General features: G+C 50.9%; 46 protein-coding genes and 2 tRNA genes (2 of these 48 running past the window's edge). 30 read left to right on the forward strand and 18 right to left on the reverse strand.

Translation table 11 applies throughout. The features are described 5' to 3' along the window. From JNJ77_15795 to JNJ77_15815, 5 genes are all read right to left on the reverse strand, one after another. Window positions 1–56, reverse strand: partial view of a sigma-54-dependent Fis family transcriptional regulator gene (locus JNJ77_15795; protein MBL8824050.1) — the beginning only. 1285 nt of this gene lie to the left of the window's left edge; 56 of the gene's 1341 nt are visible here — the first part of the coding sequence; its start codon is at window positions 54–56; its stop codon lies off the left edge, out of view. 31 nt (window positions 57–87) lie between these two features. Beyond that, window positions 88–456: a response regulator gene (locus tag JNJ77_15800; protein ID MBL8824051.1), complete on the reverse strand. Its 369-nt coding sequence runs from the start codon at window positions 454–456 to the stop codon at window positions 88–90. Then, window positions 419–1645, reverse strand: coding sequence for a hypothetical protein (locus tag JNJ77_15805; protein MBL8824052.1), 1227 nt, complete (start codon window positions 1643–1645; stop codon window positions 419–421). The genes JNJ77_15800 and JNJ77_15805 overlap by 38 nt, the downstream gene beginning before the upstream one ends. A gap of 140 nt (window positions 1646–1785) precedes the next feature. Next, entirely contained in the window at window positions 1786–3270 is a 1485-nt protein-coding gene (locus JNJ77_15810; protein ID MBL8824053.1) for an alpha-amylase, read from the reverse strand. A 25-nt stretch (window positions 3271–3295) separates the two neighbouring features. Further along, window positions 3296–4375, reverse strand: coding sequence for a hypothetical protein (locus tag JNJ77_15815; GenBank protein ID MBL8824054.1), 1080 nt, complete (start codon window positions 4373–4375; stop codon window positions 3296–3298). A gap of 193 nt (window positions 4376–4568) precedes the next feature. Here JNJ77_15815 and JNJ77_15820 point away from each other — a divergent pair, with 193 nt between their 5' ends. Then, window positions 4569–5657: a hypothetical protein gene (locus JNJ77_15820; GenBank protein ID MBL8824055.1), complete on the forward strand. Its 1089-nt coding sequence runs from the start codon at window positions 4569–4571 to the stop codon at window positions 5655–5657. On the opposite strand, the gene JNJ77_15825 is transcribed toward JNJ77_15820, so the two are convergent. The 5 genes from JNJ77_15825 to JNJ77_15845 form a co-directional block, all read right to left on the reverse strand. After that, entirely contained in the window at window positions 5650–8430 is a 2781-nt protein-coding gene (locus tag JNJ77_15825; protein MBL8824056.1) for a glucosidase, read from the reverse strand. The two genes, JNJ77_15820 and JNJ77_15825, sit on opposite strands and share 8 nt — an antisense overlap. A 14-nt stretch (window positions 8431–8444) precedes the next feature. Beyond that, window positions 8445–8711, reverse strand: a complete 267-nt coding sequence (locus JNJ77_15830) for a hypothetical protein (protein MBL8824057.1) — start codon at window positions 8709–8711, stop codon at window positions 8445–8447. 11 nt (window positions 8712–8722) lie between these two features. Next, window positions 8723–8971, reverse strand: a complete 249-nt coding sequence (locus JNJ77_15835) for a hypothetical protein (protein ID MBL8824058.1) — start codon at window positions 8969–8971, stop codon at window positions 8723–8725. A gap of 151 nt (window positions 8972–9122) precedes the next feature. Further along, window positions 9123–9761 (reverse strand): response regulator transcription factor, encoded by a 639-nt coding sequence (locus tag JNJ77_15840; protein ID MBL8824059.1) that lies wholly within the window; start codon window positions 9759–9761, stop codon window positions 9123–9125. A gap of 3 nt (window positions 9762–9764) precedes the next feature. Then, complete coding sequence (locus tag JNJ77_15845; protein MBL8824060.1) at window positions 9765–11987, reverse strand: PAS domain S-box protein; 2223 nt, start codon at window positions 11985–11987, stop codon at window positions 9765–9767. A gap of 233 nt (window positions 11988–12220) precedes the next feature. On the opposite strand from JNJ77_15845, the gene JNJ77_15850 reads away from it, so the two are divergent. The 7 genes from JNJ77_15850 to JNJ77_15880 are packed head-to-tail and all read left to right on the forward strand — an operon-like array spanning window position 12221 to window position 19282. Beyond that, window positions 12221–12763: a DUF308 domain-containing protein gene (locus JNJ77_15850; protein MBL8824061.1), complete on the forward strand. Its 543-nt coding sequence runs from the start codon at window positions 12221–12223 to the stop codon at window positions 12761–12763. A 12-nt stretch (window positions 12764–12775) separates the two neighbouring features. After that, entirely contained in the window at window positions 12776–14173 is a 1398-nt protein-coding gene (locus JNJ77_15855) for an MBL fold metallo-hydrolase (protein ID MBL8824062.1), read from the forward strand. Between the two features lie 58 nt (window positions 14174–14231). Further along, window positions 14232–15179, forward strand: a complete 948-nt coding sequence (locus JNJ77_15860; GenBank protein ID MBL8824063.1) for an L-lactate dehydrogenase — start codon at window positions 14232–14234, stop codon at window positions 15177–15179. Window positions 15180–15226: 47 nt separating this feature from the next. Continuing rightward, complete coding sequence (locus tag JNJ77_15865) at window positions 15227–16303, forward strand: 6-phosphofructokinase (GenBank protein ID MBL8824064.1); 1077 nt, start codon at window positions 15227–15229, stop codon at window positions 16301–16303. Window positions 16304–16338: 35 nt separating this feature from the next. Then, entirely contained in the window at window positions 16339–17190 is an 852-nt protein-coding gene (locus tag JNJ77_15870) for a bile acid:sodium symporter (GenBank protein ID MBL8824065.1), read from the forward strand. 19 nt (window positions 17191–17209) lie between these two features. After that, window positions 17210–17926 (forward strand): LOG family protein, encoded by a 717-nt coding sequence (locus JNJ77_15875; protein ID MBL8824066.1) that lies wholly within the window; start codon window positions 17210–17212, stop codon window positions 17924–17926. A gap of 39 nt (window positions 17927–17965) precedes the next feature. Then, on the forward strand, window positions 17966–19282 hold the full coding sequence (locus tag JNJ77_15880) for a DUF2254 domain-containing protein (protein ID MBL8824067.1): 1317 nt from the start codon (window positions 17966–17968) through the stop codon (window positions 19280–19282). On the opposite strand, the gene ppk2 is transcribed toward JNJ77_15880, so the two are convergent. From ppk2 to JNJ77_15895, 3 genes are all read right to left on the reverse strand, one after another. After that, window positions 19279–20100 carry a polyphosphate kinase 2 gene (gene ppk2 / locus JNJ77_15885; GenBank protein MBL8824068.1) on the reverse strand — a complete coding sequence of 274 codons (822 nt, stop codon included), beginning with the start codon at window positions 20098–20100 and terminating at the stop codon, window positions 19279–19281. The two genes, JNJ77_15880 and ppk2, sit on opposite strands and share 4 nt — an antisense overlap. Window positions 20101–20144: 44 nt before the next feature. Further along, window positions 20145–23438 (reverse strand): efflux RND transporter permease subunit, encoded by a 3294-nt coding sequence (locus JNJ77_15890; protein MBL8824069.1) that lies wholly within the window; start codon window positions 23436–23438, stop codon window positions 20145–20147. A gap of 92 nt (window positions 23439–23530) precedes the next feature. Continuing rightward, window positions 23531–24763, reverse strand: a complete 1233-nt coding sequence (locus JNJ77_15895) for an efflux RND transporter periplasmic adaptor subunit (GenBank protein MBL8824070.1) — start codon at window positions 24761–24763, stop codon at window positions 23531–23533. Window positions 24764–24953: 190 nt separating this feature from the next. Here JNJ77_15895 and JNJ77_15900 point away from each other — a divergent pair, with 190 nt between their 5' ends. From JNJ77_15900 to JNJ77_15930, 7 genes are all read left to right on the forward strand, one after another. Further along, a complete protein-coding gene (locus tag JNJ77_15900) occupies window positions 24954–25919 on the forward strand; it encodes an SgcJ/EcaC family oxidoreductase (GenBank protein ID MBL8824071.1) in 966 nt (321 codons plus the stop codon). A 62-nt stretch (window positions 25920–25981) separates the two neighbouring features. After that, complete coding sequence (locus JNJ77_15905; protein MBL8824072.1) at window positions 25982–27814, forward strand: tetratricopeptide repeat protein; 1833 nt, start codon at window positions 25982–25984, stop codon at window positions 27812–27814. 181 nt (window positions 27815–27995) lie between these two features. After that, window positions 27996–28481 (forward strand): hypothetical protein, encoded by a 486-nt coding sequence (locus JNJ77_15910; GenBank protein ID MBL8824073.1) that lies wholly within the window; start codon window positions 27996–27998, stop codon window positions 28479–28481. 97 nt (window positions 28482–28578) lie between these two features. Next, window positions 28579–29226 carry a hypothetical protein gene (locus tag JNJ77_15915; GenBank protein MBL8824074.1) on the forward strand — a complete coding sequence of 216 codons (648 nt, stop codon included), beginning with the start codon at window positions 28579–28581 and terminating at the stop codon, window positions 29224–29226. A 211-nt stretch (window positions 29227–29437) separates the two neighbouring features. Continuing rightward, window positions 29438–31807, forward strand: coding sequence for a metallophosphoesterase (locus tag JNJ77_15920; GenBank protein ID MBL8824075.1), 2370 nt, complete (start codon window positions 29438–29440; stop codon window positions 31805–31807). Between the two features lie 14 nt (window positions 31808–31821). Further along, on the forward strand, window positions 31822–33528 hold the full coding sequence (locus JNJ77_15925; protein MBL8824076.1) for a SulP family inorganic anion transporter: 1707 nt from the start codon (window positions 31822–31824) through the stop codon (window positions 33526–33528). Between the two features lie 11 nt (window positions 33529–33539). Beyond that, entirely contained in the window at window positions 33540–35273 is a 1734-nt protein-coding gene (locus JNJ77_15930) for a putative transporter (GenBank protein ID MBL8824077.1), read from the forward strand. Window positions 35274–35525: 252 nt separating this feature from the next. Here JNJ77_15930 and JNJ77_15935 read toward each other — a convergent pair. Beyond that, window positions 35526–35598: transfer RNA gene (locus tag JNJ77_15935), tRNA-Ala, on the reverse strand. 13 nt (window positions 35599–35611) lie between these two features. Continuing rightward, window positions 35612–35685, reverse strand: a tRNA-Ile gene (locus tag JNJ77_15940). 301 nt (window positions 35686–35986) lie between these two features. Between JNJ77_15940 and JNJ77_15945 the strand changes: the two genes are divergently transcribed. The 7 genes from JNJ77_15945 to JNJ77_15975 all read left to right on the forward strand — a co-directional run bounded on the left by JNJ77_15945 (window position 35987) and on the right by JNJ77_15975 (window position 44210). Further along, entirely contained in the window at window positions 35987–38701 is a 2715-nt protein-coding gene (locus tag JNJ77_15945) for a pyruvate, phosphate dikinase (GenBank protein ID MBL8824078.1), read from the forward strand. Window positions 38702–38785: 84 nt separating this feature from the next. Then, window positions 38786–39883: a 3-deoxy-7-phosphoheptulonate synthase gene (locus JNJ77_15950; protein MBL8824079.1), complete on the forward strand. Its 1098-nt coding sequence runs from the start codon at window positions 38786–38788 to the stop codon at window positions 39881–39883. A 104-nt stretch (window positions 39884–39987) separates the two neighbouring features. Next, the gene (locus tag JNJ77_15955; GenBank protein ID MBL8824080.1) at window positions 39988–40404 is read left to right on the forward strand and encodes a TIGR03067 domain-containing protein; all 417 of its coding nucleotides are present in this window, start codon (window positions 39988–39990) and stop codon (window positions 40402–40404) included. 130 nt (window positions 40405–40534) lie between these two features. Continuing rightward, window positions 40535–40939 (forward strand): hypothetical protein, encoded by a 405-nt coding sequence (locus JNJ77_15960; protein ID MBL8824081.1) that lies wholly within the window; start codon window positions 40535–40537, stop codon window positions 40937–40939. 123 nt (window positions 40940–41062) lie between these two features. Then, window positions 41063–42085: a DUF937 domain-containing protein gene (locus JNJ77_15965; protein MBL8824082.1), complete on the forward strand. Its 1023-nt coding sequence runs from the start codon at window positions 41063–41065 to the stop codon at window positions 42083–42085. A 68-nt stretch (window positions 42086–42153) separates the two neighbouring features. Continuing rightward, complete coding sequence (locus JNJ77_15970) at window positions 42154–43089, forward strand: ABC transporter ATP-binding protein (GenBank protein ID MBL8824083.1); 936 nt, start codon at window positions 42154–42156, stop codon at window positions 43087–43089. Continuing rightward, window positions 43089–44210: an ABC transporter permease gene (locus tag JNJ77_15975; protein MBL8824084.1), complete on the forward strand. Its 1122-nt coding sequence runs from the start codon at window positions 43089–43091 to the stop codon at window positions 44208–44210. The genes JNJ77_15970 and JNJ77_15975 overlap by 1 nt, the downstream gene beginning before the upstream one ends. Window positions 44211–44266: 56 nt before the next feature. On the opposite strand, the gene JNJ77_15980 is transcribed toward JNJ77_15975, so the two are convergent. Next, window positions 44267–45715: a choice-of-anchor B family protein gene (locus JNJ77_15980; GenBank protein MBL8824085.1), complete on the reverse strand. Its 1449-nt coding sequence runs from the start codon at window positions 45713–45715 to the stop codon at window positions 44267–44269. A 275-nt stretch (window positions 45716–45990) separates the two neighbouring features. Here JNJ77_15980 and JNJ77_15985 point away from each other — a divergent pair, with 275 nt between their 5' ends. The 3 genes from JNJ77_15985 to JNJ77_15995 are packed head-to-tail and all read left to right on the forward strand — an operon-like array spanning window position 45991 to window position 47919. After that, a complete protein-coding gene (locus JNJ77_15985; GenBank protein ID MBL8824086.1) occupies window positions 45991–46179 on the forward strand; it encodes an Rdx family protein in 189 nt (62 codons plus the stop codon). 56 nt (window positions 46180–46235) lie between these two features. Beyond that, on the forward strand, window positions 46236–47174 hold the full coding sequence (locus JNJ77_15990) for an ABC transporter permease subunit (protein MBL8824087.1): 939 nt from the start codon (window positions 46236–46238) through the stop codon (window positions 47172–47174). A gap of 7 nt (window positions 47175–47181) precedes the next feature. Next, on the forward strand, window positions 47182–47919 hold the full coding sequence (locus JNJ77_15995) for a cytidylate kinase-like family protein (GenBank protein ID MBL8824088.1): 738 nt from the start codon (window positions 47182–47184) through the stop codon (window positions 47917–47919). Here JNJ77_15995 and JNJ77_16000 read toward each other — a convergent pair. Both JNJ77_16000 and JNJ77_16005 read right to left on the reverse strand, forming a co-directional pair. Further along, entirely contained in the window at window positions 47909–48304 is a 396-nt protein-coding gene (locus tag JNJ77_16000) for a hypothetical protein (protein MBL8824089.1), read from the reverse strand. The genes JNJ77_15995 and JNJ77_16000 overlap by 11 nt on opposite strands. Before the next feature lie 61 nt (window positions 48305–48365). After that, window positions 48366–49928 carry a helix-turn-helix domain-containing protein gene (locus JNJ77_16005; GenBank protein ID MBL8824090.1) on the reverse strand — a complete coding sequence of 521 codons (1563 nt, stop codon included), beginning with the start codon at window positions 49926–49928 and terminating at the stop codon, window positions 48366–48368. A gap of 555 nt (window positions 49929–50483) precedes the next feature. Between JNJ77_16005 and JNJ77_16010 the strand changes: the two genes are divergently transcribed. From JNJ77_16010 to JNJ77_16030, 5 genes are all read left to right on the forward strand, one after another. Next, complete coding sequence (locus tag JNJ77_16010) at window positions 50484–51545, forward strand: hypothetical protein (protein MBL8824091.1); 1062 nt, start codon at window positions 50484–50486, stop codon at window positions 51543–51545. 4 nt (window positions 51546–51549) lie between these two features. Then, window positions 51550–52650 carry a hypothetical protein gene (locus JNJ77_16015; protein ID MBL8824092.1) on the forward strand — a complete coding sequence of 367 codons (1101 nt, stop codon included), beginning with the start codon at window positions 51550–51552 and terminating at the stop codon, window positions 52648–52650. After that, entirely contained in the window at window positions 52647–53582 is a 936-nt protein-coding gene (locus JNJ77_16020; GenBank protein MBL8824093.1) for a DUF1559 domain-containing protein, read from the forward strand. Before JNJ77_16015 ends, JNJ77_16020 begins: the two co-directional genes overlap by 4 nt. Window positions 53583–54026: 444 nt before the next feature. Continuing rightward, the gene (locus JNJ77_16025; protein MBL8824094.1) at window positions 54027–57365 is read left to right on the forward strand and encodes a hypothetical protein; all 3339 of its coding nucleotides are present in this window, start codon (window positions 54027–54029) and stop codon (window positions 57363–57365) included. A 46-nt stretch (window positions 57366–57411) separates the two neighbouring features. Then, a protein-coding gene (locus tag JNJ77_16030) for an ankyrin repeat domain-containing protein (protein MBL8824095.1) crosses the window boundary here: on the forward strand, window positions 57412–57671 show its beginning. 700 nt of this gene lie beyond the right edge of the window; 260 of the gene's 960 nt are visible here — the first part of the coding sequence; it begins with the start codon at window positions 57412–57414; the stop codon falls past the right edge of the window.

A 57671-nucleotide genomic window follows, 5' to 3' on the forward strand; every position in this document is an offset into this window, starting at 1 on the left:
TCGCGCAAATCAGGGTCATCATCAATAAGCAGCAACTCAGCAGAATGCAACGGCATGGCAGGCTCGAACGAATTTGATACTGCTACTCTATGAAGAAGCGGTAGCAGCGATAGCTGCTTCAAAATCTTGCCGTTTCACGGGCTTGCGAAGATAGGACCAGGCTACCTGTGCATCATCGGGCGGAAATTGGCCTGACAGTTGATAAGCCGATATGAGAATCGTCGGAATGGGATGCGTTTTCCAGATTTCACGGATTGCCTGTTCGCCATCGAGTTGTGGCATCCGCACATCGCTGATGATCAAGTCCGGGTGTAATCGTTGACAGGCTTCCACCAGAGCCGTTCCGTTGTCGACCGCTGCCACCACTTCGTGGCCCAGTCGTTTAATGACTTTGCTGTAGTGATCGCGTATCTCCGCTTCATCGTCGGCGATAGCGATCCGCAGGTGACGGGCCATGGTTCTCTCGAGGCAGAATCACACGAAACTCCGCACCAGGCAGATTTGCAGGTCCCAAATGGAGTTGTCCGCCATGTGCTTCGACAATGCGATGTGCAATTGCCATGCCTAATCCGGTACCTTTGCTTTTCGTCGTAAAAAACGGTTCAAAAACATGCTGGCGTGCGGATTCGCTCAACCCTGGCCCATTGTCTCGCACACGCACTTCCACCATGGGCTGCTCTTCCCGTTCCAGAGAGCGGATTTCTAAATCTATTTCCACTGGATCAGAACAAGCTGCCAAAGAATTCTCAAAAAAATTACGCAGAAGTTGCTGCAACCGAAACGGATCGTAGCTGCCTTCTTCCATTCCAGGCTCAATAGTCAGATTTAATTTCGCCTGCCTGCCAAGCTTAGGAAGCGATAGGCTCTCCCATGCCTGCTCTACCATGTTCCGCCAATAAACTTTTTCTTTCTCCAACACAATAGGGGCCGCATAATTCTGCACTTCAGTCAACAGCCTGGTAAGATCATCCTGCGCTACACTCAATCGACTCAAGTCCTGTTGAACTTCCTTATTACCTTCCAGGTCAAGCTCCAGACTTTCCGTGGAAGCCCGCATACGCTGCAAAGCATTACGTGCCTCATGGGCCAGTCCCGTAATCATCTGGCCAATGGAAGCCAGACGCTCATCCTGCTTTGCTTGTGTCCTCTGTCTGATTTGAAGCTCTGCTTCGTATGCGGCAGAAATAAGCGCCAGATCAATATCAAGAAGCTTGTGCAGTGTTATCAAGCATTGTCTCAGTTGAGGCAGATCTTTTTTCAGTTCCTCCAGGAGTACGCACTGCATCTGCATACGCAAACGTCCATGAGCTATATTGACATATGTTTGATCCAGCCCGATCTCCACATGACGATATCCTACCTGCCAGCGTCGCTGGATGTACTCGTTGTCGTATTCACCAGCCAGCAATTCCTTCAGCCACTTCTCCAGGCTGATTTTCAGTCGGGCAATCTGCTGATCACCACCAACAATAACCTGGGCAACTTTGGGATGACGCACAATTTCACTGTAGAAATCTTCAACGAAAACCTGGCTGAAAGGCATTAACAGGTTGTTTAACTCTTTGACAGTCTGGCTGTCCTGTGGTGACCAGTTAATGTAACGCTTCAGCAGATCATACTTTTCGAAGATGAATTGATGGATCATATCGTTCCCTGATCACCAGCCAAAATTACTTTCGAAATATCAGATTCGGTACGGTCACTCTATCAGTATTCTTCCCTGATCACATTCAGATTTCTGGTATGCACCTGAAAAATGTACTTCACACTTCGACTCGAATCATTTTATCCGAGTGGTTCAATAATAAACGCATGATACTGCCAGGGTTCTACATCGAGGTAAAGCCCCTTGGCCTGCAATTCATCCCCTGATCGATCATAAACCGCATCGCTGAGGAGATCACGCAGCCGCCAGTTGTGGTTGCCCAGATCAGACATGGAAGGTCGTACATAGCACTGGCTTCGCTCTCCTGAGTAATTGACAGCCACCAGCATTCGATTTCCGGCAATATCATTCCAGGTGTATGCCAGGAAATGATCCCGGGTAGCATTGTTCTCCCAGGCTGCATGACAAGGTGCAAGCTGCCAGTCGCCATTTCGTAGTACAGGTTGCTTGAGTACAGCTAGCAGCCGCTGATAGAACGTCTGCAATGGGACATCGACCGGTTCAACGGGCCCTCGAATCAAATGCGGAGAAATCCGAACCTGTTTCCCTTCCAGTTGCCCCTGATGAAAGAAGCGTAAGCCCGGGCTGAGGAATGTAATCACTGCTGCAGCACGGTGAACTTCCAGCGGGAAAGTTTTGGCGGCACGAGGCTCATCATGATTTTCAAGAAAACGAACCATCTTGTTCTGATACTGCATGTCGGCATGCAGATGTTCGCGCGCAGCCCGAGTTTGCCTGTGTTCCAAACGATCATAGAGCCGTTTGTCGTAGGTATAATCGAACCCCTGCTGCTGGAGCGTCCATTCAAGATCCCAGTACACCTCTGCCACGAAACAGAAGGCCGGGTGGTTTTGCCTGACTTCCTTGATGGCCCTCTCCCAGAATGGTTCCGCCTTCAAACCCCAGGTTCGTTCAAAGACATCGGGCAGCACCAGCATGGCCATGTCGCAGCGGACGCCATCGCACTGGCCAGCTATTCTGGCGAGTTCTGCCCGCATGGCTGCCTGGGTGGCAGGATTGGCGTAGTTCAGTTGCAGCGTGTCAGGCCAGCCGGGGAAGTAGGGGTCACGGCCATGGGCCAGGAGCAGACTGCCCTGCTTGGTTGGAACACGTGTGTAATTTTTCGGCGCCTGGGCGAGTTGGAGTTCGGTGCCAGCCACGAAGTAATCGGGATGCTCGTTCACCCAGGGATGATCCAGTGCCATGTGATTGGGGACAAAATCGAGGAGAAGGCGGAATCCTCGTTTCCTGAGTCGTTCGCGCAGGCGTGCCAGTGCAGCATCCCCGCCGAGGTTCGTGTGAACGGTATAGCCGGTGATGGCGAAACCTGAACCACCAATGTCGTCGTCCGTCAGATCGGGCAAGGTATTCCTGAATTCGTTCAGCCACTCCGGATTGGTACGTGAGATGCGCTGAGCAGCAGTCCCGGTCTGCCAGACGCTGAGCAGCCAGATCCAATCGAACTTCTGCTCGGCAAGTTTATCGAGTTCAGCATCGGGGATATCGTCGAGGGTGGCGCGCTTGCCGAGCTTTCTGGAAAGCTCGGTGAGCCAGACACGGGTATTGATCTGGTACAGGCTGGGATACTGGGGCGAGAGATTCACAGCGTCGTCCTTTCATGAACAGATGCTATCTGCTGAGCACGGGGGAAAGCAGGCGCGAAGCTCGTGCAACTGCACCGTTCAGGAACTGCATGGGAAGATGGAGTCTGAAGCCCCAGTCACGTTCACTATGACGGGCCTGGGGAAAACCGAGATGCATGAGATTGTGACCATAGCGCCAGCCACGGGAGACCAGTGCTGCAGCCATGGCCATCGTCACTTCGAAGTTGTCTTCGGGCCAGCCGCTATCGAGGTAGAAGCCGACATCGGGTAGTGTTTCTCGCAACACCCGTTCGAGCAGATCATCCTTGAACGAAAAAGTGCTCGACATGCAGACGGCAGCCCCGAAATGCTGGGGGTACTCCCAGACAGTATAGAACGAAACGACACCGCCCAGCGATGACCCCCAGACGCTGCGGAAGCGACGGTCAGGCACACTGCGAAGTATTTTCTCTTCCTGTGGGATGATCTCTTCCACCAGCGATCGGGCATAGAGTTCGTAGCCGGGTTTGGTGTATTCGGTCATGCGGTCGCCGGAGTAGAGACCAACGATGATCATATCTTCCGAAGCACGCATGCCACGCAGGGTCTGGCTAGTCTGGTCCACCTGCCAGTCATTACCCATGAATGCTTCTTCGAGGAAGAAAAGATTCTGGCCATCCTGCATGTAGGCGATGGGGTAGGTGGCCAGCGTGTTCTCGTCGTACCCCGGGGGCAGATACACCCGCAGGCGATGCTGACGGTTCAGGAGCTTGGAGGGTATCTCCACCAGGCGGGAGAACCTCCCCTCTTCGGAACCGAAGAAGAATGGATAGCAGGCCCGCTGATCTTTCTCGGTCATCAGCAGCAGGTTGTTCGAACCGATGGACCAGTGAAACCTATCGCCCTGTATCAGCCCTGCTTTAAAGTAGACGAACGGCTGGCGTGAGGTGATTTCGAAGGTGGAGACGGTACCATCGTCACTGACAGATATCGGCTCGAGGTTTTTGTTCCAATCGAATTGCGTACGCAACACGATATGGCCCCGACCAGCTGGGTAAATGACCCGGAGCGTTCGTTTGAGCGCTGCCGACGTTTTGTAAAGAAGCTCTGGTGCTGGTTCTGACACGTTCGCTACTCCAAGCCTTTCCTGTTAAGATGCAACAATTGGGTAAGGACGAGCAACACCACTCTCACCATAACCGATGAACAAGTAGATTCCATGCAGAGCAATGCACGCACTTTCCGAATAATCCTAAGAGATTGTGTATCTTGTCATCTCGTTTTCGGGTGATGTTATTCCAGTCTGTTCAGGCCAAAGTATGCGAATCACGGCTGTGCTTACGGTTTGCTTCGCCTTGCTGGGAGTGATCCTGGCTGGTTGCCAGCATTACGGGCCTCGATCGATCACCGCTGATCGCATTCCCTACAACCAGGCCATTGCCGAATCGTGGAAAGAACAGACGCTGCTGAACATCGTGAAACTGCGTTACATGGATACGCCGTTCTTCGTGGACGTGCCACAGATTACGAGTGGCTACACGATTCAAGGAACAGCTTCTGCCGCTGGTGGTATCTTTCCTCCGGTCAATCCCGTGTCGACGTTTGCCCAGCAACTGGGTTTGACTGCCAACCTGCAGGGGGCCTATCAGGACAGGCCCACCATCTCTTATCAACCGCAGACGGGCTCGCAGTTTATTCGAAATCTGACAACACCGATCAATCCCGGCTCGGTGCTCTATCTCCTGCAATCGGGGTACCCGGCGGACTTGGTGCTCAATTTGACCGTGGATTCGATAAATGGAATCAAAAATCGCTCGGTGGTGGGTGGACAGATACGACCTGCCGACCCGGAATTCGTGCAAATCGTCCAATCGCTTCGTAAAGGCCAGCAGTCGGGTCATGTGGGTATCCGGGTGGAACGAGCGAAGGACAAACCCGATTCGGTTGCCTTCTTCTTTCAGGAGCAGGGGATCGATCCGGAGATCAAAGCTGAACTGGCCGAAGTCAGACGAATCATGCGACTGGATCCACAAGCGAAGTCCTTTCCGGTAGTCTTTGGCGCTAACGCCTCACAGCCTAATGAGATTGCGATCCTGTCTCGATCCGTCTATCGCATCCTTTCTGAACTGGGTACTTTCGTGGAAGTACCCGAAGATCACGTGACAAGCGGTATCGCTCCATACCTGGGTAGTGCCGGGACAGATGGTCAACCGCTGCTGCGCGTCATTTCTTCCACCTGTAAGCCTGTCAATCCTTTCATCAGTGTCTGTTACGAAGGGCACTGGTTCTGGATCGATAAGACAGACAGCTATTCCAAGCGGACCATCGCTTACCTGGTGGTGCTGCTAGCGCTTGCCGATACCGGGGCCAAGGAAAACCTGCCTGTCATCACGATTCAAGCTAATTGACCTGTTCCGCGTGTCTGATAGCATCCCGATCCAGAACCTGGCTGAGCCGTGAAACAGGATGGTCAGTTTCTGCAGCAATCTTATGGTAACCGAGAATACTATCAGGAGTATTCGTCGCAAACAGATGCATCAGTCGGGCAATGACGCCCGTCCAGCCTGTCTGGTGATTGGCCCCCAGCCCTGCTCCATTGTCACCATGGAAGTACTCGTAGAACTGGATCAGATCACGCCAGTGCGGATCTTCCTGGAACTTCCTGGTATCGCCATAGACCGGGCGTTTGCCATCAGAGTTTTTCAGGAACATGTTGCCAAGGCGACGAGAAATCTCCTCAGCGACCTGGTACAGGTTCATCATGTTGCCAGAACCCGTCGGGCATTCGACGACAAAATCGTTTCCGTAGTAGCTGTAGTAGTTGAGCAGTGCGCGAATGATCAACGCATTGACTGGCATCCAGATGGGGCCACGCCAGTTCGAATTGCCACCGAACATGCCCGTATCTGACTCCGCAGGCAGGTAGTCCACACGGTATTCCTGTCCGCCTGCTTTGAAGACATAGGGATGCTCGGCATGGAACCGGGAGAGGGATCGCAACCCGTAGGGGCTGAGGAACTCTTTTTCATCCAGCATCTTCGACAGGACGCGTCGCAGTTTGTTCTCATCGAGGATAGAGGCCAGTCGTCTGCCTTCGACACCCATCTTGCCTGGATCGTGAATGGCAGTCCGCACCTCCGGTCGGGCATCCAGAAATCGCTTGATACGCATAGCCATATCGGGATACTTCGCCAGGAGTTTGCCATCGTACACGGTTGCTGCACAGAGAGGCAACAACCCGACCATGGATCGCACTTTGAGCCTCTGAGAATTGCCATCAGGGAGTCTAAGCACATCGTAGAAGAAGCCATCTTCCTCATCCCACATGCCGCTTTCCCCACCCATGTGGGTCATGGAGGAAGCAATCCAGAAGTAGTGCTCGACAAACTTGATGGCCATGTCGCCATAGTCGGGATCAGTCAGCGCGAGTTCGCTGGCAATCTCGAGCATGTTCTGACAAAAGAGCGCCATCCAGGCAGTGCCATCGGCCTGTTCCAGATAGCCACCGGTGGGTAGTGGTGCACTGCGATCAAACACACCGATGTTATCGAGGCCGAGAAAGCCGCCTTCGAAGACGTTACGCCCGGAGCGATCCTTGCGGTTGACCCACCAGGTGAAATTAAGCAGGAGCTTCTGGAAACTGCTCTTGAGCCATTCCTTGTCGCCTTCACCCGTTTTGGCCTTCTCGAGTCGATAGGTGAAGATGGTGGACCAGGCATGGACCGGCGGGTTGACATCACCAAAGTTCCATTCATACGCCGGTATCTGGCCGTTCGGATGCATGTAGCGTTCGCGTAGCATCAGGCGCAGCTGATCTTTGCCAAAATCGGTATCTACGAGCGTGAGTGCGATGACATGAAAGGCCAGATCCCAGGCGGCATACCAGGGGTACTCCCACTTGTCAGGCATGGAGATGACATCGCCGTTGTACATGTGATGCCAATGTTCATTGCGTGGGGCGTTCTTTCTGTCTTTCTTGAAGGGATCACTGCCCCGCTCTTCCAGCCACTTGTCGACATCGTAATGGTAGAACTGCTTGCTCCAGAGCATGCCCGCAAGGGCCTGCCGCATGACGTTAGCCTGGTCACCACTAAGGGACTGGGGAATCACCTTGGCGTAGAACTCATCTGCTTCCTTTTTCCCCTGCTCGACGATGGAATCAAACGAGGTGAAGGGTGTCGTTTTCTTGCCATTGCCCTGTGAGGCTGCCTGAGGCGAGGCATCCGTCAGCCGCAGTCGAATGACCTGGCATTCACCTGGTTGAACAGTCAGGTGATAGTGAGCTGCAACCTTGGTGCCCTTCTTTTCGGGATTGATCGCTTCATCGACGCCATGTACGAAATACTGATGGAAGCTGTCTTTCACATAATGACTGCGATTGGGCACACCGAAGATGCGTTCGGTGTTGGTTTCATTTTCAGTGAAGAGGAGAGGCACTTTGCCATCGCAGTAGAGGTAGCGTTCCCCCAACCTGTCATGCGTGGCCTTGATGGCACTCATGGTGCCATCGGTTTCAATCTGCTGCAACTGCGGCCGGGGCGCCTGGGCTACCCATGACCATTCGTTGCGGAACCAGAGGGTGGGCAACAGATCAATGACAGCTGCTTCTGGACCGCGATTGTAAACGCTGATCTGGATCAGGATGTCTTCCGGCGACTTCTTGACATATTCCACGAACACGTCGAAGTACTTGTTCTGATCAAAGACGCCTGTATCGATGAGTTCGTATTCGAACTCTTTTCTGTTACGTTTCTTGCTGGTCTGCACCAGGTTGTCGTACGGGAAGGCTGCCTGCGGATATTTGTACAGGTACTTCATGTAAGAATGCGTCGGGGTACTATCGAGATAGAAATAGTACTCCTTCACATCCTCGCCGTGATTGCTTTCACTGTTGGTAAGGCCGAAGAGGCGTTCCTTGAGAATGGGATCCTTGCCATTCCAGAGGGCGAGTGCGAAACAAAGCTGCTGCTGGTCATCGGAGATGCCCGCCAGGCCATCTTCGCCCCAGCGGTAAGCACGGGAACGAGCCTGATCGTGTGAGAAATAATTCCAGGCGTCGCCACCTTCACTGTAATCTTCACGGACGGTACCCCACTGCCTTTCGCTGAGGTAAGGGCCCCATTTTTTCCAGGCTTTGCTTTTCTCTTGAGCTTCCTGCAACCGAAGTTGTTCAGCGTTCACGTTGAGCCCTTAGGTTAGCCGGGTACACCCAGCATGGTCTTGTAGTGTCCGGGAACTGGTTCGAGCTTATCTGAACTGGAGGGTTGATAGAGTTTACGATTTTCCCATGGGTTATCGCCAGTAGGCAGAGTCCAGAATTGACCATTCGAGTCCATGACGACCCAGCACAACTCGTTACGATCAACAAAAAGCTTAATTCTCTGCTTGGTTACCATCGTGGCTTCGGTCTGAACTACCGTCATGGTTACTTCCTCCGTGAAATCAAGACGCTGTTCGTTCATCAAAACCGTCCTTAGTTTCTGCAGGGAAAGATGACCCGGATGGCATTCAATGCAATTGGCAAACTGCTGTGTTGCATCACCAGTTCCTGAGCTAACTGCTTGGTGTACCACGATTGCGTATTGCCCTTCAAGACAATTCCCTTGTCCGATAACTGAACTTGAAGGTCGCCTACTGAATATCCCAGGCGATTCCGGATGATCTCTTCCAGCGATTCTCGTTCCTGTCTTAAAGATCCAGTAATTGCACAGTAATCGAGCATTACAACGTTCCTTCACCAACTTAAGGTGACCAAGGTCGCCCCCCCAACTTAATGACTTCACTCATCAAGCCAAGATACTGTAATCAGATGATGCGTGACTTATAACTGTCAAATCTTACAGATTTATCCAAAATAGAAGCTCCATCGGTATTTACGGTGAAATAATGTGATGTTTGATGGCATACTGTACTAATTCTGCATTGGTTTTGATCTGCAGTTCTTCCATCAGGCTGTACTTGTGAAATGCTACTGTACGAGGCGTTATTTTCATGATACGGGCAACTTCCTTCATGGTTTTGCCTTCCGCCAGCAGTTGCAGCACCTCACGTTGTCTCGGACTCGGTTCTGACTTGCGACCATTGTTGTTATGCCTCAATTGAAAAGTGCCAGCCAGTTCTTTTGAAGATGGAGGAGTTACATACGTTCTCCCCTGTTGCACGGTTTGAATAGCTTGCACTAATTCCGTGGTGGCAGCGTTTTTCAACAGGTAACCGGACGCACCAATTTGAAATGCTTCCGCCATCAGATCAGGGTCTTCATTCATGGTCAGAAAGATGATCTTACATTGAGGTTGTATCTGCTTGAGTTGCCTGGCTGCATCCAGTCCGTTCAGCAAAGGCATGGCAATATCCAGCACAACGATTTCCGGCTGAAGCTTTCTGGCAGCTGCCAGCAAGGCTCTTCCATCCGAAACGGAACCCAGGACTGTACAATAGGGTTCAAGCAGTTTGGTCAGTGCTTCGCATAATAAGCGATGGTCATCAGCCAATAATACGCGTGGCATTCCCATGGCTTATGTCCTTTCAGCTGGCTCTGGCGAATATTCCAGTTGTTCATTAGAAGAAATGGATTCCTGTGTTGTCATCTCGAACGGTACACGAACTTCAATCCGTGTACCTTTCCCTGGCTTGGCGGATAACTGAACAGATCCCTGCACCAGGCGTACTCGTTCACGCATGCTGAGCAGGCCAAGGCCAGGCTTTTCATTGCTGCTCTCCGGATCAAATCCTCTGCCGTCATCTTGTATGGTCATCACCAAATGATGGTCCATACTTTTTAACTGCACCTCAATGATCTCCGCATCAGCATGTTTAATTGCATTATTCAAAGCTTCCTGGGCTATTCGGTAGAAACACAGCGAGGTGTTGACAGGCAAAGAGAAATCCAATTCCTCGATATCGTAATCGATCACCACATCATGAGTACTGCTGAGTTCGCGACACAGGCTTCGCAACGACTTGATGAGCCCCAACTGCTCGAGCTTGGCGGGATGCAACTGATGCGACAGATTATGGACAAAAGTAGAAAGTTGCTTGACCTTGATGGATAGCTCCCGTGTTCGCTCAGCGAATTCTTGGGTATCCACCTCCTTGGAATGAGCAAGCATGTCGAGCTCGACTGCAATCAAGGCCAGGTTCTGGTTCAAGTCATCGTGCAGTTCTCGCGCAATGCGACGACTTTCTGTTTCCTGGGCTGTCAGTAATTTTCCTGTCAAAGCAGTCAGTTCCTCCTGGCTCTGCTCCAGTCTGGAAGCGGCAATTTTTCGCTCGCTGATATCTACAATAGTTGCCAGCACCAGCGTCTTGCCATTCGAGCGGATGGGGTTCAACCCGATTTCCACGGGAAACTCACTACCATCCTTGCGTCGAGCAAAAAGTTCTCGCTCTTTCCCCATTGGTCGTGCAAGGGGTGATTGGAAAAATTGTTCCCTCCATTGTTCATGATGAATCTGCCAGGGTATGGGAACGAGGTGTTCCAGCGGAATCTGTTGAAACTCCGATTTACCATAGCCGAACATTTTCTCCATCTGGGCATTCACGAGCACGATCCGGCCGTTGCGCTCCACCATTAACATCCCGTAAGGCGAGGCATCCACGGAGAGTCGAAACTGATTCTCCGCCTGCTGCCGCGAACTTCGTTGCAGCAATAACCCTGCTATCAGAAGTGTTTGTGCCAGCAACAAGGCGAGTGCGCCTACTATCTGCCAGCGATATAGTTCCCAGACGCCTGGCTGCTCATTATCGATGATGACACCGACAGGCAGTTGAGAATGTGAGGTAGCCCATCGCTGATATTCCTGGCCATCAATCAGAATGCTGTTCTGCACCTCACCACGATGGACAATTCCCCTGGGAGATTCACCCTGCAGCATTCGATTGACCAGCCAGGCTGCATTCTTCCCTTCGTTGGCAAAGCTCATCAACTTTCCACCAACAATGCCTTTGCAATGATAAACCTGCAGATGGCCATAGATTGGCACCCGGGCAACTTTCTTCATCATGCTAAGCACTTCGGGTGCAGCATAACTGGCGCCCGTATTATCCTTTTGTAGATGCAGATAATAGATGAAGCTTCCTGCGCCTATCTTGCTGACTTTATCCAGCAGATCATGTATCGACAAATCAGCCAGATGTACGATTTCCAATTGTGGTGCAACACGACTGAAATTCTGATCAGCCTTTTCCTTCCAGTACTTGTCATACGTAGATGAGCCCGAGACAACGTAGACACGCCTGGCGTCGGGATGAATACCCAGCGCCATTTGCATGGTGGCTTCACTGTCGAATTTCATGGGAACGCCGACCATGTTATCGGGTAGTTTTTCACTGCTTAATTCATTCTCCTCTATGGCTGCAAACACCACAGGAACATCCGGCAGACTTTTTTGATAGTTTTTGAAGAAGTTAAACGAATGCTTGAGACCCACGACAACGGTTTCCAGTTTGATAGTGGCATATTTCTGCTGCAGAAATTTCGCGAGTTGTTCCTGATATTTCTGATCTGGAAATCGGACAGCATCCAGGAACTCGTAATAAAACTCAATTTTCTGCTTTGAATGCTCCAGCAGATATTGACGAAATGCCTGATCAAACTCAATGATGCCGGGGCGACCTGCCATATCAGGATAGATCACCAGAACTTTCCTGCTCGTGACATCCTCGGCCCAGACATGTAACGAAGAAAAAAGCAGCACCATTATTGCATTAAACAAAACTCCCGATTTGGTATTTCGCATGTGCTGAAGCATCGATGGGGCTTACTGTTTCAAATTCTTAACGACACTCATCGTACAATCTCCAGTGGCGAGGTTCCACTTCTTCTTTCTATCGCGATTCGCTGACGTCAGAGTTACAACCTAGCCAATTGCAATTAGCCAACATCTGTCACTTTTACCAGTCGCATCCCATCTCAAGATCATTACAGTAAATTGGCAAGACTTCGCCCTGATCCACACCTGTATGTGACAGCATGAAAGATGTATGGTTATTGTTTCTGGGCAGTGGGCTTTTCATGGCCATCCTCGGGCTCGTCATGTTTGCTTACGCAATTTTCAATGCAGTAACCATCATGTTGTTCCTGGGTGGTGGATTGATTATTGCTTCGGTTATTCAGCTTGCCAATAGCTGCTGGGCCCGCCCCTGGAAAGGATTTTCCTTCAGCATTATTCTTGGCATGGTTTACCTGATCACCGGACTTCTTCTGATTGAGTACCGTCTTCAGGCTTCCATGGCCTTAACACTGGTGGTAGCTGCGGGATTAATGATTGCAGGATCGGTGAAAATAATACTGTCAATAATTGAACACTGGGATGGCTGGATACTTTCACTCGTGAGCGGAGTACTCACCACTATTCTGGGCTTCAGCATCTGGCTTGAATGGCCTTTTCACGGGATCTGGGTAATTGGATGTTACCTGGGAGTGGAATTGATCTTGAGCGGATGTACCTGGATCAGGTTGGGTGCATCTCTTCATTGGTTAAAGTCATCGAATTTTCAATCAACAATCTCTTAACTGGGAGAAATGATGAAAGTTACCATACTCGGCGCTGGTGGAGGAGAAGTAACAGGGTCTGCCTATTTACTGCAAACGAAAACCGCGAATGTGCTGATTGATTGTGGTATGTATCAGGGAGCCAGCAAGTCCGAAAACTACAGGAAAATGCCCAAATCAGAAAACGTCAAGAAACTCGACTGCGTGATCCTGACTCATGCCCATCTGGATCATACTGGTCGCTTGCCTCTTTTGACAAAACTGGGGTATCGTCATCCCATCTATGCAACACCTGCTACCATTGAGTTAACCGAAGTCATTCTCAAAGATTCAGCAAGACTCCAGCGATCCGATGCTGAGCGTGAAAATCGCAAGCGCAAAAGATTCAATGAGCCACCATTGGATCCGCTCTACTCTGAAGATGACGTTACTGCATTGAAACCATTGATGAAGACTCTGACCTACGACAAACCGACTGAGATTGCACCTGGTGTAACTGTTCGGGCTGTGGAAGCGGGTCACATGCTCGGGTCAGCTAGTCTGGAATTCACCGTGGAAGAAGCGGGAAAGAAACGTGTCATCATCTTCTCCGGAGATATTGGCCCGCGCGGCGCACCACTTCACCACGATCCTGTACCCTTCAAGCATGCTGATGTCGTTTTCATGGAATCCACCTATGGCGATCGCAACCACAAATCGCTGAAAGACAGCGCCATCGAAGCCAGGGAAAACATCAAGCAGGTTGTCAAAGCCAGGGGGAAAATACTGGTTCCTGTTTTCGCAGTTGCCCGATCTCAGTTGATCATGTATCTCCTTGCAGGTGCGTTTCACAAAGGAACGCTCAAGCCATTCCCGATCTACATTGACAGCCCGATGGCTATCGAAGCCACCAGAATTTACCGCAAGCATGTTGAACTGTTCGATGCCGAAGCACTGTCGATGCAAAAATCTGGTGATCTTCGCGCCAATCTGGAGTCTGTCGAATTCTGCAAAACGGCTGAAGAATCCAAGGCACTCAACGATGTTTCCGGCCCCTGCATGATACTGGCAGGCTCAGGCATGTGCACTGGCGGTCGCATCCTTCATCACTTCAAGTACAACCTGGCCATTCCCGGCACACTCGTGATGATTGTTGGATTCCAGTCACATGGATCACTGGGCCGGATGCTGGTGGATGGTGCGAAACACGTCACCATATTTGGTGAACGAATTCCCGTCAGGGCAAAAGTGATCACACTCAATGGCATGAGTGGCCACGCTGGTCAGAAAGATCTGATGAACTGGTATGATTCTCTTGCAAGTTCCCGCCCACGCACGATATTGACACATGGTGAAAACAAGGCCCGAACCGCACTTGCCAGGTTGATTCGCGAAAAGCACCAAGTCAAAGCCGAGTTGCCTGAACTAGGTGATGTCATTGAAATCGACTGAGTTGCAGAATCGACTTTGTGAGCATAAAGACTACTGAAGATCAGATCAGGGAGACATCATGAAAGTAGGCGTGGTAGGCAGTGGCTTCGTAGGTTCAACCGCAGCCTATGCATTGGTAATGAGAGGTGTGGGGCGTGAGGTGATCCTGGTCGATAAGAACATGGATCGTGCGCGTGCCGAAGCCGACGACATCCGGCATGCTGTCCCCTTTGCCAAACCGTTGACCGTGCAGGCTGGAAATTATGATGCTTTAACTGGCGCGAAAGTAGTGCTTCTCTGTGCCGGTGTGAATCAAAAACCGGGAGAGACCCGTTTACAATTGCTCCAACGCAATGCCGCAGTGTTTGCCGAAGTCGTGCCACAGGTGTTGAAGTTTGCGCCGGAAACTGTGCTGGTAGTAGCTACCAATCCTGTGGATATCATGACAAACCTGGCGGCCTGCTATGCTGCACGCTGTGGCATACCTGCCGCGCGTGTTCTGGGGTCAGGTACTACATTGGATACCGCACGCTTTCGTAGCCTGCTCGGAACACATTGTGGAATCGACTCACATCATGTGCATGCTCATGTCATCGGTGAGCATGGCGACTCCGAAGTTCTGACCTGGTCACTGGCCAGCGTAGCAGGTATGCCTCTGAAAAACTTTGTACAAATGCGAGGTATCGATCTATCGGATGAAATTCAGGCATCGATCGATCAACAGGTTCGCCGTGCCGCCTACTCCATCATTCAGGGCAAAGGGGCGACATATTATGGCATTGGCAGCGCCTTGGCCCGCCTGGTGGAAGTGATACTTCACAATCAGCGTTCTGTACTCACCATCTGCACACCAACGAATGACATAGAAGGCGTTCGAAACACCACGGTTTCCTTACCCAGACTTCTGGGTGGAGATGGAGTTCTTGCCACCTTCCCGCTACCATTGACTGATCATGAAACAGCCCAATTGCGAAACAGTGCACAGATCATCCGCAACGCTCTCGATGAACTCCAGGTAGAACCATAGTTATCACAGTATCGGCTTGAGTGGATTCAACGCGGGAGGCCATAAGCATGAAGATCGGTGTCGTTACCGGAGGTGGTGATTGCCCCGGCTTGAATGCGGTGATTCGTGCCGTGGTAAAAGCTACCCGGCATCACGGATGGGAAGCACTTGGCATCATTGGTGGCTATGAAGGGTTGCTCAAGCCCTGGAAAACTATCCCCCTTTCTCAAGAGCAATTGGACGGACTGCTTATCCGTGGTGGAACGATTCTGGGCACCGCCAATCGTGGTCGATTTTCCGCCAAAGTAGGCCATGGCGACTTCCGGCGTCTACCTTTCGAACTACTTGCAGAAGTGAAAGAATCGATGAATGAACTGGGGCTTCATGCTCTCGTGTCCATTGGTGGTGATGGATCACTGAGCATTGCCCAGCAGATGCATGAGTTTGGCATCCCCATTGTGGGGGTGCCCAAGACTATTGATAACGACCTGCAAGGCACCGTGATGACTTTTGGGTTTGATTCCGCCGTTGCCTGCGCCACCGATGCTCTCGACCGGTTACACTCGACGGCAGAAAGTCACAAACGCGTTATCGTTCTGGAAGTCATGGGTAGATATGCAGGCTGGATAGCTCTCTTCGCCGGAGTGGCCGGTGGGGCAGACGTCATTCTGATTCCAGAAATTCCATTCAGTTATGAAAGCATCTGCAGGAAGATTGAAGAACGAGAGCAGCAAGGCAAGCATTTCACCCTGGTTATTGTTGCCGAGGGTGCACGGGAGAAAGATGGAGAAATGGTGACCAGCGCAGCCCAGCAGAAAGATCGGGAAGCCAGGCTGGGTGGCATCGGCGCTGTGGTGACCGCTGAACTCGAAAAACGGACAGGCAAAGAATGCAGGAACTGCGTACTGGGACACCTGCAGCGTGGAGGAACACCCACAGCATTCGACCGTGCTCTGTGCTCCATTTTCGGTGCGGAAGCAGTAGAACTCATTGCCCACGGACAATTCGGAAAAATGGTCTCTTACCAGGGCTCGCATGTCGGTGCAGTTGACTTGACTGAAGCTGTAGGCACGCTCAAGACTGTTAAGCAGGATGGAAGCCTCGCTACCACAGCCCGAGCCATTGGAATCTGTCTTGGCGATTAACCAAATCAGAATGCCGGGAGTGAGACGTGGAGTTCATGCAGTTGATCATCAAACTTCTCGTTGTGGTGTTTGTCACTACCAGCATGGCAACACTGGGCTTGACTCTGCATACACGGGAAATCGTTGGTCCTTGGCGCAGATTCAACCTCGTTCTCAGTTTGCTGTTCTCCAACCTGGTGCTGGTACCTGCTATTGCCTATTGCTTTACCAAAGTCTTCGTTTTGGACGAAACGTTTGAAACAGGTTTATTATTACTGGGCATGGCAGCAGGCGCTCCGTTTGTACCCAAGCTGATCGAAGTGGCACGAGCTGATATGGCACTGGCAGTCAGCATGATGTTGCTTCAGGTACTTGGCACTATCATCGTCTTACCGCTCATACTACCGCGATTTATACCAGGTGTTCAGGCAAATGCACTGCAGATTGCAACTCCATTGATATTGCAGATGCTTCTGCCTTTGATTGCCGGGCTGGTATTCCGGCACTTCGCTCCAACCTGGGCGAAAAGAATCAATCCGCCGCTCATGCTGATTTCTCAACTCTCTGCACTAATCGTGCTGATAGCGCTCTTTGTCATTAATTTCCAAAGCATGACGGCGATGCTGGGAAGCGGCGCCTTGCTGGCATCACTCTGCTTTGTGATAGTTGCCATGCTGGTGGGGTATTTCACCAGCTTCGCGAATGGTGAATCATCTGTCGTACAGACCATTGCAACAGGTCAGCGCAACATACCAGCAGCTCTGGTTGTTGCCTCCAACAACCCATTGCCTAGAGATATTGTCGGCATGCTGATGCTGACAACCTTCGTTGGGCTGATACCGATTGTAGGCTATGCGATATTCTGCGGACATACAGGAACCAAACGCAAGACCTCATCTGATTCCTAACCTGCCTGGAGTACATGTCATGAACCAGACCGAAGCCCGAAATGCCGACCCCATCAGTCTGGCTGATGAAGAGAATGTCAAACGGGTGCTGGTGGAATCGGTGATGGGTTTGTGGGATGTCGTTAATAACCTGACACGCCTGAAACCTTCTAAACGAGACCGATATCGTGTGACCATCTTCGGGTCTGCCCGCATCAAACCAGGTAGTTTTGGCTACGAAGCGACCAAAGAAGTATCAGCAGCTCTGGCAGAAATGGGATGCGACATCATTACCGGCGGCGGCCCAGGGCTGATGCAGGCTGCCAACGAAGGCGCCTCACGCGTGCAAGGCAAAGTGCAGTCGATGGGTATTCGAGTCGATCTGCCTTTCGAACAGGAAGTCAATTCCTTTGTCAGTCATGCCTTTGAGCATCGAACATTTTTCACCAGGTTGCATCAGTTTGTGTTGGCATCTGATGCGTTTGTCGTTGCACCCGGTGGCATCGGCACCGTGCTCGAAGCCATGATGATCTGGCAACTCATCCAAGTGCATCATTTGAAGGATTGCCCATTTCTACTTGTTGGCAAGATGTGGGAAGGATTGGTGCAATGGGTACGTGAATCCATGCTGACCACCGATCCACCACTAGCCAATGTGGAGGATATGAATATTCCCCAGTGTGTGACCGGTGCTGCCAAGGTCATTGAAATCATCCAATTGCACCGTGCTCAATGGCTGGCTCGACAGAAAAAATGATTCTGGTATCGTGATAACCAATTAGTTGGGAAAAGAGTAATGTGGCAATTGCAGTATCGTTGGAAAAAGATCATCAACCAGTCATTCTGGCTGCTTCCAGCCATGTGCATGGTGCTGGCGGTTATTATCGCCATGACGACTCGCTGGCTTGATCATCAGCACACGTTCAGGCTCTTTAATTATTCAACTGATGGTGCGCGCACTTTGCTCAACAGCCTGACAGGATCACTGCTGACTTTCCTGGTCTTTGTCATCTCTTCAATGCTGCTGATTGTACAGTTGGCCAGTTCCCAACTGACTCCCCGTATCATCGCCATGGCGTTTACCACACGCTATACACAGTTCACTCTTTGTTTATTTGTTTTCACCTACACGTTCAGCCTGGCGACGCTCGTGCGAATCGACGATCACGTGCCTCAGTTGAGCGTGGGGCTGTCCGTTCTCTGCACGCTGTTAAGCATCGTAGTGTTTTTCTGGTTTGCGCAGAAACTGGGAACGTCACTGCGGCCCGTCTCGATTGTCCAGGCGGTCTGTGAAGCGACCCGGCGTGTGATTGATGAAGTCTATCCGGTGAAATTCAGTCCACCTGTTGTCAGTGGAAGAAGTGCGTGGAAGAATCAGATCGTACACGAAACATCATCCATTGTTCCATACCGGTATATTTCCGGCGTACTGGTTGCATTTGATATTGCACGTCTGGTCCAGTTGGCTCAACAGGCCAACTGCACAATTGAACTCATTCCCCAGGTAGGCGACTTTGTCTCCAAGGATGATCCACTCTGCCGCATCTATCCCGAAAATGCTTCGCTTGATACTGCCAGTCTGCAGCAGGCCGTGATCGTCGGGTCGGAACGAACCATCGAACTCGATCCCATGTTTGGCTTCCGCATTATGGTGGATATCGCATCACGGGCATTGTCCGCAGCCATCAACGACCCGACCACAGCGGTGATGGCTATTGACCAGCTTCACCGACTATTGCGATATGTAGGTAAGCGTCAACTTTCAGATGGCACTGTGGTCGATTCGCAAGGCAAATTGCGACTGGTCTATCCGACCCCCAACTGGGAAGACTTCACCAGCATGGCGGTAAGTGAAATCCGTCAGTTCGGCATCAGCAGCATCCAGATACCGCGCCGATTGCGTGCCATGCTGGAACATCTGCTGACGATTATGCCGGAGGAACGCAAGCCGGCCCTGCGGGAAGAACTGGAACTACTCAAGCAGGCTGTGTACCTGGCATATCCGATCGGAATGAATCGCACGCGAGCTGAAACCAGTGATCTGCAGGGAATAGGCGGATCAGCAGGAGTACGCATCACTGAGGAGGAAGGAACTTCTCAGGATAATGCCTAGTACCGAAGCTTCACGTACTTCCGGTGTTCCAGAGTAGCTTGATCGTCGTATTCATGCTTGTCTGACCGCTTGGGCAGCTTGACTTTCTCCCGTTTGACTTCCTTGTAGGGAATCATGCTGAGAATATGAGCTATACAGTTGAGTCGCGCACGTTTCTTGTCGTCAGAACGCAGGATATGCCATGGAGCATGTACCGAGTCGGTAGCGTCCAGCATCATGTCTCGCGCTTTGGAATATTCGTACCATTTGCTTCGCGACGGCAAATCCATCGGGCTTAATTTCCACTGGCGAACGGGATCGTTGATGCGTGCTTCGAATCTCCTTTTCTGTTCTTCATCACTCACTTCCAGCCATACTTTGATCAACTGTATACCGCCATCGACCATGAACTTTTCAACAACGGGGCATAATTCGAGAAATCGCTTATGTTGCTCTTTCGAACAGAACCCCATGACATACTCCACGCCGGCACGGTTGTACCAGCTTCGATCAAAAATGACGATTTCACCCGCCGCAGGCAGGTGGGCCATATACCGCTGTATGTAGAGTTGGGATTTCTCCCGGTCTGAAGGCGCTGGCAAGGCGACAGTCCGAAATACTCGCGGACTTACCCGTTCAGTAATGGCCTTGATGGTTCCACCTTTGCCGGCCGCATCGCGACCTTCGAAGATGATGACCACACGAAGTCCTTCTTGTTTGACCCATTCCTGTAATGTGCATAACTCGGCCTGCAGCTTGCGCAATTCCTTCTCGTAGGCTTTCCTTTTGAGTTTGCCGTTGTCATTTTCTTTGACCTTCTCTTTGTCTTTGTTCGACATGGTTACTGTCTCGTTTTGGGTTGTTCCATGCAGGATGCCGAGAATTAATGAGACTTCTTGTCTGTTTCAGAACTCGTTGGTTTGTCTGCTGGTACGACTGCAGCTTTGCCCTTGCCAAAGGAGAAAAGACTGCCAAGTGCTTCCACGACAAAGTAGAAGATCGGAGTCAGGAAGATTCCGAACACAGTAACGCCGAGCATTCCCGCAAAGACGGCAATACCCAGCGTGGTGCGCATCTCAGCACCAGCACCTTTGGCAATCGCCAGGGGAACCACACCAAGGATGAACGCAAAGCTGGTCATCAGGATCGGTCGCAGTCGCAGACGGCTCGCTTCCACTGCTGATTTGAATGCCGTCTCTCCCTTGGCCCGCTCTTCCTTGGCAAATTCTACGATCAAAATGGCATTCTTGGCAGCCAGGCCCACCAGCACCACCAGACCGATCTGCACGAAGATATTCAGATCAAGATGAGCCAGTCGGACACCAATCACTGAACACAACAAACACATTGGCACAACCAGGATGATAGCCAAAGGCAGTTTGAGACTTTCATACTGAGCCGCCAGGAGCAGATAAACCAATAACACCGATAGGGCAAACACGATGATAGCCGTGTTACCTGCGAGAATCTGCATGTAGGTCAGTTCAGTCCACTGGTAGTCCATTCCCTGAGGCAAGGTTTTATCTGCCACTCCTTCGACAGAACTTATCATCTGACCAGAACTGGTGCCCGGCAGCGAATTACCATTGATGGCAGCAGCGGTCACACCGTTGTAACGGGTCACCATCACCGGACCGCCAATCGGACGTACATCGACCAGCGTTCCCAGCGGAACAATGCCCCCTTCACTATTGCGAACCTTGAGTTGCTTGATGTCATCGGGAGTCAGCCGACGTGTCGGATCAGCCTGCAGATTCACCTGCCAGGTTCTGCCAAACAGGTTGAAATCGTTGGTGTAGTAACCACCGAGATAGACCTGCAAGGTCAAGAAGACATCATTGAGCTGCACGCCCTTGGATTTACATTTATCACGATCGACATCAACATAAAACTGCGGGGTGTTGGAACGGAAGGGCGTAAAGAGTCCCACCAGTCCAGGTGTCTGATTCCCCTGACTGGCAACTTCATCAGCAGCAGACTGAAGGGAGTCCAGTCCCTGATCCGCTCGATCCCGTACCATCAACTTGAAACCGCCGGCACTGCCCAGACCATCTACCGGCGGCGGACCGAAGACGGAAATGGATGCATCCTGGATGCGACGATAAAATTCCGCACGCAATTTTGCCGCGATGACAGGTCCTGATTTCTCCTTGTCATGCCGATGTTCAAATTCTTCCAGAATGACGTACATCGTTCCGAAATTGGAACCATTGGCGTTTTGAATCGCAGAAGTTCCCTGGTTATTCAGTGTGTGGGCAACACCTGGGATTCCGGGGTAATTGGATAGGTCGTTCTTGTCGCCTCGCGCGATCTTGTCCATTTCCGCCATCACTGCATAAGTTCGTTCCAGAGAGGCAGCATCAGGAAGTTGCACATTCACGACAAGATATCCCTTATCCTGCTCAGGAATGAAACCAACCGGGGTCGTCACGAAACCTCGGTAGGTAAGCCAGAGCAAGCCGCCATACACTATGAGTCCAATCACAGCAAGCCGCAGGAACCAGCCTACAATCCAGGCGTAACCGTTCGTACCGACAGTAAACATTTTGTTGAAGAGAAAGAAAAACCAGCCCAGCGACAAGTTCATCGTTCGCGTAATGGGATCTTTCTGTTCTGCTTTGGGTGCTAACAGCAAGGCACATAATGCCGGGCTGAGTGTCAGCGAGTTCACTGCGGAAAAGAATGTCGATACGGCAATGGTGACGGCAAATTGCCTGAAGAACTGCCCGGTGATGCCAGAGATGAAAGCACATGGAATAAACACTGCCATCAACACCAGAGAAATGGCAACGATCGGATTAGCCACTTCATTCATGGCGGAGTGGGCTGCTTCCTTCGCTGACATGCCATGCTCGAGCTTATGCTCCACCGCTTCCACCACCACAATGGCGTCATCTACTACAATGCCGATTGCCAGAACCAGACCGAGCAATGAGAGATTATTCAAACTGAAGCCCATACCCGCCATGACTGCAAAGGTACCCACGATGGCGACAGGCACTGCCACCAGTGGAATGATCGTCGCACGCCAGGTCTGCAGAAAGACGAGCACCACGATGGCGACAAGGATGATGGCATCACGCAATGCCTTGAATACTTCATGAATGGATTCTTCGATGAACGGAGTTGTGTCGTAGCGAATGGCATAGTCCACGTCATCGGGAAAGTTCTTCTTGAGTTCTTCCATGCGCTTCTTGATGCGTTCCGCGGTCTCCAGCGCATTGGAGCCAGGCAACTGGTAAATAGCCATGCCGATGGCATCCTGGCCATCCAGCGTACACCCCGTGTCTTCAGCCTTGGCGCCGAGTTCGATGCCGCCAAAATTACGCGTTTTCCCGCCATTCATCGTAACCTTGCGCTGTTCCGAAACGATATCGACCATGCGCGTGATCTGGCCATCTGCCCCGGTGCGAACGATGATGTTTCCGAACTGTTCTGTATCCTTGAGTCGACCCAACGTACTCAGCGTGTACTGAAATGCCTGACCAGCCGGACTCGGCGGACGTGCCAGCGCACCGGCAGCTACCTGCACATTCTGTTCTTTCAACACATTGACGATATCGCTTGCAGTCAGATCGCGGGCAGCCACCTTGTCTGGATCGAGCCACATGCGCATGGAGAAATCGAGTTGCCCCATGACAGCCAGATCGCCCACACCTGAAATCTGCTTCAACTCATCCTGAATGTTGATGACTGCATAATTACTCAGATAGAGTTGATCTCGTGTTTGCTTCGGGCTGTAAAGATTGACCACTAGCAGAATGTTAGGCGATTTCTTTTTGACACTCACACCTGTTTGCTTAACCACATCCGGCAAGACGGGCATCGCCAGATTGACACGATTCTGCACCTGCACCTGGGCAATATCCAGATCGACCCCATTTTCGAAAGTCACTGTCAGCGAATAGACGCCATCATTCGTGCTCTGCGACGACATGTAGAGCATCCGCTCCACGCCGATGACCTGCTGTTCAATAGGGGCTGCAACAGTATCTGCTACGACCGTTGCACTGGCACCGGTGTAGGTACACGTGACGGAAACCGTTGGAGGTGCAATTTCAGGATATTGTGCAATAGGCAGGGTTTGCAGCGCCAGCAATCCCGTGATCACAATCACTACGGAGATGACAGCGGCAAAAATAGGGCGATCTATGAAGAAGCGGGAAAAAGCTGACACATTTACCTCGCTGCTGAATGGAACCTGTTGAGTCCAGGCGAACCTGGCGGATGCCGCACTAGCCCGTTATTCCATCGAACACAAATAGGATTTCATTTTGACGGTTTTGCCGCATCAGATCCTGATTGTGCTGATGTCTTTTTTGCCCCAGGATCTTTAGGATCAACCGTCATGCCGGGCCGAACGCGCTGGATGCCATTGATAATGACCCGCTCGTCGGTGCGCAGTGCACGCGGTTCCTTACCTTCTTCTTTGATCGATTCAATGACTCGCAATCCCTCATCAAGCCCGCCAATGGTGACATTGCAGCGTTTCGCCTTGTTATCCTGCTCGACGAGGTAAATGAACTTGGTGCCCATATCCGAACCCAGTGCACTGTCAGGAACCAGAATGGAAGGTACCGGATCACCAATACGGACTCGAATCTTTGCAAACATTCCAGGGGTCAGAACACGTGCACCTTCGGCGCTTTTGGGATTGGGAAATTCGGCTTTTATGCGAATAGTACCTGTCTTGCGGTCTGCTTCATTGTTGATAAAGACGATTTCGCCCTTAAGTGGGAATTGATCAGCGTGAATAGCCTGTATACCCATCTCCACAGGAATTTTCTGTCCTTTGGTTGTCTTGATGATGCCTTTCCGGACGTTTTCCTGAATACGCTGTAGCACACTTTCCGGACAGTCGAAAGAAAGAAACATTTTGTCTACTGCCACGATGGTGGTCAGCAATGTGGTGTTCGTCTGCCCGCCTGTCACTAGATTTCCTTCGGTGACAAGACGATCCCCCACTTTGCCATCGATCGGAGCATCAATGGTGGTGAAGTCCAGATCCAGTTCACTGGCCTGTAGCTTGGCTTTCTCGGCTTTGACGTTAGCCTCCGCTTCGAGTTTGTTGCCGATGATCTTGTCAAAATCTTCCTGACTGACCGCACCTGTTTTGACCAGTTTTTCGTTGCGGTTAAAGTCGAGAGTCAATCGATTCACCAGCGCCTGACTGCGCTCAATCATCGATTTTGCCTGGGCAATTTCCGCTTCAAAAGGGCGCGGGTCGATGTCAATCAGACGATCACCTTTCTTCACCTCAGCTCCAGGCTGAAAGTGGATCTTATTGAGATAGCCACTCACCCTGGCTCGTATTTCAACACGCTCCGTCGATTCCAGGTTGCCTTGAAAATACTCAAAATAAGGAACAGATTTGCTGACAGGGTTACCAACTGTCACCATCGGTGCAGGCATGGTGGCGGTGGGTAACTCTGAACTCTTCTGGCAACTCGAGTTACTCAAGGTTGCTATCAGAACGAAAAATAAGACCGTAATGCGTTGCATGAGTTTGGCAATCCTTCCAGGCTCGATGGATCTGCGTCTCGATTTTGCCCTGCAGCAAACAGAAGTTGACTGCCAGCATACTATTTGTCCGGAGACCAATGTTCACTGGCAATAGTAACAGTTATGGAAATCAGGTGCAATCATACAAAAGATAAGTTAAGTTGGAGCCAGTATCCAAGGAGTTTTCAACATGCGATTACAACTCACCAAAAGCCGACTGGCCAGAGCCAGTTGTTTAGTGGGCGTGCTCTGCCTGGCTGGTTACATCACTCTGCAATCGGGTTTTGCTGAAGGTTTACGTTCGAGTACTCTTAAAACGCTGCCTGATCCGGCTGCTGATGTCACAGCATTCATCGGTGAGGTGGTGACAACTTTCAACAAGCATGATGCCAAGGCAGTTGGCGCTCTGTTTTGTTCCAACGGCGAACTGGTAGATGCAGATGGCAATGTTCTGAAAACGCGTGATGCATTGATCTCTCACTATGAGAATGTCTTTACCAATGCCAAAGATTCCAAGGTAAGCGTGACCGCTGACAGCGTGAGAGTCATCAATGATCGCCTTGCCATGTACGATGGCATTGCTTCGGTGAAACAGACCAATGGCCAGTCAGCACGGGAAACTCGCTTTGCTGCAGTATTAACCAGGGAAGGTGACCGCTGGCAACTCGCCAGCATTCGCGATCTGGAAGAAATGGAGACAGGCCCAGCAGCCATCCAGGAAAAACTGACCGCGCTGAAATGGATGATCGGAGACTGGGTAGAAGAAGGTGGAAGCTACCGCATCCATACTTCCTGTCAATGGAGTGAAGATAAGCTGTCGCTCATCCAGAAGTTTACCATCAGCGGCACGAATATGAAGGAACTGACAGGCACCCAGCGAATTACCTGGGATGCAGCCACCCAGAAAATCAAATCCTGGTCACATGATAACATGGGTGGACATGCCGAGGCCCTCTGGACAGCCAGCGGTGAGCAGTGGGTTGTGAAGTCAACCGGCGCCAATAGCGATGGCGATGTGACTTCAGCCACCATGATTTACCGTCCTATCGATAAAGGGCGTATTGATATAGTCTCGCGAGATCGAGTTGTCGGTGATGACGTCATGCCTGACGTAGCTGTCACGCTGGTACAACGTCCACCAGAACCCAAACCATAATTATCCATTGTCTTGATTGTTCCATTTATTTCATTCCTCGATACACAACGAAAGCACGCATCATGAAACTTTCAAAACGATTGTTGACGCTGGCCTCAGTTGGATCCATCTTCGTCCTTTGCCTGGCTACCACGATGGAAGTCAGCGCCCAGCGAGGAGGCCGCGGGGGCGGCGGTGGCCGTGGTGGTGGTGGAGGAGGCAGAGGGGGTGGATTCAGTGGAGGCTTTGGTGGCTCACGGCCATCGGGTGGCTTTAGTGGTGGTGGCGGGGGTGGATTCAGTCGACCTTCAGCACCCTCCAGACCATCGATGCCCTCTGGCCCATCCATGAGTCGGCCTCAAGTCTCAGCTCGTCCATCAACACCCAGCATATCCAACCGTCCGAATATTCCATCCACCAGTAATCGCCCGAACATCGGTTCTGGCGGAGCAGGAGTTGCCAATCGTCCTTCCACGCGCCCCAGCCTGCCTTCCACGGGAGCAGGTATTGGTGCAGGAATCGGCGCGGGCATCGCTACGGGAAATCGACCTTCTACACTCCCAGGGAATGCAGGTCGCCCTGGTACTGGAAATCGCCCCTCCACCTTGCCGGGCCTGGGCGGAGATCGACCCAATGCTGGAAATCGTCCCAGCCAACTGCCCGGCAATCGATGGCAGAACCTTCAAGGTAACCGAGGAGACTTTATCTCCAATCGACATGATCAGATCAACGATCGGTTGAATAACCGCCAGGATTTTCGTGATCAGAGGCAGAACAATCGCCAGGACTTCATGAATGATCGCCGAGAAGACTGGCAGAACCACTTGAATGATCGCTATGGCTATCACAATGACTGGCATCATGGTTGGTGCGACAATGGTCATTGGAACAATTGGTGGGATCACATGTGGAGTGAACACCCCGTGTGGAGTGCATTCGCCATCACTAACTGGTCGCTGAACACCGCCAGTTGGCTCTTTGGCCTAGGATCGTACAGCAACCCCTATTACTACGCCGATAGTGGTGGCGGTTACGATTACTCGCAGCCTATCGTTTACGAGCAGGCAGCACCACCTTTTGAATCAGCGCCAGCAGCAGACACCACAGCCAGTGCACTACCACCTGGAGTAACCCAACAGGGTTTATCGGTGTTTGAAGAAGCCCGCACCCTGTTCCATAACAAGCAGTACAAGGAAGCATTGGCAAAATGCCAGGAGGCTCTCAAGCAGATGCCTCAGGATGCCACCCTGCATGAGTTCAAAGCCCTGTGTCAATTTGTTGCAGGTGATTACAAGAATGCCGCTGCAACTCTCTACGCTGTACTGAGTGTGGGGCCAGGCTGGGATTGGACCACCATGGCCAACATGTTTGAAAGCGTCGATGAATACACCACGTACCTTCGCAAACTCGAGGATTATTGCAGGGAAAACAAGCAGGCTGCGGATGCTTACTTTGTCCTCGCGTACCACTATCTCACAATGGACAAGAAGGAGCTTGCCATTCGGATGTACAAAGTCGTGGCGAAGTTGGCACCCAATGATGCGGTGACCAATCAGATGCTCAAGATGCTGGGGTACGAGCCACCCGCCAACCAGGATACTGCACCCCCAGCCAAAGAGCCGGAAGCACCTGCGGTTGCTCCTGAGAAACTCGTCGGCCAATGGAAGGCCACCGGCCCCAATGATTCTTCATTTGGTTTGAAACTGACCAAGGAAGGCGAGTTCAACTGGAGCTACACCAAAAAAGGCAAAACCGAATCGGTCAAAGGAGCTTATGGACAGCAAGGCGTCAACCTGGTGATGGAGACTGATGGTGGCAACACCATGGTTTCCGACATCAAGCTGGTGGATGACTCGACACTCGAGTTTCAAATGACCGGCGTGCCCGACAGCCCCAAGCTGACGTTCAAGAAATAGGGATCTAAAAGAAACTGTTGAGTCACTGTGGCAGGGTTATTCGGAATCCGAATGCCCCTGCTGGATATTCAGGAACTCAGTAGTTTCGCAGGGTCATGCACGAGTACTTGCATGACCCTGCCACATCTGTTGCGGGTGGTTCTAGTCTGCACTTCCGTGTCTTCGTTGGAAGCATCTCATCATGGCTACATCGCCAGACGACAAACGCGAAGCGGAGGAACTCGAAAAAGAAATTCGTCGAGGGCGCAAATTCACCATAGCCGAGGCGATTGGCCGAATGGCTGGACCGGGAATGATGAAAGGAGTATCCCCCATTTCAGGGAAACAGCAGGCTGATGCCATCATTGAAGATGTAATCAACCGGCTTCTCGTAGACAATCAGGGCGCACTCAAATCGGTGATCATTCGACAACTCAAAGCAAGTAGTCAGTTGCTCACTCGTTTTCATGAACCGATTCAGGTCTTGCAGGATGTATTACAGCATCTGCTTCATTCGGAATATCATCTTAAGGAACTGGTTCGGGATGCAGATGTTGAATGGGGACAGATGAATGACGTCAGGCCTCACTTCGAGAGGGAAGGCTTTCCGCCCGATCCTGATGATCCTTATACTTTCGAATCGGTAAAAAAAACTCTGGAGAGTTTGCTGAAAGAAATCAGCAGCTGATTCAGCGTGAATCTGGTATTATTGACAGGTGTAAAAGGGGCTTGAAGCGGATTAGTTATAATCTCCATCACAGGCATTTCTGAATCAGGAGCTTCTCATGGCTGATCTCGATCATCTGTTCAAACGCATTGATGCAGAATTCAGTGCCGTTGAAAACAAAGTCAAGCAGGCCCAGTTGGAAAACATGCAGGAGTACCGGGAACGACAGGAGAGGCTGGCCACCTTCGAAAAAGTAATGAACGACCTCCGCGAAATCTGGAAACCCCGCCTGGAAGCCTTGCAGCAGCGCTTTGGCGACAAGGTCAAGATTTCACCTCGTCTTACGCCTTCGAGCCGGGAAGCAACCTTTGAATTCCAGTCCAACCTGGCACGTATTCGTCTCAAATTCTGTGCCTACGCTGACCGCGATGTCAAACAGGTCCATCTCACTTCCGATCTGGATATTGTTCCTGTCCTGACTCAGTTCGATTCCCATTCAGAGATGACTTTCCCTTTATCTTCGCCTGATAAGGCAGCACTGGCGAAATGGATTGAAGATCGCATTGTCAGCTGCGTGCATACCTATCTCTCCATCCACGAGAACAATTTTTATCTGAAAGATCATCTGGTTCGTGATCCCATCACGAATGTAGAGTTCCCCAAGTATGCAGCAGGGGCCACGGTCGAATGGAAAAATGTCACCTACTATTTCGTCGATGATGTGTCCAAGACTGAATTCTGCAAGAAGAACAATCTCTCATCCTAACATCCCATTGAAAAAAATGTGGCAGGGGTCAGCGGATGCGAGTAAGATGTGCACTCGCTGAACGAATGTGCCGCTGCCCCTGCTAGCGATCGCGCGGCGTGCAGGGGCCAATGGCACAACGATAGAACAAAACACCCGCGATTGCAATCCGTTGATCCCTACCACGCTCGATACACATGGTATGATAATCCCTTCTTAAGAACTGAATCGTATGTCGAGTACGACAACCGTTCATCCTGGTGGAATCAGCGTCTCAAACGCGGTGCGTCGACGTAATATTCTCGGCCTGACGGTCATTCTCTTTGGCATTCTGACGTTACTGGCTCCACTTGGTCATGAAGAAGTAGTCGGTGGCCGTGCCGGGCTATTGCTGGTACTGACTGCCATCCTTGAATTTGTGCATGGGTTCCGACGAGCCAAGCCCAAGGAACAGCGCTCGGCATGGATCAGTTCAGCCATTACCCTGGCCATGGGCATCTTGTTGCTGAATACACCTTTTCTTGCAGGTAAAGCGTTATTGCTGTTTCTGGCCTGCTGGTTTGGCGTCGATGCCCTGCGTTACCTCTATCAGTTCATTACCGGCAACCATCCGACACGGGGCAGGTACTACTGTCTGAGCGCCATGATCGGCAATGCCCTGGTCTTTGCAGGCGTTTTGATCTTTCGCGACAAAGCGATGGCTTGGACCGTCGCGATCGCAGCATCGCTTCGCATGTTCGGCATTGCCTACAACTTCTACGTGATGCCGGTGTTCAGCCTGACGGAAGCAGGAGAAACTGTTCTGCAGGAATATCATCTTCCTGAAAATGAGGAACTTCAGAAGCTGGCTGATAATCTGGCAGAAGGTGAAGTTAATCGCATCGCCATTGATCGTGGCTGGATCATCGGCTTTATCCTGACCCTCTTTGCCATCCATCTTGGTCGAATGGGATTCGATCGCAGTGCGATAGGCATCCTGTCCCCACTCATCGCGGTAATTGGCGACATCTTCATGGGATTGCTGATTGCCTTCGTGATCATTATCCCGCTCCGGGTATTGTGGCTGCGACTGACCAGGCGTGTGGATGGAAAGTTATGGCAATGGGTACTGGCCGATTCACCTGATCGGCGACGGCGTGGAAAACGGTTCATTCAATCATTACTGACTTATCGTTTAAAATCGTCCATCCGACTCCGGCAGGCCCGCTATTCGTTTCGACGTGCTTTCAACCGGGGGTTGCAGATTGGTTTGCCACTGTCAGCCATTATCGCTGCCACCTTTCCTATCTGGGGGATGAGCTGGTATTTCGATACCGAGAACTGGGCTGCTGGCATCTGGAATTCCTGGGCCGCTGCACGTGCAGATACCTGGCGTGAAGCAATGGCGCTCGAAGTACTGAAAGCTGAAGATGCCCAGGCGCCCGATAAGGTCTTTGCAGTAACGCCACCGGGTATCAGTTCTGGCAAAGATTATTCCTTTGTCGTCATCGGCGATCCGGGTGAAGGCGATGCATCGCAACACATTCTGCGTTCACAATATCTGGAGGTAGTCAGGCAGGAACAAGTTAAATTTGTGGTCATCTCATCCGATGTTATCTATCCCACCGGTTCCATGAAGGATTTCGAAGCTCGGTTCTGGCTCCCTTTCATGGGTACAACCAAACCGGTCTATGCCATCCCAGGCAACCATGATTGGTACGATGCCCTCGAAGGATTCAATGCCACCTTCCTCGAACCACATTCCGCTCGCGCAGCCTTGAAGGCTCGCATCGATGTGGATAAGCGCATTACCACGACAACCGAAAAGAACATCGATGGACTCATTGCAGAAGCAACTCGGCTGGGCAATGAATACAAAGTTCCCGTGCAAAGGCAGAAGGCTCCCTACTTCCAGTTTCAATCCGATAATTTTGCTCTTTTCGCCATCGATACCGGCGTCGTCAAAAGGCTCGATGCCGCTCAGATGATCTGGCTCAAACGTGCGCTGGATGCAGCCAAAGGAAAAACCAAAATGGCAATCCTCGGCCACCCACTCTATGCTGGTGGAGTCTACATGGCTGAAGAGAACCCTGAATTCCAGGAACTGCATGAACTGCTCAGGCAACATCAGGTTGCCGTCATCATGGGCGGCGATACTCACGATTTGGAATACTACGCTGAACCCATGACCGGTTCCTCCGACCCAATCCATCATTTCGTCAACGGTGGCGGCGGAGCCTATCTGAGCTTTGGCACATCTCTGGCCTGGCCGGAAACAGTACCCGCTAAAGAATGGGCCTATTACCCAGCCAAGGCTCAGGTCGTCAGCAAGATCGAAGCCACCACTCCCCGATGGAAATGGCCTGCCTGGTGGTGGACCAAGAACATGGGCGGCTGGCCTTTCTCGGCCGAGTTTCTGTCAGCTGCATTTGATTCCAATGTTGCACCCTACTACCAGAGCTTTATGGAAATTCGCGTCGAGAATTCGAAGAAGCGCCTTGTCTTGATCCCCTATGGCATCCACGGGAGATTGCGTTGGTCAGACCTTGATCGTTCACCCGGCCTGCTTCAAGCGAATGCTGATGCGAGCCAGTTTGTTGAATGGATAGTGCCTATGAAGTAGCGGATGATTAACTCATGTCACGTTTCAACATGACTCAGTGGGAAGACTGGATACCCGGCATCAAGCTTGTTCGTACCTATCGACTTGCCAATTTCTCAAGTGATTTTCTCTCCGGCCTGGTTGTCGTGCTGGTGCTGATTCCTTCTGCCATTGCCTACGCCGATCTGGCTCATTGCAAACCGATTGCCGGGCTCTATGCATCGCTGGGCAGCATGATTCTGTTTGCCCTGTTTACCAGTTCACGGCATGTAATAGCCGGCCCCGATGCTGCCATTGCTCTCATGGTGGGTTCCACGATTGGCACCCTGGCAGCAGGCAATGAATCACAGGCCCTGGTGCTTTCCACCTGGCTGTGCCTGTTGACCGGTCTCCTGTTGCTACTCGGTGCCTATTTCAAACTCGGCGCCGCTGCCGATTTCCTGGCACACCCCGTCATGCTGGGTTTCATGAACGGAGCAGCAGTAGTCATTATCATCAGCCAGCTAGGCAAGCTATGCGGCATCGCGCTGCATGAAGATAATTCACTGCTTCGATTGCTCGAGTGGGTCACGGCACTTCAGAATACACATTGGCCTACTTTGTTGCTGGGTCTGTCCTGCATCGCCATTCTGATCGTATTGCGTTGGCGTTTCCCCAAAGTGCCGGGTACCGTGGCGATTTTTGCTCTGGCTCTTCTCGCGGGAAAACTGATCGATTTTCAACATAACGACTTCGCCGTGATCGGCATGGTAGATACCAATATCCCCGACCCGGTGCCGCCGGAACTGTCGCTGAATGAAATTGCCAAGCTGGCGGTTGCATCACTGGGTTTAGCCCTATTGATCTTCCCTGAAGGAATCGTGCTCGGCAGAAGTATTGCCAGCAAACACAATGAAAATATCAACCCTGATCGTGAACTCATTGCCCTGGGCATGGCGAACCTGGCAGCAGGCCTGCTGCGTGGTTTTGCTGTTGGCGCCAGCCAGACGCGTTCACTGTTGAACGATTCCACCGGCGGTCGTACGCAGATGGTCAGCCTGATTGCCGCTGCACTACTCATTGCCTTCATGTACTTCCTGGCATCGTGGATTGCCCAACTCCCTGTGGTCGCCATTGCAAGTATCCTTGTTTTCACTGGCTTCACCTTGATTGATGCCACCAGTATTCGCAAACTTCGATCCATGAGCCTGTACGATTCCCGCCTGGCTATGCTGACCTCTATTTCCGTTGTTGCATTTGGAGTATTACCCGGAATCATGGCTGGCATCATCGCCTCGCTTTTGCGAGTACTCAGCCAACTGTCTCGCCCACATGATGCCCTCCTGAGCAGAATAGTTGGACAGCCTTCGTTTCATGATGTAGGCGATGATGAAAAAGCTGAGACCATTCCAGGCTTGCTTATCTACCGTTTCTATGGTCCACTCATCTTTGCCAATGTACGTTACTTCATCGAACGCATCGAGCACTTCATTGCACGCGAGGAATTCCCGGTCAGGCAAGTTATTCTCGATGCACGGGCGATTCCGGAAATTGATGTTTCCGCAGCCGAAGCCATTCATAGATGGCTGAAGGAACTCCAGGCACGAAACATCGATTTTATCATCGCCAAATCACATCTCCCGTTTCGGGAAACTGCAAGTCGGCTCGGATTAGGAGAGCATGTTGCAGAAGGGAAATACTACCCACAACTGCCTGATGCCGTGGCAGCCTTTGAGCGTCTCGCACCACAGCCTCGAAACTAATGGATATCTTCATGCGGTGGATAACTGATCTTCTGACGAATGAGCAGTCGATTGCAACTACCATACTTGTGCTGGCATTAACCATGGTGGCCGGGCTGCTTCTTGGGCAGATCAAGTTCCGTGGCATTCAACTGGGTGTAGCTGGCGTACTCTTCAGTGGCCTATTCCTTGGACACCTTGGTTTGAAAGTAGAGCCGCATGCCTTGACCTTCATTCGCGAGTTCGGGCTGGTCATTTTCATTTATGCTGTTGGGTTGGCAGTGGGGCCAGGCTTCTTCAATACCTTTCGGCTGTATGGGCTGCGAACCAATCTTATGGCTATTTCCATCGTTCTCCTGGGAACCTTCTTCGCGAGCTTGGCCTGCTGGGTCGGCAAGCTTTCGCCAGCCATCGCTGTAGGTGTCTTGAGCGGCGCAACAACCAATACCCCCAGCTTGGGTGCAGCGAATCAGGTTTTGCATGAATCACCCCCCGATGCTCAGGCTTGTCGAACAGCACTTCAGCAAGCGGGAATCGATGTCGCTGCTATGACCGATCAGCAGTGGGTGGAACAAGTCAATCAGTTGCCGGGGCTGGGATGTGCTGTGACATATCCCTTTGGCGTGATAGGCAATATCCTGGTCTTTCTCATGCTCGGCTGGCTGTTCCGAATTGATGCTGTGAAGGAAGCAAGAGATTTGGAGAAACAGCTGGACGTCAAGGTACTGCCTCTGGAACGCTGCACGATCCAGATTACTTGTCCAGATTTCTGTGGAAAGTCAATCGCAGAAGTGATGGAACTGAGCAACAGCACGGTGGTCATCAGCCGGATCCAGCGTCATGGTAAAACCGTGGTGGCTCAGGCTGAAGATATTCTGGGAAAGGATGACATCATCCTGGCTGTGGGGGCCAGGCATGAATTGGATCAGCTAACCCGGTTGGTCGGCAAACGAATTGAACACACTTCGGAAGACCAGACATCAGGCATTGAAGCACGTTGGGTCCTGATCTCCAAACCCAAAATGGTCGGAATACCTCTTGAGCAACTGAACCTCGGGCGTCAGTTTCATGTCCAGTTGACTCGCATTCGCCGAGGTGAAACAGAGTTGCCCCCGAATGCTGATCTGCGACTCTCCATGGGAGACAGTCTGTTGGTGGTTGGAATGCCTGAATGCGTCGCACGCATCTCACGCCATGCAGGCGATGCTCCCAAACAACTGGAAAAACCACATCTGCTTCCAGTATTTGTTGGCATCGGGTTGGGAGTGATCATCGGCAGCATTCCCATCTTCATCCCAGGCCTGTCTTCTCCCATCAAAATTGGCCTGGCAGGTGGGCCATTGATTATCGCACTCATTCTTTCGCACCTGCAACGTGTTGGCCCGCTCGTCTTTCATCTCCCCCGTGCTGCAGGAACTTCTTTCAAGGAACTGGGCATTGCCATGTTCCTGGCTGCAGTTGGCCTCGAAGGAGGCTCAACTTTTATTACCACCATTACCCATGGCGATGGTATGTGGTGGATGCTATGGGGTATCATCATCACTCTCGCCCCGTTGCTCCTGATCAGTGCCATAGCATATCGCTGCATGAAAGCACCTTACCCCGCTATTATCGGAGTGATGTCAGGCAGCATGACCAACCCGCCAGCACTGGCCTTTGCCAACACCTTGACACGCTCTGAAATTCCTGGCATCGCCTACGCTACGGTCTACCCCGTCACCATGATCTTGCGTGTGGTGATTGCACAGATATTCGTGTTATTTTGAACATGTTATTGACGGACGGGCATCTACCCGGAAACCAGATACCAACCCACACTGAAATTCCATTTCGGGAAACGATCAATCGGAGAGAAACATCTTCTCTCCGACAAAGTGTCTATTGCTCTTAAAGAGAAATTCTACCATGGTGCCTTATCCGTACAACAAGGCAACAACATGTACCAAAAATGCTTCGTTTTAATGGTTGAGAATCAGTTACGCAACAATATCGCTTTATATCAGGCACATTGAATTGAGTGGAGGCGAGGGGGGTCGAACCCCTAACCCCTAGCTTGCAAAGCTAGTGCTCTCCCAGTTGAGCTACGCCCCCGTTGTTCTGTCAGTGCGCGTACTTGGATTCGAACCAAGGACCTCAGCTTTATCAGAGCTGCGCTCTAGCCAACTGAGCTATACGCGCGGACTGCTAAGATACAAATCTCATTCTAAATGCCAAGGGTTTGAAGGTCAATCAATGCCAGATCAGTCAGCTAGCGAACTTTCTCATTGTGCCGATACAGCCCCTATTGTTGTTCAAGACACCGGAAACCGCATGGAAGTTCACTGTTGGGTACAGCAAATGCCATAAAACAGGCCAAAATGCAGGTTCTTTACAAATTGAGCGTGAATTCCTACATCAAACATATCCATTGTTGGACTGACTCACCGGCCGCCTCTCCCCAGGCGGTTTCTTTCGTATCGTCAACCCTCCAGGAACCATCATGTCCCAGTATGTGTATTTCTTTGGCAATGGTAAAGCGGACGGCAAAGCTGACATGAAAAATCTGCTCGGCGGCAAGGGGGCCAACCTCGCCGAGATGACCTTGATTGGCTTGCCCGTACCTGCTGGCTTCACACTCAGCACCGATGTCTGCACCTATTTCTACGCAAATGGCAAAAAGTACCCTGCGGAACTCAAAGCCCAGGTGGAAGAAGCACTGAAAAAAGTCGAATCGACCATGGGTGCCAAGTTTGGCGATGCCACCAACCCGCTTCTGCTTGCTTGCCGCTCTGGTGGCCGCGATTCGATGCCGGGCATGATGGATACCGTTCTCAATATCGGCCTCAATGATACCACGGTACAGGCACTCGCCAAGCAGTCGGGCAACGAACGTTTTGCCCTCGACAGTTATCGCCGCCTTCTCTTGATGTTCGGCGAAGTGGTGATGGGTCTGAAGGGCCACAAAGACGAACCCTTTCACCACATCCTGGATAAGGCCAAGGAGAAGCAAGGCGTCACGCTTGATAACGAACTCAGCGTCGAATCGCTCAAGCAGATCATTGTCGATTACAAGGCAGCCATCAAGAAATACACCGGGAAGGACTTCCCGACCGATCCGTACGAACAGATCTGGCAGGCGATCGGGGCCGTGTTCGGTTCATGGATGAATGACCGGGCCTGTGTCTATCGCCGGCAGTACGGCATCCCCGATGAATGGGGCACGGCTTGTAATGTCATGGCCATGGTCTTCGGCAACCTGGGCGATGACTGTGCTACTGGCGTGGCCCTCACCCGCGATGGCGCGCTCGGCACCCCTGGCATCTGTGGCGATTACCTGATCAACGCCCAGGGTGAAGATGTGGTCAACGGTTCGCGACCCACCAAGCGTATCGAAGAAACGCTCGGCAAGGATATGCCGGAAGCCTACAAGGAACTGGTTGCTGTCGGGCAGAAACTCGAGAAACATTACAAGAACATGCAGGACATCGAGTTCACGATCTCACGCAATAAGCTCTACATGCTGCAGACCCGTAACGCCAAACGTACTGGGTTCGCTGCTGTCCGTGTCGCCACCGACCTCGTCGAGGAAGGACTGATCAGCAAGGAAGAAGCGATCTCGTCGAAGTTCATCCCGGCGGGTGATCTGAGCCAACTCCTTCAGCCGCTATTCAATGTGGAAGCGAAGAAGGCAGCCAGCAAAGCGGGCAAGCTGCTTACCAAGGGTATCCCCGCTGGGCCCGGTGCCGCGACGGGAAAGATCGTCTGCACGCCCCAACGGGCCGAGGCGATGAAGAACGCCAACCCGAACATCAACCTCATCCTCGTTCGCAAGGAAACCACCCCGGAAGATCTTCGCGGCATGAAGGCTGCTCTCGGCATCCTCACTGCCGTGGGTGGCGTGAGCAGCCACGCGGCACTCGTCTCCCGGCAGATGGGCAAGGTGTGTATCGTCGGTGCGGGTGAACTAAACATTGATAACGACAAGGGCACGGTGACAGTCAAGGGCCAGACCTTCAAGGAAGGGGATGACATCAGCATTGATGGCTTCACAGGCGAAGTGTTCGCGGGTTCCATCGCCACCAGCCCCAGCGAAGTGGTGCAGGTGTTGATCAAGAAGGAACTGGCCCCCGATAAGTCAGATGTTTATCGCCGCTTCAAGATGGTGATGGACTGGGCCAGCCAGCATGGCAAGCTGAAGGTTCGCACCAATGCCGATCTGCCCGATCAGGCAGCCGAGGCGATAGCGTTCGGTGCGGAAGGCATTGGTCTTTGTCGTACCGAGCACATGTTCTTTGATCACATCACCGAAATGCGTGAAATGATCATGGCCGAGGACACCCCGGCACGCGTGAAGGCACTCGACAAGATGCTGCCCTTCCAGCGGAAAGACTTCATCGGCCTGTTCAAAGCGATGGCGGGCAAGCCGGTGACCATCCGCCTGCTCGATCCGCCGCTGCACGAGTTCCTGCCTCACGGGCCGAGCGAGCAGAACGAACTCTCCAACAAACTGGGGATTTCGAAAGACCAGATCATGCGCCGCGTAAGCGAACTGCATGAAGCCAACCCGATGCTCGGTCATCGTGGATGCCGACTCGGCATCGTCTACCCAGAAATCACCGCGATGCAGGCCCGGGCCATCTTTGAAGCTGCCGTCGCAGTGAAGAAGGAAGGCATCGAAGTCTTCCCCGAAGTGATGATTCCCCTCGTTGGCTTCCAGAAGGAATACACCAATCAGGAAAAGATAGTCCGCGACACCGCCGCGAAAGTCTTCGAAGAGACCAAGACCAAGGTCGATTACCTCGTTGGCACCATGATCGAACTGCCTCGGGCCTGCGTGGTGGCTGATCAGATTGCCACGAACGCTGAGTTCTTCAGCTTCGGTACCAACGATCTAACGCAGACGACGCTGGGCGTCAGCCGCGATGACTATGGCCCGTTCATCAGTCCCTACACTGATCCAAAGAAGGCTGACATTCTCGCCGCTGACCCGTTCGCCACGATTGATCAGGATGGTGTAGGTTCACTGATGCAGATGGGTGTGGAGAAGGGACGAGGTGTAAGGAAGAATCTCAAGATCGGCATCTGTGGTGAACACGGCGGCGACCCCGATTCCGTGAAGTTCTGCCACAAGATCGGCCTCGATTATGTAAGCTGCTCTCCATTCCGGGTACCGATTGCAAGGCTGGCCGCAGCGCAGGCGGCGCTGGGGAAATGATTTTCCTGAATCAACTTCGGTTAACAGGGCCTCCTCAGATTTTTGAGGAGGTTTTTACATTCAAGCGGGAATCTCCACTTGGCTATACGTCAACAAGATCATTCTGAAAAAACCAGCAAAACAGACGACTTGCGCATCAAGAGCGTCGTCCCGCTACCGCCGCCAGAGCATCTGATCCGCTTTTTTCCCATTGCTGGCACGCCTGTCGAAAAGCTGGTCAGTTCCACCAGGCAAGCTATCCATCAGATATTACACGGCAAGGACGACAGGCTGTTGGTAGTCATCGGCCCCTGCTCTATTCACGATCCGCGAGCTGCGATGGAGTACGCCCAGCGCTTACTTCAGCAGCGTAAACACTTTGCAGACACCCTCGAAGTGGTCATGCGGGTTTACTTCGAAAAACCACGTACGACCGTCGGGTGGAAGGGGTTGATTAACGATCCTTATCTTGATGAGAGTTTCCGCATACATGAAGGGCTACGCATCGCCCGTCATCTGCTCTTGGAAATCAATCAGACGGGTGTTCCCGCTGCTGTGGAGTTTCTCGATACCATTATTCCACAGTACATCAGCGACCTCATCAGCTGGGGTGCCATTGGCGCAAGAACCACGGAAAGCCAGGTGCATCGCGAACTGGCATCCGGTTTATCCGCACCGATCGGTTTCAAGAATGGTACCGATGGCAGCTTGCGTATTGCCATCGATGCCATCCAGGCAGCACAAAGGCCACACCATTTTCTCAGCGTTCACAAGAATGGGCAAGTGGCTATTGTGGAAACCATTGGCAACCGCGATTGTCATGTCATCCTGCGAGGCGGACAATTTCCCAACTACGATTCCGAAAGCGTGGCACAGGCATGCAAAGTACTGACTGCAGCCAAACTCAATGCACGATTAATGATCGACTGCAGTCATGCCAACTCAGGCAAGCAGCATCAAAAGCAACTTGAAGTTGCTGCAGATCTTGCCAGGCAGATTGGTGCAGGCGATCTGCATATCGCAGGTGCCATGATAGAAAGCCACCTGTGTGCTGGTGCTCAAAAATTCCTGGCTGGTCAGCAGGATCCCAACAAACTGGAATATGGAAAAAGCATCACCGATCCCTGCCTGGGTTGGGACGATTCCATTACGTTGTTAGATATGCTCAGTGAAGCTGTCAAACAACGCAGAAAGAAACATTAACATGAGCTGCCACTAATACCGTTTCCGCTTGCTGGATTCTTATTCGAAACGGAGTAGGATAGGTTTCAGTTTGATGAGATTATCAATTCAAGAAGAGGTGCATCATGCCGAGAGCAATCTGGGGCAGTTCATTGGTTTTATTACTGGCCAGTGTATTAATTGCAGACGACAAGGATGACGCAGCAAAGAAGGAACAGGAAAAATTCCAGGGCGAATGGAAGCTGGTGCAGTCCGACGAGATTACTTTGAAGATCAAAGGAGCTGAGTATGAGTTCAATGGAGGCGGTCAGTCGGAAAAAGGCAAGTTCAAGTTTAATCCCTCCACTTCACCTGCAGAAATCGATGTTGAAATCACTGAAGGAACCGATGCAGGCAAAAAACAGGTTGGAATTTACGAATTGAAAGGTGACAAGGTTAAGTTCTGTTTTGCCCTAGCCGGCGATGCCAAGCGACCTAAGAAATTTGAAGCTGCTGAAGATGGGTCGATTATCCTCTTTGAATTTGAGAAGGTGAAAAAATAACTATTGAGTGGTTATCGGTAGATGGTTCCGACTTGCGAAACCATCTACTGTTTTAGCCAGAAATTTGCGTCACATTTGCCAAGGCTACCTACTTAGAGATCAATGACCATTCTCTGCAGGAGTTTCAACCATGCAGTCTACGCGGCAATGGTTAGCTGGATTTGCTGTAGTCACCTGTGTAGCATCCGTAATTATTACTGCAAATATCCTGTTTCCGGCAAGTAGTGATATTGCATTAGCTATGCCCACCATTGGCTGGGCCATTGCACCTTATTTCATCTTGATTGGCATCAGCTTCTTTACTGGTAAGCGAATCGAAAGTGCCTGCGTTGCACTCATAGGTTCCCTTTTTGTATCTGTCATTGGGATTTACTGGTTGGTTGATGCATTTTACATCCACCCCGATCCGCAAGCCGGTCTTGCAATGCTGGTCATTCCCTTGCTGCAATGGATTGGCTGCGGATTAACAGCTGCTGCTTGTCTAGCCATGGTTTTTCTGAAATGGCTGGTATGGCCTCAGCGTCGAACAGCGTAGCGGCTACCAAAGTTATCATTCAATTCAACATGCAAAACATTATTCATCTGGATTTTACTTGTATCCAGTCAGTCTACCGGTTAACCCTAATGAAGATTCGCGACTTTACTTTGGAGTAGCACCATGAACATTATTGAAATGATCAAGAACAACATGTCGAGCGGAATGCTCAATCAGCTGAGTTCACTGATCGGAGCTAGCCCGGAGCAAACCAAGGCTGCAGCTGGCGCTGCGGTTCCCTCCATCCTGGCTGGCATGTCCAAGCTGTCGGAATCTCGCGATGGTGCCGATCGGTTGTCAGAAATTCTGAACAACCTTGATCCCAGTATCATAGGCAACCTCGATGGTATGTTTACCGGAGACAAGGCCGAGAAAGTACAGCAGCAAGGCGGTGGCATGCTGGAAAAACTGCTCGGCGGTGGCCTGCTGGCTGGGCTGGTGTCTGCCATTGGTAAATTTACCGGCTCTGGCAGCGGCGTGATTCAGAAACTACTAGCGTTCCTGGCGCCGTTAATAATGGGCACCATCTCCAAATCACTCGGAGGCAAGACCTCGGCACAAGGGCTGACTCAGTTCTTCAGTGAACAGAAAAACAACATCACCAATGCCATGCCTGCCGGCTTTTCGCTGGGCAACATACCCGGCTTGGGAAGTGTCACTGCAGCCGCCGAGCGAACGGTAGAGGGTGTCAAGCAGGGCGTCAGTGCCATGACCTGGCTCTTACCTGTACTTCTCGTCGGCCTGGGCATTGCCTTATGGTTTTATCTTCGTGAACCAGAACCTGTCAAAATGCCTGCCAACCCGGATTTGACGAAAAAGCTTGGCGACCAGGTCGGACAAATGACCGATTCCATCAATAACCTGTTCAAAACAGCAACTACCTCATTGGAAGAAATAAAAGATGCAGCAACTGCAGAAGCTGCCATTCCAAAACTGAAGGAATTGTCCAATAACGCGGAGGATATGAAAAAGCTCTTCGGATTGTTACCAGATGCTGGCAAAGCAACCATTAAAACATTGCTGAGCACCGGTATAGAAAAACTCAAAGCCCTGGTAGACAAAGTCCTGGCGATTCCTGGTGTAGGTGAAAAACTGAAACCGGTGGTTGACGGCTTGATGGCAAAGTTAACAGCGGTAACCGGTTAGTTTGTACTAACATTAACATCATCCAACTCTCACCCTCAGCCATGTGCTGAGGGTTCTTTCTTTGACTCTTGACCACGTTACATTTTGTTGGGTTTTACCAGTTTGTGAACTATGATCAGAATATCTGGATTCAGGAACATCGCCCGGTGCCTCCCAGCATTGATATTCAAAACCTTGTCATTCGCTACGGCAAGTTTGTTGCTGTAGATCAACTCAGTTTCCAGGTCAACACCGGCGAAATCTTTGGCCTGCTGGGGCCTAACGGTGCAGGCAAAACCACTACCTTTTTATGTCTGACCCGCCAAGTACCTATCCATTCAGGTTCCATTCAGCTTCTCGGGCTCAATCTCCAGACGCAGTTCGATGCTATTAAGCCTCGTTTCGGCTATGTGCCCGATACCGATAACCACTTCGATGAATTCACTGCCTTCCAGAATCTCAAGTTATTTGCCGACCTGTATCAGGTAAATCATGACCGGATAGATCATTGTCTTGAGCTGGTAGAGTTGATTCGAGCCAAGTATCTTCCCGTGCGCACCTTTTCCAAAGGCATGAAAAAGAAGCTTCTCATTGCCAGAGAATTACTGCACGAACCTGAACTTCTACTGCTCGATGAGCCTACTGCTAACCTCGATGTACACTCCACCGAATTGATCCGCAAACTGATACTTGATCTGGCAAAACGAGGCACCACCATCCTCATTACCACCCACAACATGGGGGAGGTTGAACAGATTTGTGATCGCGTCGCCATCATCAATCATGGGCGACTGATCAACCTTGATACTCCCACTGCATTCAAGGTAAGACATACCGAACGCATCGTGGATGTGGTGCTCGAGCGAGGCAACACCCATGAACGTCTGGCCGTCAAACTGGATGATGAAGAAGCCCGGCAGGATCTTGCACGTATTCTGAACTCGGAAGTGCCAGTAACGCTGCACACTCGCGAATTCAACTTCTATCAGGCTTTTCTCAAGCTGACAGGAGAAGAATACAACTAATGCGATGGGCCATCGTTAGAACATTGTTAGCGAAAGAAGTTCTGCGGTTCCGCTATAACTGGGGCCTGCTGCTGATGGTTGGTGCCGTACTGGCATTGTCCGCCCTGGTTTCGCTCGGCGATCGCATGGGGGAAATCCCGGGGCAATCAGGGCGGATCATCAAGATTGCCATCATTGCTTACGATCAGACCAATCCTGTTGAAACCCGCTGGGCGGAAGCACTGTTGAATCAGCGACCTCAGTGGTTTACCGAGAAGAACCGCATTCCGTTTTTCAAGTACCACGATAGTGCGTGGCGATTTCAGCGAGGGCTTGTTTACCCCGATGATTACCTCATGATCAATCTTTTTGCCAATCGTGAACCGAGCAACGCGCCCTGGAAGGTAACGTATGATTACCAGGCACCTTCGCGACATGAAGCCATGTATTATCGGCTGTGGGTGAACCAGGTGACAGAGAATATTCGGGGACGCAAGCTGGTGCAGGAAGTGCTTCCCCGATTCAATGCAGAAGAACAGTCTGCTACCGAAGATCGCCTGCCGAAGATTGTCACGGCACTGGTGATCTTTGCTTTCTATCTGCTGTCGTTCAATCTCTACATCACTTCAACCGCGGAAGAACGGGAAAAGAAATCCCTGCTGGCCTTGATGCTAACCCCAGCCAGACCACTGGAAATTATCGGCGCTAAAGTGATCTTTTACTCGCTTGGCAGTCTGCTGGTTGCCGCGGGTGTCCTAGCATTGTTTGATCCATCCCTGCTTACCTTGCCTTTGCTCTGGACGACCATTTTCTCGGGTTCCGTGAGTTATATCAGCATCGGAACCGTCGTTCTCTGCCTGGTGAAACGCCAATCGACTATCAATACCGTCTCCATGATGTATCTGCTGGTGACCGCACTCATCATGGCAGTATCAGTATTCCTGATACCGTTCATGATCCTGCGGTTTCTGATGATTGAAAACTATCTCTTCCACCAGTTGGAAATGATCATCGGACGCAAGCCGAACACGGTGGCTTACATCTACCAGCCTATCATGCTGGGCTTAACGGCAGGCTGGTTCTGCCTGGCTGTGTTCATTTTCTCGCGTCTGGGAATGTCGATTGCCACCGGTAGAAAATAATCTTCTTCTCCTCCCCTGGCGGGAGAGGAGTAGGGGTTTCTTGGCATTTTGAAGTACTAAGCAGGTTCTTCTACAGACTGTTCCAGTACTTTCTTCGCTGCCTTGCGGCGATAACGATAGAATCCCAGGCCAGCCAGTGCACCGGTGGCGATCAGGGCATACGTGCCAGGCTCAGGTACAGCAGCCAGGTCAAGTTCCAGAACAAACAATCCATTCTGTCTGTCACCTGCGATGATAATTCCATTATCAAAGAATGGATAATTACCCCAAAGGCCATTGAAACTCTTCTCGGCATCGTCGGCGGGATAAGTATCGAACCATGCAATCTCTTCAATTTCCGGACCACCTGGTGCTCCCAGGTCGCCCATACGAAGAACTCGCAGTCCCATCACGTAATTTGAGGCAAAGATAAGATCACCTTTGATAAACAGATTATGATCAATCACTTTGCTATTGTTTGGAAATGTAAATGAACCCCTGTAGACAGGATTGGTCAGGTTCGAAACATCGTAGATGTGAGACTTAGTGACACTTTGATCGTAGTACTCGTCCAGCTCGTCATTGACAACAAAATACCGATGATCTTCCGTCAACCATCCCTGGTGCGTGTAACGGGCATTGGGATGAGTTGTTTGTCCCAATTGTACGATATTCGATTTATTGCTTACGTTGAGAATCTGCACCATATCATCAGCTACGTTAGCTGATGATCTTGAATTGGCTCCAAAGAGAATTTCCTGACCGGTGAATCGAGTATCAGGACCTTGATAGACAACCGATTGTCCATCATGTACATATCCAGCTGCTGAGTATCCGCCTGCAAACGTTGGAGCCAGGGGATTATTAATGTTGACAACATGCACTCCCCCACTGTGTGTACTTGTTCCGAACACATACGCGTAACCGGTATCTTCGTTGATATGTATGGTATGAGCATTGCTGAATGCCCCTGCATTATTACCTGCGAAGTAACGTGTATTCGCACTGAACGTAATAGGCGTGCCACTGTAATTACGCAGGTTGGTCAGATCAAATACCTGCATGCCATGGTTCCCATTGCCATCGGAAATAACGTAAGCATAATTCTGATAAGTTTTGAGTTCTCTCCATACTGAGGTTCCTGTCGCAGATGGCAATCTACCAACATAGACAGGGTTGGCAGGATTCGTCACATCGACAAAGGATGTACCGTTATTGAGTCCAAATAGTGCGTAGTTCCGGGGACCACCGGGAGCAGTAGCATCAGTCCAACCCCAGATGGCGCTACCCAGGGTATTGGGATCGGCATTCATGACAGAAAGCGGGACGCGCGAATGCATCTTCACACCAAAGCCATTGAAAGGCAGATTGGAACCAAACTCCGGTGGCGCGCTGCCACCTCCACAACCACAATTACAACCGCCATTAGAACCACAGGGGCCACTATTACTTCCACAGCCGCACTGTGAGTAAGCAATAGCAGGCAGACAGAACAGAATCAACACAACCAAAACGATGTTACGCATGATGCACACCTTGCTTAAAGTGAAGCTCAGGTGATGATAAATACATGAAAACACAGATGCAAGTAAATTTTGATAATAACTGAAATCAGTAAAATATTCGCTCCTCAGCGTAATCCATTCCCAAGCTCCCTATGGGATTTCCGTTCTGATTTGGTAAATCAACTTCATGCTGAGAACAAGCACCACACAATAGCAAATTCGCAAATTGGGAGGCTGACATGAACGTTTCGATCACGTTCTGCATGATGTGAAATTACACGCCACAGGCCGTCAGTTTGGCGACCTCTTTACTAAATACCTACCGACAGAACATTCAACAACTGAAGTTGATACCCTCGGGAGGTGGAGTTTTTGAAGTTGAAGTCAATGGCATTCTGATTCATTCCAAGAAAGCTACTCGATCATTTCCCAATGAAAACGAGTTGTTTTCGGAGTTGAAGAAACAAGGATTCCAAGCTGCATAATCATCTTGATGAGCAACATCTAACCACTTCTGCAGTCGAATTTCTACGTTAACCTCATGTGGCATGCTTGGTGGTATCTGGTTAAACTCTCCTTCTGGCGACAAGGGCGATCTCTCCAGACGCTCACCGCATTTCTGCTGATATTTCTACTAGCGGGAATCATCGTTGTCGTTGCAACAGTCAACGCCAGTTTCGGCAGACCCGGCTGGAACGTTTCCAACTTTACCCGTGATCTGATCGTTGGCCGGGACAATATCCCCGGAGTTTATCTGAATCTTCTGTTGCCTTTGATGTGTTTGTGCTTTGGAACGCAGGCGTTGGGTGGTGAATGGGAAGAACGAAGCCTAGTCTGGGTTCTAACTCGACCGATTCCTCGTTCCTTGATCTATTTAGCCAAATTTACCGCTGCCCTGCCCTGGACATTGGCAACCACCCTGGGTGGATTCTGGCTCGCTGGTTTTGCAGCAGGTTCCCGGTCTGTTGATTTAAACTGGAACCAATCCCTGGCTCAAAGGCTAACCGAAATGGGGCCATTCAGCGCACCTTTTCTGTTGCCTGAAATTCTGGAAGCTGGCAACTTGCGTCCAGACGTCACTTGGCCAGGTATCGAAGTTGTATCAGCTCTATGGCCTTGCGTAATGATGGGTAGTATTGCCTACCTGGCGCTTTTTATGCTCTTTGGTGCCGTGTTTCGTCGCTCCACCGTGATGGGAATGACGTATGCTTTCCTGTTGGAAGGATTAGTTGGATCAATGCCGGGTTTGTTAAAAAGAGGAAGCTTGTCTTTCTATACCCGCTGTATGTCGTATGATTGGGCGGGAAGTACCAGTTGGGCAACAGCCAATGGAATGCTGGGGATCGATCCAACTCGAAACAGTCTGGTGCTACCCGTACCCGGTGTGGTAGCACTAAGTGTGCTGATATTGATCACGATACTGCTATTGGCCCTCGGAGCCTGGCGGTTCTCCCGAAAAGAATTCCACGATTTGACTTGAGCTTGCCATGTCTACCTCGATACACAACTTGAATGAACGGTCAGGAACTCATTCCATTCCCCGTCACGGTGATGCCGGGGATCGCTCGCTGGTGCAGGTGTTCCATCCACCAGCAATTACCATTGCCATCAGCCGGGAAACCGGTGCACGTGGTGCCAGTATTGGCAAACGGGTCAGCAAGAAACTGGGATGGTCCTACTACGATCAGGAACTGCTACATTACCTCGCCCAAGGCAGTCGACTGGAAGATGAAATATTCACCCAATTGACTCCTGAAGCACGCGAATGGGTCGGTGAGAATTTCGCGATGCTGCAGCAGGAAAACCGGCTGATCAAGGACGCCAAAGAACAGGACATGGCTCAGGTCATCCTGGCTATTGCAGCTAAAGGTAAAGCAGTGATTGTGGGACGCGGTGCTGGTGCATTACTTCCTGCACAGTGTGTCATGCATGTACGCATCCTGGCACCTCTGGAAGACCGTGTCACCTGGATCAGGCAGATTCATCGTCTCACACGTGATCAGGCACTGGATTTTATACAACGGCAGGATAAGCAGCGGGCGGGCATGCTGGATGCTCATTTCCGCAAGTCAGCGCGAGATAACGTGATTTACGATATGATGTTGAATTCTTCCCGTTTGGGTGAGTTAGGGTGTGCCTCAGTGATTGCAGAAGCTGCCCGACTGAAGCAGAACCTCGGAGCCTTTTCAGGTTCTGCCATGCCAATTCAGGAGTCTACTCTTTAGTTTTCTGCTTGCGTAGAAACAACGCACCCGACCAGACCAGATAAAGTAGCGCTACGAGAAAAACACAGGCGTATTCAGAAACCAGTTCATGTCGAACGGGTCTTCCATCATAGACTGCTGGTTCGTTCTTCCAGATGGCAAGCATGAGACTTGCCAGGGGCACCGTCACCGCCAGGGTGAGCAGCGTCCAGAGTAGTGCTGCAAAGTGAAATAACCGACGTCGTTTTATCTGGCTGCGCATGCCTTCAGCCAACGTCAAGTAGCCGAGCCCTAACACGAGTGGGATGAGTGCCTGCCATTCCGGAATGGGTATGACGAACCTGGCCCCAGCCCCCAGTGCAAAAATCAGCAGGCCGGTAATAAAGGTCAGCCAGATCATGGGCATGGAAAGAATGAACCCGCAGGGTTATGTGCTCACACCTGCGGGTATAGTAGTATGTTGCCTATCAGTTGGTTATCTTCTTCACCAGTTCAAACACTGCTCCCGTGACGGCACTCTTGGTCTCGTACCCAGCAATGCTGCGTACCATTTCAAAGAGAAGGAATCCGGTAAAGATCATGATCAACGCGGTTGGCAGGTGCACCAGGCTGACCCAACCCCATTCTGCTGCACGGGCAGGTGCACCAGCATACACTTCTTCATCTGCCACTTCCACAACAGCCTCTTCATCATCGCCTGCCAGTTGCTGACGACGACCTCGTGCCGAGGCGGCACTAGCGGCTGCCATGTCAGTGGTAGCATCATCTTCATCGATAACCACTACTTCACTGCCGGTTTCATCGACGATGGCTGCATCATCATCCAGTGCCAATTCGAAGTCTGAATCTTCCGTAACCATGACTTCTTCGCTAGGAATGCGAGCCGTCGATGAACCACTCGAATCAGGCGAAGAATCCAGTGCAGACATGTTGCCACTGGAGGAATCAGCACTCAGATCAAAGTCGCTGCTGGAATCTTCCGGTACCTGCAGAGACAAATCGAATTCAGATGATGTATCTTTCGGACCACCATCCGGGCGAGGTGTGTAAGGCATCACTGCCAGTTCTTCACTACTGGCTGGTTCCAGGTTGAGTTCAAACGTGCTGGATTCGTCTGGAACAGGTGGCAACTTGGCTCGCATCGAACCACCCTGTGCAGGAGTCTGCACTGCACCACCCAGATCGACAATGTCTCGCTGCTTGGCAGCCAGATCAAGATCGATGTTATCCATCGAGGGAGTCGTAAAATCAAAAATGCTGTCGTTCGGCCCGGGTGCTACGGGATTCAGTTCAAACTCACTGCTGGTATTAATGCCAGGCTTGGATGGTGGTTTGAGTTTGCCGGTGTCGCCTTTAGGTGGCTTGATCTTACCCGAACCGGTAGGCAGTTTGCCTGACCCGCCTGTGGGCAGTTTGCCTGAACCGGCAGGGATAGGTGGAGGAACCAGTTTGCGGGAAGATGGCGGATCACTGATCGGCTTCATATCGAAATCAACCAGGTGCACACCCATATCGGGCAGACGACCGGACGGGCTATCGAGCCGAACTCGGCTGTCGCCGCTAGTTCCACCCAATGGTTCTCGCCCCAGTGGAACCGAGCTTTCATCATCAAAGCTCATTGGAGTGGCCGGCCCCAGTTTATCACTCTTGGCTGGCTTATTGCCAAAAACAAAGGAAGACGATGAGGGAACGCCAGAATCTTCGTCGCCCGCCAGTGCACCGAGGTCTACTTTTCCGGTATCCCCTCCTGCACTGGGCTTGCCTTTGGTATCTTTTTGAATTTCAGCGCGTTCTCCTGCAAATATATCGGAGGGAGCACCCTGAAGATCCGGATCAGAAAGACGGAAATTGGGATTGCTCACTAAACCACGTCGCGTGGCTAATTCATCAACGTCGGAGACTTTAAACCGCCAGGTTCCACGGTCTGCAAAAGCACGGATTTCGCGATGTTGAGCCATCGCATTCAATTCCTGCGTCGTCAGCCCCAGCTTCTTGGCTGCATCTTCCAAACTGTAAAAGTCTTGTGACATGTCAGCCTCCCAGACGGTTCGCCTGGCCCCATGTGGCAATGCACGTTCCTACGAAAATGTACCGGTACATTTCCGCCACCTTCTCGATTCTAACCGGGTTCCCTCTCTTTGCAAGAAAAGCTTCAACGGAGTTCACCACTTAGACGGAAAAATCATCCGAAACAAGGCCGTTCACACCGATTACACCGATCGCAACTACGATTCAGGCCTGAATAGCTCCACAAGACACCTCATGTGACGGAAAGCATAACCTACAATCCAAAAGCATCAGACATACGGGTACTATCGGTGGTGTTTCACACTTGGGTGCTTGTTTCAATGTTGATGCTGTGTTAAGTTCAGGCATTAAAAGGATTTATCAGCCTGTTGAATAAACTGTGGGAGGGTTATCCGGTACTCGGGATGACCATGCTGGATGCGCGAAACTCAATGGTTGAGCATCCAAATGCATGAGTACAAGCGTAACCCTGCAACATCTTTCCTTTTTATTCAACAGACTCTTAATATTGCTGATCACTTATATGCTACGTGCCAGCAGCAATTCAGGAGAATTCTGTGTGCCTCATCATCCTATCGACATTGCTATTACCAAGCGAAATGGATGTCAATTCGTTATTGACCATGCACACTGCAGCATTGCAGTCAATTAGTACATTGCAGTGTGATATGGAAATAGAACAGCATAATAAGGAAAAAATCTACAAGGGAAGTGGCGCTTATGTCAGGTCGGGGACTTCAGCAAAAGCTATCGAAAAGAATCTAGTACCAGGGCGAAAAATTGAAAGTCTTTCTATCAACGGGATAACAAAACGCCTCATGTTCGCTAATGGAAATTACACCGTAGGTATATTCGACTCCAGACTAGAAATACTCACGGAATGTGATGCATGGTTCTATGCCCTCCTCATAGTTAGACGTCCTGGAAAGCTCGAGCCGATTTCACTAAGTGAACTCGTTAGTGAATCGCAAAATGTCACGGTTCGCGAAACTACTAGCGAAGGCATAAAACGGCTTGTTCTCAAAATGTCATATTCTAATCCCAAGGATACTAACGAACGATGGGATATTAATATTGAGTTTAACCCGACGAAGAACTACCTGATCAATAATATAAAATACTATTCGGTCGGTTCTACTTATCCTCATGTCTTACTGCATTATCATATTCCATCTTTTCAAGAAGTGGCTTCGGGAATTTATTTTCCACAAAGGCTAGTTTATGATTGGTCGGTCAAAGAGGAGCGTCATGGGAAAATATTAGTAACTTTCAAGAACTTGCAATGCAATAAGCCTATCAACAATCATGATTTAACAATTAGATATCCAAGAGGAGTCAAGGTGAGAGATTTGATCAGAGGGACTATGTACAATTACGATGAAAATGGTTCCATAATCTCAAAAGAAGTTCCGATAAACCATAATTCCAAGCCGCTGGAGAATACGGATATCAAGGCTAAGCCAAGTGACACTGTGCCTAAAAAAGTAGTCTACGATACCTCTGCCGAGTCGCAGAGTTGGCCATGGATTGTTTATGTGCTTCTAGGTGTTGTTGCGATCTCTATCGGGTATTTTGTATACACCTTCCTGGTGAATCGGCTGTCAAGTTCCAAGGGCTAACGTGATGCGGAACTACTTTTCCAAAAATATACTCCTGATTTTTCTTATCCTGTTTCCAATTATTATATTCGTGCTGAGCCGTTTTCGTGCATACACCGTCGAGAGTACAGCGCCAAAGCTATCTTTAGTCGATGTTGTCAATCTCGGTGAGCGGGATCTTGGCGAGAAGATCGTATCACCTCTGACTATTACGAACAATGGAAACAGCGATCTTGTGCTGGATGATCAAAGGTCCAGTTGTGCCTGCTCTGGTCTTTGCGTCAAGGAAAATAATGTTCTTTCCTTACTGGAAAAGGCGGTAGTGGATGCTGGATCATCGCGAACCTTTTACATTCAAGTGACTGCCACTGGACTCTCAGGCCAACCCCGGCAACATATCCTCGACTTGCGAACGAATGATCCACAGTTTCCCAGGAAGCAGATTCAAGTATCTATTTCCAAGATTCGTGCAGGGCCTTACACTCAGCCCTCTTCACTACTCTTTGGCAAAGTAAACAAGGGTGAAAAAATATCTAAAACGATCGAGGTTCGTCACCCTGATTCCAAAACACTACGCCTTCAGCAAGCTGTGAGTAATGATCGAAGGATAACGGTGAGATTGCTGCCGACTGTCGAAAAGGCAAATAAGGATATCGACCCAAGGAATGATCATCTGTCAGGCTTGATAGAAGTTTCGATAGACACTAGCACAGCTGGTGAGATCAACTCAATAGTTCAATTGCTTTTCACTGAAAAGCCAACTGGCGAACTTAACTTGCCAGTCCATGGAATCATTCAAGAAGAGATCGTAGCTTTCCCAACAGTGATACTGCTCCCTAAAACGACGGAAAGTGGTCTCCAATACAAGGCAACCGTACGACTTTCTGCGAGCGATGGAAGCCTGTTTTTCGTGAGTAAAGTAACTTCACCGAAAATGGTCCAGGTCACCTCTCAAAATGATGAGGTTCCATCTCAAGCACATCAAATGCAAATAACCTTAGGTGAAGATTACAGTAGCGATGAGCCTCAGGAGCACATTCTCCACTTTGATTGCAGGAAAGCAGAAAGTGGTAACGTAATCACCATGAAGGTTAAACTCATCCTGCAACCGAAAGGTCGGCGATGAGAAAAGCCATTACTCTTGTTGAAGTTATCGTTGTCGTGGCGATCATACTGATTCTCATCGCGCTTGCCCTGCCAGCGGTGCAGAAAGTGCGTCGTGCAGCCGATATTCTGAAATGTAAATCCAATATGAAGCAGATGGGGATCGCTTTCCATAATCGACAAGCATCGCATGGGCAATTTTCTTTGCCGGATACTTCTACTTCACCTGCCAACCGGCAGGATTTGCTGGGCTGGTTAGTGCATATGCTCCCCGACATCGAGCAGGATGCTGTTTTTGCGAAGGCGATTCAAGACCTGGAAATATCCCGAGACACCAGTTCTGATCCAAGACACACGGGGCTGGCGAAGGTGATCCCCCTTTATGTATGTCCTACCGATACTCGTCTCTATGCACCACGCGTGTATCCTAACGGACTGGAAGTTGGCTACACCTCTTATCTCGGCGTGTTACAAGTACAGAAACTTGGTCCTTTGCAAGTAATAGCAGGTCCTCAGTTTTTAACTGCGCCGCTCGGTATGAGTAAACAGTCGTTTTCATTAATTAAAGATGGTGTCAGCAATACCGCCATGGTCAGCGAACGCCCACCTCCCGATGGAAATGTTTATGCTGGTAGCTGGTATACTGCATTTTATTATAGCGGTAATCCTTTTCGCTGCGAGGGACCACACTCCAAGATGGATTTGGGACCAGATGCACTCAAGTTTCTTCTTAACCAAAATAGCTGCCCGGAAGATTGCATCGTAAAAACGTATCTTGGCCCAGGAAGGTTGGATAACCCCTGCGATCGATTTCATCTGTGGAGTCTGCATGGGCTCGGCGCCAATTTTCTGTTCGCAGACGGATCCGTACGTTTTCTCAGCTATTCTGCCAATGCCATGATGCCTTCCATCTTTTCCATTGATGGAGGCGAAGCAGTGGAATTGCCCGATTGAGTGTTGTCTTGCTGTAAAATCGCTTGTGGAAAGCTGTTTTCCATCCATTTTTAACCAGTTCACTTGCACCGTATCCAATCATGATGCAAATACTCATGAGGGCATGATGCCCGGTTCATGAGTTGTGCCGACGATGATAACCGCAACTCGTGAGGGGGGCGTCCGAGCTTTCATGGGTGATAGTCAGCCTATCCAACTGGCAGGCTATCACCTCAGATTGCTTCTGCTCTGTTCTCAACACCGCCCTTTCCTCTGCAGACTTCCCTGCCCTTATTGACCCCATCAGACAGGTACCCTACGCTGAACGTAGTATAGATACATGGCATGCAGTGGGTGCCATGGTTTGCGTGTACTCACGCTAACCATGCCAATTCACCGCATGGTTACTATGGGGCTTACTTAGTAACGTAAGTGCAGTTTCCTTTCATCAGCTACAGGTCCTTCATGGCTGCTCCTCAACCTAAATCCAGTCCAGTCAAGTCAGGAACTGTCACGCCACTTCCACCATCCAGTTCAAACCTTGCTCATTCCGAAAGTGATTCCGGCAGCGCACCGCTTACCCCAGAATTACTGACAAGTTATAACCAGTCACATTACCGGCTGTTGCTATGGCTCTGCGTGCTGATGGCTTTTGTGCTCTCTTGCTTTCCCATCAGCGATCCCGATATCTTCTTCAGCTTGCAGACCGGTCGATTGATTGTATCCCCTGAAGCTGGCGAAAATTCTCAGCCAACCAACTTCCCGTGGGGCAAGGATCCCTACGGCTACGCAGAAGGAATCGACGCGCCGTGGTATCACACAGGCTGGCTGGGTGATGTCATCATTTATCTGCTCTACCAGACTGGTGGCGGACCTTTGCTGGTTCTGGTACGGGCACTACTGGTCGCATGGCTGGTCTGGCTGATTATGAACTCCGGCTCCCAATCTGTACCACGATTCTGGACAGTGCTGGCTGTATTCCTGGGCGTCCTGGTACTTTCACAACGTCTCTATTTCCGAACGGAACTTTTCAGCCTGGTCTTGCTGGGTGTTACTCTTGTCGCATTGACCAAACAACCTGGCAACCGACTTGCTGCCTTGCATCGACTGACTGCCAACCGGTGGTACTGGATATTGCCTATCCTGTTTCTTCTATGGGTGAATCTCGATGGATGGTTTTTCCTCGGACTTGCCGTTGTCATCATTTGGTGCATTGGCAGTTGGCTGCAGCAGTCAACCGTCGGAAAAGCTCAATGCAAAGCCTTGACGATAGCAACTCTTCTCAGCTTAGCTGCCTGCTGTGTTTCCCCATTTCATATTCATGCATTCCTGCAGATACCAACCTGGCTTTATCCACCCACTGCAACAGAACTCCACAATCGCTTTGTGGAGCAAAAGGCAAATAATCCCAAACTGCGTATGGCGGAACAGCTAAGGTTGTTCACTTCTCCGTGGGACAATGAGTTCTTTGATCATGTGCGTGCCGATACTCTGAATTCGATAGCTAACGAAGCACCATTACTGCCTGCGTTTTATCCTAAGAGCCTGTCGCTTTCAGAATGGGCCTACTACCCGTTCTTCATTCTGATTCTTGCATCGCTTTTCATGCTGCGTGGCCGGTGGTCGTGGGCCAGTTGCCTGGTTGCCTTGCTGTTCGTGATACTGGGAGCCTGGCAAAGCCGATTGGCAGGCTTTCTCGCTGTCGCAGGCATGACACTGGCAGTGCTCCATTTTCAAGGTGGTGCTTTGCCGACCCCGTGGATGAATCGACTTGCCATACTTGGAAAACAACTATTGTGCCTGGTACTCGGCTTGGCCATTCAGATCATCTGCCTGCTTCATCTGATTCCGACACCCGATGTATCACCCTCCTCTCTGGGTCATATACATCCACGCGGAGCGTTTGGATTGGCATTCCGTTCTGACTCTGCAATACAGCAAGCCTGCGAAAAACTGGAACTCTGGCGACGAACCTATCAGTTAGCTGGCAGGCCGTTTCATTACGACTGGACCGATGTGGTGGGTTATGATATCTGGTACAACCCGGGCAGCAGGCATTTCCTCGATCGTCGCCATGAAGTTCATACCACTGCCACCGTCAGCGATTTTCTTGCTGCCAATGATGCCATAGCCGGTGTGTTGTCAGATCCCTTGAAACCCGATGGCAGCAACCTCAGCAAAGTGTTTTCCCGGCAGGAACTCTGGCAGGGCATCTTCAAGAAATACGACATCAGCTATTTGATCGTCAAGAAACGTGGTTTCCAGAATGAACTGACTCGTGCCTTGCTCAGCGAGCGCGACCGCAACAACCTGCCTGTCTGGAAGCCTTTGCAATTGCAAAACGGGCAACTCTTTGCACTGGCTTGGACAGGCTCGCAGCATTGGACCAAGCTTCAGGCACTGGAGTATGTCCCAGGCAACCAGGTTTTCAGACAGAATACCACAAGCACCAGCAAGGCAGAAACCAAAGCGCCATTCGGTACCTTATCGCATTTTCTGCTGGGTGACGCTTCTCGCAGACCTGCCGCACTCGATGAATCTGCCTGGCATATTTATTACACACAATCTGAAATGAGTGAGCTTATCGGCAATGAACTAGCCAGAATCGAGTCACTATTCAGTATCGTTGGCAATCTTGGACTTCGTATCGCCAACCCAATAAACATGTTGCCTCCAATACAAGTCTGGTTCAGTAACAGACAGCGATCAGCCTCGCCATTATTCCTGAGCTTGCAATCGGCCAGGCAGGCAATGGCTGATTTACCCGCTGATGCCACGCTGTTCCAGCGAGCAGAAGTCTGGACTCAATACCTGCAGGCAATTTCCCTGATGACCCAGTACGAGCAGGAATACACACCGCTGGCTGCGCGATACCGCGAACCGTTGCAGTTGTTTGCACTGCGACAGACAGCACTCGCAACTCTCGAAGCTCGATTGCCCAGTTCCATTCTGACCAATCTGCAACTGGCACGCGCCTACCGCAGCGCCGGTGCTCTCGACGCCGCTCTGGAACATTGCTTGTATTTGCGTACGCTGGTGACCAGACAACGGCCTGACGATGCGGAAGGCCTCTACCGACGGCTAAGTGACGACTGCAAAAAGGAATTTGGTTTTTCCCCACTCGAACTCGAAAAAGAAGTCCAGCAACAACAGACAGGCTGGCAGAAAGCCGTCCATGAATCGGGCTGGGCACCACGCGATGGCAACCTCGAAAAAGACGTACTTAATCGTGCCGGAATGGCCATGCGGCTCGGTTTGCCACAACTCGCTCTACAGGAACTGATCCAGTCGGGAGTGAAGAATGCCGAAGCTGCTGTGCTTGCCTGCCAGATTTATTTCATGCTCGGACAGCATGATGTTGTCCTGGAAGAGTTCCTTAACCGTTCACCTGAAATCGTAAAAGCCCTGGGGCCATCTGAATATCATTACCGGGTATGTCTGGGCGAGTGGTGCCTGGGTCGGCCGGAGAAAGCAGCAGAACATCGTATTGCCCTGGCTAAATTCATGAACGATTCTGCTTTGCAGTCTGGACTTAATGCCGGCATGGTCAGCCTGTATGGCACCAGCACACAAAGCGTAGGCAGTATGTTGGGTGGCTCCATGCTGGCACAGCAGTCTGCATCTGATTCACTAGGCATCGCTGACCAGCAGGTTGCAGCAGGTCTCTTACTTCTCGAAGCTGGCAAGCCACTACTGGCTGCAAAATATTTTGAACAGGCTATCTCTCAAACCGATCCCAATACACCCTGGCGTCCACTGATCGAAAGGTATTACCAGCAGATCACTGGATCCAATCTGAAATAACCTCGTTTTCTCCCCACTCCCCTTGAGGGAGAAGGGTTGGTTTTTTTTGTTAAACGCTCCTCCTCCAGCTGCCGACGATCCTGATCTGGCCAGTCTGTTCGAAGCCATACAAAAGGGTGAGCTTGAAAAGGTGGAAGCGCTGCTCAGGCAGAAGCCTGACCTGGTGCATGGCCGCGAAAAGGATGGCCAATCACCATTACACATTGCCGCGGAATATGATGATGCCAGGATTGGATTGCTCCTGCTGACCATGGGAGCTGATCCGCGGGCACGTTTCGGAGAAACGGGGCATACACCACTTTCGTG

The sequence above is a fragment of the Planctomycetia bacterium genome (assembly GCA_016795155.1).
Lineage (GTDB): Bacteria > Planctomycetota > Planctomycetia > Gemmatales > HRBIN36 > JAEUIE01.

What these genes read in the sequence shown, in the direction of transcription:
- JNJ77_15805 (MBL8824052.1), bottom strand. Translation starts at nt 1,645, where the DNA reads ATGATCCATCAATTCATCTTCGAAAAGTATGATCTGCTGAAGCGTTAC.
- JNJ77_15835 (MBL8824058.1), bottom strand. Translation starts at nt 8,971, where the DNA reads ATGCTCGATTACTGTGCAATTACTGGATCTTTAAGACAGGAACGAGAA.
- JNJ77_16005 (MBL8824090.1), bottom strand. Translation starts at nt 49,928, where the DNA reads ATGTCACAAGACTTTTACAGTTTGGAAGATGCAGCCAAGAAGCTGGGG.
- JNJ77_15945 (MBL8824078.1), top strand. Translation starts at nt 35,987, where the DNA reads ATGTCCCAGTATGTGTATTTCTTTGGCAATGGTAAAGCGGACGGCAAA.
- JNJ77_16020 (MBL8824093.1), top strand. Translation starts at nt 52,647, where the DNA reads ATGAGAAAAGCCATTACTCTTGTTGAAGTTATCGTTGTCGTGGCGATC.
- JNJ77_15830 (MBL8824057.1), bottom strand. Translation starts at nt 8,711, where the DNA reads ATGAACGAACAGCGTCTTGATTTCACGGAGGAAGTAACCATGACGGTA.
- JNJ77_15880 (MBL8824067.1), top strand. Translation starts at nt 17,966, where the DNA reads ATGTGGCAATTGCAGTATCGTTGGAAAAAGATCATCAACCAGTCATTC.
- JNJ77_15990 (MBL8824087.1), top strand. Translation starts at nt 46,236, where the DNA reads ATGTGGCATGCTTGGTGGTATCTGGTTAAACTCTCCTTCTGGCGACAA.
- JNJ77_15840 (MBL8824059.1), bottom strand. Translation starts at nt 9,761, where the DNA reads ATGGGAATGCCACGCGTATTATTGGCTGATGACCATCGCTTATTATGC.
- JNJ77_15915 (MBL8824074.1), top strand. Translation starts at nt 28,579, where the DNA reads ATGGCTGATCTCGATCATCTGTTCAAACGCATTGATGCAGAATTCAGT.
- JNJ77_15860 (MBL8824063.1), top strand. Translation starts at nt 14,232, where the DNA reads ATGAAAGTAGGCGTGGTAGGCAGTGGCTTCGTAGGTTCAACCGCAGCC.
- JNJ77_15910 (MBL8824073.1), top strand. Translation starts at nt 27,996, where the DNA reads ATGGCTACATCGCCAGACGACAAACGCGAAGCGGAGGAACTCGAAAAA.
- JNJ77_15920 (MBL8824075.1), top strand. Translation starts at nt 29,438, where the DNA reads ATGTCGAGTACGACAACCGTTCATCCTGGTGGAATCAGCGTCTCAAAC.
- JNJ77_16000 (MBL8824089.1), bottom strand. Translation starts at nt 48,304, where the DNA reads ATGCCCATGATCTGGCTGACCTTTATTACCGGCCTGCTGATTTTTGCA.
- JNJ77_15905 (MBL8824072.1), top strand. Translation starts at nt 25,982, where the DNA reads ATGAAACTTTCAAAACGATTGTTGACGCTGGCCTCAGTTGGATCCATC.
- JNJ77_15900 (MBL8824071.1), top strand. Translation starts at nt 24,954, where the DNA reads ATGCGATTACAACTCACCAAAAGCCGACTGGCCAGAGCCAGTTGTTTA.
- JNJ77_15895 (MBL8824070.1), bottom strand. Translation starts at nt 24,763, where the DNA reads ATGCAACGCATTACGGTCTTATTTTTCGTTCTGATAGCAACCTTGAGT.
- JNJ77_15980 (MBL8824085.1), bottom strand. Translation starts at nt 45,715, where the DNA reads ATGCGTAACATCGTTTTGGTTGTGTTGATTCTGTTCTGTCTGCCTGCT.
- JNJ77_15965 (MBL8824082.1), top strand. Translation starts at nt 41,063, where the DNA reads ATGAACATTATTGAAATGATCAAGAACAACATGTCGAGCGGAATGCTC.
- JNJ77_15875 (MBL8824066.1), top strand. Translation starts at nt 17,210, where the DNA reads ATGAACCAGACCGAAGCCCGAAATGCCGACCCCATCAGTCTGGCTGAT.
- JNJ77_15800 (MBL8824051.1), bottom strand. Translation starts at nt 456, where the DNA reads ATGGCCCGTCACCTGCGGATCGCTATCGCCGACGATGAAGCGGAGATA.
- JNJ77_15960 (MBL8824081.1), top strand. Translation starts at nt 40,535, where the DNA reads ATGCAGTCTACGCGGCAATGGTTAGCTGGATTTGCTGTAGTCACCTGT.
- JNJ77_15870 (MBL8824065.1), top strand. Translation starts at nt 16,339, where the DNA reads ATGCAGTTGATCATCAAACTTCTCGTTGTGGTGTTTGTCACTACCAGC.
- JNJ77_15850 (MBL8824061.1), top strand. Translation starts at nt 12,221, where the DNA reads ATGAAAGATGTATGGTTATTGTTTCTGGGCAGTGGGCTTTTCATGGCC.
- JNJ77_15955 (MBL8824080.1), top strand. Translation starts at nt 39,988, where the DNA reads ATGCCGAGAGCAATCTGGGGCAGTTCATTGGTTTTATTACTGGCCAGT.
- JNJ77_15855 (MBL8824062.1), top strand. Translation starts at nt 12,776, where the DNA reads ATGAAAGTTACCATACTCGGCGCTGGTGGAGGAGAAGTAACAGGGTCT.
- JNJ77_15925 (MBL8824076.1), top strand. Translation starts at nt 31,822, where the DNA reads ATGTCACGTTTCAACATGACTCAGTGGGAAGACTGGATACCCGGCATC.
- JNJ77_16015 (MBL8824092.1), top strand. Translation starts at nt 51,550, where the DNA reads ATGCGGAACTACTTTTCCAAAAATATACTCCTGATTTTTCTTATCCTG.
- JNJ77_15995 (MBL8824088.1), top strand. Translation starts at nt 47,182, where the DNA reads ATGTCTACCTCGATACACAACTTGAATGAACGGTCAGGAACTCATTCC.
- JNJ77_15820 (MBL8824055.1), top strand. Translation starts at nt 4,569, where the DNA reads ATGCGAATCACGGCTGTGCTTACGGTTTGCTTCGCCTTGCTGGGAGTG.
- ppk2 (MBL8824068.1), bottom strand. Translation starts at nt 20,100, where the DNA reads ATGTCGAACAAAGACAAAGAGAAGGTCAAAGAAAATGACAACGGCAAA.
- JNJ77_15845 (MBL8824060.1), bottom strand. Translation starts at nt 11,987, where the DNA reads ATGCGAAATACCAAATCGGGAGTTTTGTTTAATGCAATAATGGTGCTG.
- JNJ77_15865 (MBL8824064.1), top strand. Translation starts at nt 15,227, where the DNA reads ATGAAGATCGGTGTCGTTACCGGAGGTGGTGATTGCCCCGGCTTGAAT.
- JNJ77_16025 (MBL8824094.1), top strand. Translation starts at nt 54,027, where the DNA reads ATGGCTGCTCCTCAACCTAAATCCAGTCCAGTCAAGTCAGGAACTGTC.
- JNJ77_15975 (MBL8824084.1), top strand. Translation starts at nt 43,089, where the DNA reads ATGCGATGGGCCATCGTTAGAACATTGTTAGCGAAAGAAGTTCTGCGG.
- JNJ77_15930 (MBL8824077.1), top strand. Translation starts at nt 33,540, where the DNA reads ATGCGGTGGATAACTGATCTTCTGACGAATGAGCAGTCGATTGCAACT.